Source organism: Microbispora sp. GKU 823 (genome assembly GCF_002027145.1).
Lineage (GTDB): Bacteria > Actinomycetota > Actinomycetes > Streptosporangiales > Streptosporangiaceae > Microbispora > Microbispora siamensis.
Window position 1 is genome coordinate 1 of record NZ_MWJN01000074.1, and the last position, 44645, is coordinate 44645.

Consider the following 44645-nt stretch of genomic DNA (forward strand, 5'->3'; position numbering starts at 1 on the left):
GCACAATCATCGGCAGGGGCTGGACAGGCGTCGGCACAGGCACGGGCAGCACAGGCTGGGCAGGCGTCGGCACAGGCATGGCCGGCACAGGCGTCGACACAGGCTGGACAGTCATCGGCGCAGACACGGTCGGCACAGGCATGGTCAGCGCGGGCATGGTCGGTGCCGGAGATACGGGTGGAGCTGACTACCCTCCTCGGTCTCGATGAGCACCCGGCCCACTTGCCCGGCTGGGGCATGGTCCACGCCGCTCAGGCCCGCCAGATCGTCGCGTCCATGCTCGCCGGGCAATGGCGATATGTCGTCTGTGCCGACAATGGGCATTTGCTGCTGACCGGCATCACCGGGCGGCGCCCGTGCCCGCCCGCGCAACGACCCGCACGCGATGCGCGGCGCGGCGGCATCGTCGAGCTTCAGGTCACCCTCTCCCAAGTTCGCGAACTGGCCGCCGCACCCGGCATCACCGGCGTCTGGGCCCCGCTGGTCGCCGACCTGGCCCGTCATGCCCAGCTCGCTGAGACCGGCAGCCGGACACCGGCCGCCCCGGCACTCGTTCACCTGATGCGGCTGAGTCGGCCGAATCGGCCGGTCGACGGCATGCCGGTGCGGCCTTACGCCGATACGTCCAGATTCGGGGCCGGGTCTGCTCCTGGCCGGGCTGCCGCATGCCCGCCACCCGGACGACCAGGACCACATCCATGCCTGGGCCGACGACGGCGCCACCACTGCCGACAACCTCCACCTGGCCTGCCGCCACGATCACCGCGCCAGGCACCTCGGCGGCTGGCGGGTCACCGCGGCGGGACCCCACGTGATCGTCTGGACCAGCCCGCTCGGACACCCCTACCCCAGCCCGCTGCCGAAGATCACCAGCCTGTCCCCCAACCCCGGCCCCGTAACTGGCCCGACGCCCCGCCCGGACGCCTGCCCGCCGACCTCCCCGGAGCATCGGACACGATCATGGTTCCACCAAGCCCTCCTCCGCCCCGCAGCGGCGGACATGACGGCACGACCAGCGGTGAGGCGGACGGCGAAGCCGGAGCAACGTCCTTCAGCACCCACCTCGACGTGCCGCCGTATTGAACGCCACATCTGTTTGGCACCGGCCCTCGCCACACCGGTGTCGATGGCTCGGTTCCAAAGCCGGACCACCGACGCCGACACCAGCACCAGCACCGAAACCGGCACCGGCACCGGCACCAAGATCGACACCGGCACGGGTCGCATGGATCGCAGGGACGGCCCGCAGGGTCGCAGGGGTCGCAGGGACGGCCCGCAGGGTCGCAGGGGTCGCAGGGACGGCCCGCAGGGGTCGCAGGGGTCGCACAGTCGACACATGTCGCAGCGATCGGCAAGGGTCGCAGGGGGCGGCACGGATGGCACCGGTCAGCACGGATCGGCAGGGGCCGGCAGGGGCCGGCACGGACATTAGGGATCTCCCTACTGTGCACCGTCCGCGCGGAGGATCAGGCTCTGACCATGGAATCACCGATCCTTTCGTACGCCGACGAGGTCTGGCGTGGTTCGGTGCGCCCCGAGGACGTGCCCTACGCGGAGTTGCGCCGCGACGGAGTGCAGGAGATCGCCTACGGCGTGGCGATGTGGCCGGCGTGCGGCAACGTGTACGTGGTCCGTGGCGAGGACGGGCTGGGTCTCTTCGACACGGGCGACGCCCACGAGGCCGAGCATTCGTACCGCGCGATCAGGAAGTGGTCGGCCGAGCCGCTCAAATACGCGATCTTCTCCCGCAGCCGAGCCGACCGGCTGGCCGGGATGGAGGAGTTCGATGCCGAGCCGAGCCCTCGCCCGCTGGTGGTGGCGCAGGAGGGGCTGGCCCGCAGGCTCACCCAGCACGGCAGGACGGCCGGCTACAACGCGGTCGTCGACCTGCGCGAGCAGGGCTTCCCCCGGATGGTCTGGCCGCCGCCGCAGCGGCTCCCCGACCTGACCTACCGCGACCGGCTGTCCCTGTCGCTGGGAGACGTCACCTTCCAGCTCACCCACGCCCGTGGTGACACCGACGACGCCACCTGGGCGTTCCTGCCCGAGCGGGGCGTGCTGCTGACCGGCGACCTGTTCGCCTGGACGGTCCCCGGGGCGGGCGACCCACAGCGGATCCAGCGCTATCCGGACGACTGGGCGGTGGCGCTGCGGACCATGGCCGCACTCGACGCCGACCTGCTGCTCCCCGGGCGTGGGCTGCCGATCCGCGGAGCCGCCCGGGTGCGCCGGGCGCTCACCGACACGGCCGACTATCTCGACAGCCTGGTGGAGCAGACGCTCGACCTGATGAACGCCGGCGCCCGCCTGGACGAGATCCTGCACTCGGTCAAGCCGCCGCCCGCGCTCGCCGGGCGGCCTTATCTCCGTGAGCGTCACGACGAGCCCGAGTTCATCGTCCGCAACATCTGGCGGCTGCACGGCGGCTGGCACGACGGCAACCCCGCCAACCTCAAGCCCGCGCCGGACGCCGTGTTCGCCCGCGCGGTCGCCGAGCTGTCGGCAGGCGCGGCATCGGTCGCGGGACGGCCGTCGCCGCGGCGGCCGACGGCGACCTGCGCCTGGCCTGCCAGCTCGCCGAACTTGCCGCGCAGGCCGAGCCCGAGAACCGCAGGGTGCACGAGATCAGGGCCCTCGTCTACGCGATGCGGGTCCAGCAGGAGCGCGGTTCGATCGCACGCGGCGTGTACGCCTGGGCCGCCGCCGAGTCACGCAGCAAGACCACCGGCATGGATCTGCTCGACGTCTACCACGACGTCGCGGAGGGCCGGATGTGGTGGCTGCCGGAGCAAGGCCAAGTGAGCCGACCGAAGTGAACCGACCGGACTGAAATGGCCGAACGGCCGGCGGGCGCGTGGAGGGGAGTGCCCGCCGGCCCTGCCGGTAGCCTTCTTTCTGTGCTTGAACAGATCACGGCGACCCGGTACGTCGCGCCCCTGCGCGAGGGCGGGTCGCTGCCCGGAGTCGTCGAAGCCGACGACCTCGGCACGTACGTCGTCAAGTTCCGCGGTGCGGGGCAGGGGCGGCGGGTACTCGTCGCCGAGATCATCTGCGCCGAACTCGCCAGGCGGCTCGGCTTCGCCACGCCGGAGCTCAAGGTCATCGACCTCGACCCGCAACTCGGCGTCCGCGAGCCCGACGAGGAGATCCAGGACCTGCTCACCGCGAGCGCCGGGCACAACCTCGCGATCGACTTCCTGCCGGGAGCGCTCGGCTTCGACCCGCTCGCCTGGGAGCCCGACGCCGAGTTCGCCTCCCGGGTGCTGTGGTTCGACGCCTTCGTCCACAACGTCGACCGGAGCTGGCGCAACCCGAATCTGCTCGTCTGGCACGGCGGGGTGTGGCTGATCGACCACGGCGCGGCCCTGTGGTTCCACCACAACTGGCCGACGGCCGACCCGCGCCGGCGGTTCGACGGCCGCGACCACGTGCTCGCGCCGTTCGCGACGAAGCTGGAGCAGGCCGACGCGGACCTGGCCGGGCTCGTCACCCGCCCGCTGCTCGACGAGGTGACCGCGCTGGTGCCGGACGAGTGGCTGGAGGGCGAGCCGGGCTTCGCCGACGCGCAGGCCGTACGGCGGGCCTACACCGAGCACCTGCTCGCCCGGGTCGCCGGGCCCCGCGACTGGCTACCGGACCCCGCCGGCGACACCGCCACGGCTTCCGCACCGCGCCGCGGCGAGCGGAGCGCGACGATCGGCGGTTTCTGGCGTGCGGCGCGAGAGGGCGGCCGATGAGCGACCTGGACGTCTACGAGTACGCGGTGATCCGCGTGGTGCCGAGCGTGGAGCGGGGCGAACTGGTCAACGCCGGGGTCATCCTCTACTGCCAGCCGCGCGGCTATCTGTGCGCGCGGATCGAGCTGGACGAGGCCCGGCTGCTGGCGCTGGGCGGGCCGGTGGACCTGCCCGGCGTACGGCTCGCCCTGGCCGCCTACGAGCGGGCGTGCGGCGAGGAGGCGGGCCCCCTGTGCGGGGAGCCGCTGGGCGCCCGGTTCCGCTGGCTCACCGCGCCGCGCAGCACGGTCGTGCAGACCGGGCCGGTGCACGCCGGGCTGACCGGCGACCCCGCGTCCGAGCTGGACCATCTGCTGACCCGGCTGGTGCGACCGGCGCAGGCCGGCCTCAACGCTCAGAACAGCAACGCTCAGAACAGACGCGCTCAGAACAGCAACGCTCAGAACAGCACGGACATGAACGTGTCGACCTCCCGGAAGCCCACCTTGCGGTAGACGGCCCTGGCCGGGAGGTTGAAGTCGTTCACGTAGAGGGTCACGACCGGGGCGAAGTACTTCAGCGCCTGCTCGACCACGGCGGCCATGCCGGCCGCGGCGTGGCCGCGCCCGCGCAGGTCGGGGTGGACCCACACGCCCTGGATCTGGCACGCCTGCGGCGTCACCGCGCCGATCTCGGCCTTGAAGACCACTTGGCCGTCGTCGATGCGCGCGTACGACCGCCCGATGCGGATGAGCTCGGCGACCCTGGACCGGTAGAGCGCTCCACCATCGCCGTTGTCCGGCGAGACGCCCACCTCTTCGGTGAACATCGCCACGCAGGCGGGCAGCAGGATGCCGAACTCCTCGGGGCGGACCCTCCGTACGAGCGGGTCCGGCTCGACGGCGGGCGCGGAACTCGTGGCCATGACCGGCTGGGCCCACCGGATCGCCCGGGCGCCGCCCCAGTGCGGCTCCAGCCGCTCCCAGAGCTGTTCCACCGCGCCGGCCGGGCCGACGATGGACGAGCAGCGACGGCCCTGCTTGCGCGCCCGGTCGGCGAAGGCGTGTACGGCCTCGCGGGTGGCGTTCACGGGCACCAGGTTGGCCCCCGCGTAGCACAGGGACACCAGTCCCCCGCGCGGGCCGTAGCCCCACATCTGACCGCCGAGCCGTGAAGGGCTGAGGCCGACGGCCCTGACCCGGGCCGCTACGAACACATTGGCGACCGGATCGGTGTCGAGGAGCGCCAGCACCTCGTCACGATCGCTGTCGTCGAGCACGCGCGACGCCGATGTTCGCAGCATCACGGGCCCAGCCTACGCGAACGGTTCGCGTTTGGGAGGTATCGGCCCGGCCTGGCTCACCGCCCCACGGCAGAGACGTGGGACGCCGTTCCGGGCGCACCCGCCGCGACCTTCATCAGCGCGGCCCGCGGCTCCGGCTCGCCCGGGCAGGTCGCGTCGGCGCCCCGCGTGCCCTTGCGCAGCGGCAACAGCGCCGCGTCGCGCAGGTAGGCCGCCAGTTGACGGTCCGCGCAGGCGTTCCCGGCGAGCGACACGCCGTGGTTGCCGCCGCCCGAGGTGAGCAGGCGCGCGGTCGGGAACAGGCGGCGCATGCGCAGCGCCCCCTCGTACGGCGTGGCGGCGTCGCGCTCGGCCTGGATCAGCAGGACGGGCGGCAGGTGCGACGTGCCCACCTTGACCGGCGTGCCGCCCTTCTCCGGCCAGAAGGCGCACGGCGCGTTGTAGACGGCGTTGGGCCAGGCCATGAACGGCGCCTCGGTGTGCGCCCGGCGCGTGTCGGCCCGCCAGCGGTCCCAGGACCGGGGCCAGGCCGCGTCGCGGCACTCCACCCCCAGGTAGACCGCGTAGGAGTTCTCCTCCTCCGCGTCGATCTCGGCCTCCAGGTGGAAAAGCTTCACCAGGACGGAGGGGTCGCCGTCGCGGACGTAGGTCGAGAAGGCGGCGCCGAGGTACGGCCAGAGCCGGTCGCTGTAGGCGCCGTTGGAGAAGACGTCGTCCAGTTCGCTCGGGCCCACGACCCCGCCCGCGGGCCTGTCGTGCAGGCGGGAGCGCATGGAGTACCACGCGAAGGACACCGCCGCCTGCGTCTTGCCCAGCTTGTAGACGTCGTCGTGCTCGGCCACCCAGGCGAGGAAGTCGCGGTGCCGCCGGTCGAAGCTGTGGTCCTGGGCGATGTTGGCCTCGTACCAGACGCCGTCGGGGTCCACCACGCTGTCGAGCACCAACCGGCGCACCCGCTGCGGGAACAGGGTGGCGTAGACCGCCCCCAGGTAGGTGCCGTACGAGTAGCCGAGGTAGCTGATCTTCTCCTCGCCGAGCGCCGCGCGCACCGCGTCCATGTCCCGCGCGGAGTTCTCGGTGGTCAGGTAGGGCAGGAACCAGGCCCAGCGGTTGCCGCAGCCCTCGGCGTACTGCCTGGCCCGGCCGACCAGCACCTGTTCCTCGGCGTCGTTCCTCGGCACGTTGTCGGGACGGGGCGGCGCGTAGAAGCGGGCCGGGTCCACGCACGACATGGCGGGCTGGCTGGGCGCCACCCCGCGCGGCGCGAAACCGATGATGTCGAACCGCGCCGCGACGTCCTTCGGCAGCCGCGCCGCGACGTACCTGGCCAGGCTGAGCCCCTCGCCGCCCGGCCCGCCGGGGTTGACCAGCAGGGCGCCGAGGTGGTTGCCGTCACGTGAGGCGGTGCCCTTGATGCGATTGAGCGCCAGCGTGATCTGCTGGCCGTACGGCTCGCGGTAGTCGAGCGGGACCCGCAGCTCCGCGCACTCCTGCACCGGCTCCCGCCGGTCGCCCGGCGGGCCGGCCCGCATCGGCCGGATCCGGCGGGCCGAGCCGAGGCCGAGCAGGCCGCCGGAGGCCGAGTTCGTCTCCGGCGGGCACTGCTTCCATTCGAGCGGACGCTGCGGCGGGCCCCAGTGCCCCGTCCGGTCCGATCCGGCGGCCACCCCTTCCGGCCCGACCAGTCCGGCGACCAGCGTCGCGATGCCCGCGACCACACCAACGACCCGCTTCACCGCATAGCTCCTCTGCTTCCGAACAGCAGAGGAAAGCTTCGCGATGTGGTCGGCCGAGCACGGACCGTACTACCCGATCATTGCCATTGTGTAGTCAGAGCATTGCGATATGTAATGCCGGGGTCAGCGGACGACGACCTCCGGACCGGTGGCCTCGTCGTCGAGGTCCACGTCGACGCCCATCTCCTCGGCCAGGCGCAGGGCCTCCTCGATGAGGGTCTCGACGATCTGCGACTCGGGGACGGTCTTGATGACCTCGCCCTTCACGAAGATCTGGCCCTTGCCGTTGCCGGAGGCGACGCCGAGGTCGGCCTCCCTGGCCTCGCCGGGGCCGTTGACCACACAGCCCATGACGGCCACGCGCAGCGGCACCTTGAGCCCGGTCAGCCCGGCCTGCACCTGCTCGGCGAGGGTGTACACGTCCACCTGGGCCCGGCCGCAGGACGGGCAGGAGACGATCTCCAGGCCGCGCTCGCGCAGGCCGAGCGACTCGAGGATCTGCGTGCCGACCTTGACCTCCTCGACCGGAGGCGCCGACAGCGACACCCGGATGGTGTCGCCGATCCCCTCAGCCAGCAGCGCGCCGAACGCCACCGCCGACTTGATCGTGCCCTGGAAGGCCGGTCCCGCCTCGGTCACGCCGAGGTGCAGCGGGTAGTCGCAGCGCTGGGCGAGCAGCCGGTACGCCTGGATCATGACGACCGGGTCGTTGTGCTTCACCGAGATCTTGATGTCGCGGAAGCCGTGCTCCTCGAACAGGGAGCACTCCCACAGCGCCGACTCGACCAGGGCCTCCGGGGTGGCCTTGCCGTACTTCTGCAGCAGGCGCGGGTCGAGCGAGCCCGCGTTGACGCCGATCCTGATCGGCACGCCGGCGTCGGAGGCGGCGCGGGCGATCTCGCCGACCTTGTCGTCGAACTTCTTGATGTTCCCGGGGTTCACCCGGACGGCCGCGCATCCGGCCTCGATCGCCGCGAAGACGTATTTGGGCTGAAAATGGATGTCGGCGATGACCGGGATCTTGGACTTCCTCGCGATGGCCGGCAGCGCGTCGGCGTCGTCCTGCGAGGGGACCGCGACCCGGACGATCTGACAGCCCGCCGCGGTGAGCTCCGCGATCTGCTGCAGGGTGGCGTTGACGTCGGCGGTCAGCGTGGTGGTCATGGACTGCACCGAGACCGGCGCGTCCCCGCCGACGGGGACCGAGCCGACCATGATCTGACGTGACACCCGCCGCTTGGCGATCGGCTGGGTCCGTACGGCGGGAATCCCGAGATCAACAGACATTTCTGCACCTTGTGTAATAGGCGACACCCGATGGAGGGGCCCTCCCAGTCTAAGGAGTGCCGAGAGGGCGGACGGCCCGAAACCTTTTCACGACGAATGAAGGTTTCATGACCCGCGACTGAAGGAAGAGCCGTCACCTGCGCGGACGGGCGCCGTGGCCGCGGACGGGTGGGCAGGCGGCGGAGGCCGACCTAAAGTCCGAATCGCGTGAGCGCTCTCGCACCACCTGGTCGGTAAGTCAACGGCTGTCCCCCCGGGCCGACGTGCTCGCGCCGTCGGCGGTGCCGTGCTGCACCACGAGTGCGGCAGCCATGACCACGCGAAAGGGTAGCCCGTGGGTAGACCACGAAGAAGACCAACGAAAGCGATGATCGGGCTGATCGTCGCCGCGCTGTCCGCCCTCGTCTCCGCCGTCGTGCTCGCCTCCCCGGCGTCCGCGCACGGCGCGATGATGACGCCGGGCAGCCGTACGTACCTGTGCTGGAAGGACGGCCTGACCCAGAACGGCGCCATCCAGCCGAAGAACCCGGCCTGCGCGGCCGCGGTCGCGAAGAGCGGGGTCAACGCGCTGTACAACTGGTTCGCCGTGCTGCGGTCGGACGGCGCGGGCCGCATGTCCGGCTTCATCCCGGACGGCCAGCTGTGCAGCGGCGGCGCCGTCGTGTACGACTTCAGCGGCTTCGACCTCGCCCGCGACGACTGGCCGGTCACCCACCTCACGTCCGGGGCGACCATCCAGATGCGGTACAACAAGTGGGCCGCCCACCCGGGCACGTTCCGGTCGTACATCACGAAGGACTCCTGGAGCCCCACCCGCCCGCTGGCGTGGAGCGACCTGGAGTCCGTGCCCTTCGACAGCGTCACCGACCCGCCGAGCGTCGGCTCGCCGGGCAACGCGGACTCCTACTACTACTGGAACGCGAAGCTGCCGTCCGGCAAGTCCGGCCGCCACATCATCTACTCGGTGTGGCAGCGCTCGGACAGCAACGAGACGTTCTACAACTGCTCGGACGTCGTCTTCGACGGCGGCAACGGCGAGGTGACCGGCGTCGGCGACCCGGGCAACCCGCCCACCAGCCCGAGCCCCAGCCCGGCCGTCTCCCCGTCGCCGACCCGCAGCCCCAACACCTCGCCCAGCCCGTCGCCCAGCGCGTCTCCCAGCCCGTCGACGAGCCCGACCGGCGGCCCCGGCGGCTGCTCGGCCACCTACAAGGTCGCCAGCTCGTGGGGCAGCGGCTTCCAGGGTGAGGTGACGGTGAAGGCCGGCTCCTCGTCCATCGGCGGCTGGACTGTCAAGTGGACCCAGCCGAGCGGCGTCACGATCACGCAGGTCTGGAACGGCACGCTCAGTCAGTCCGGTAGCGACGTCAGCGTGAAGAACGTGAGCTACAACGGCAGCCTGGGCGCCGGCGCCTCGACCACGTTCGGCTTCCTGGCCAACGGGTCGAGCGGCAGCACCCCGTCGCTGACCTGCTCGGCGGCCTGACCCCGCCGCCCGCCGGCGCGACCCGCCTGACCCGGGTCGCGCCAAGGGCAGGGAGTGTCCGGCGAATCAGCTCGTCAGCTCGGCCGCCCGCGCCCTCGCCCACGCGTCCGCCGTGAGGACCTCCTCCACGGACGCCGCCGGGCCGGGGGTGTGGGCGGCCACCACGCGTTCCACCGTGTCCACGATGCCGAGGAACGGCAGGGCGCCCTTCAGGAACGCCTCCACGCACACCTCGTTCGCCGCGTTGTAGACCGCCGGCGCCGTGCCGCCCAGGGCGCCCACGTGGCGGGCCAGCGCGACCGACGGGAACGCCTCGTCGTCGAGCGGCTCGAAGGTCCAGGTGTGGGCGGTGGTCCAGTCGACCGCACGGGCCGCGCCGGGCACCCGCTCGGGGTAGGCCAGCGCGAGCGAGATAGGCAGCCGCATGTCGGGCGGGCTCGCCTGCGCGACCGTCGAGCCGTCGGCGAACTCCACCATCGAGTGGATGATCGACTGCGGGTGGACCACCACCTCGATCCGGTCGAACCCGATGTCGAACAGCAGATGGGCCTCGATCACCTCCAGGCCCTTGTTCACGAGCGTCGCCGAGTTCACCGTGATGACCGGGCCCATGCTCCAGGTCGGGTGGTTCAGCGCCATCTCCGGCGTCACGTCCGTCAGCTCGGCCCGCTTCCTGCCGCGGAACGGGCCGCCGCTCGCCGTCACCACCAGCCGCCGTACGGCCGCCGGGTCGGCCCCGCCCGGCCCGGCCGCCCACAGGCACTGGGCGAGCGCGGAGTGCTCGGAGTCCACCGGGATCATCTGCCCCGGCCCGGCCAGGCGCTTGACCAGCGGGCCGCCCACGATCAACGACTCCTTGTTGGCCAGCGCGAGCACCCGGCCCGCCTCGAGGGCGGCGAGCGTGGAGGTCAGCCCCAGGGCCCCGGTGATGCCGTTGAGCACGATGTCGCAGGGCGACGCCGCGACCTCCGCCACCCCCTCCGGGCCCGCCAGCACCCTCGCCCGCGCGCCCGCCGCCGCCAGGGCCTCGCGCAGCGCCGGTACGGCCGCCGGGTCGGCGACCGCCACCGCCTCGACCCCGAAGTCGGCCGCCTGCCTCGCCAGCAGGTCGACCCTGCCGCCCCCCGCGGCGAGCGCGGTCACGCGGAACCGCCCGGGAGCGTTGGCGACGACGTCGAGAGCCTGGGTGCCGATGGAGCCGGTCGAACCCAGCACGACGACAGACCGGGGCTGCGGCAGGGATTGGGAGCTCATTCCCTCATTGTCGCCGAGGCGGCCCGCGGGCCCGCAACGGCACGGCTCGTACGCGGAGCGGCCGGAGCCGAGGAGGGAGGTGCTGCGCAGAAGATGCTGAGGAGAAACAAGCACATATATGACCGAATCTGCCCATAACCGTATAGGCAGATTGCGAGAAATCCGGTCGAAGGCGTCGCTACTTTCCCGCGTCAGGACATCCCGACACGCCTCAGGAATCCCGACACGGAGGTAGGCATGCACCCCACGGCACGACGTCTCGCCGTTCTCTCGGTCCCCGCCCTCGCGGCGGCGGGGGCGATGCTCCCCGCCGCGCACGGCGCCGCGGCGGCCGTGACGGGAACCGTCACGCGGTCGGCCGCCGCCGGTCCCAGGCCCGCCGTTCACGAGGCGGCCGACACGACGACCGAGCAGCGTACGGTCAAGAAGTTCTGGACGGTCGCACGCATGGAGGCGGCCGAGCCGCTGGACGCCCCCGGCACCGGCGACCGGCACTTCGCGGCATCCGGCTCCGCTCCCGGCTCCGCGTCCGGTTCTGCGCCCGCCGACGCGTCCGCGGCACGGCCCGCGACGGTCGCCCCCACCCTCACCGCCGCCACGGGCACGGCCTATGCCTCGTCGCGGACCTCCGGCTCCTCCTGGACGGCGGGCGGGACGGTGGTGAAGACGACAGGGAGGGTGTTCTTCACGGTCACGGCCGGTTCGGACGCCGGGCGGAACGCCTCCTGCTCGGGCACCGCCGTCACCAGCGCCAACAAGAGCGTGGTCATCACCGCGGGGCACTGCGTGAAACTGAACGGCGCCTTCCACGCCAACTGGGTCTTCGTCCCCGGCTACGACCAGGGCAACCGGCCCGACGGCACCTGGCCGGCGACCACCCTGCTCACCACCTCGCAGTGGAACTCGGGCGAGAACATGAACTACGACGTCGCCGCCGCCGTCGTCGCGCCGCAGGGCGGCAAGAGCCTCACCGACGTCGTCGGCGGCCAGGGCGTCGCGTTCAACCAGCCGCGCGGGCGCCAGACGTACGCCTTCGGCTACCCGGCGGGCGGGCCGTACGACGGGTCGAAGCTGGTCTACTGCAGCGGACGGACGTTCGACGACTTCCTCAGCTCGCAGGACCAGGGGCTGAGCTGCGGCATGACCGGCGGCGCCAGCGGCGGCCCGTGGTTCCTCAACTTCAGCGCGAGCACCGGCAGCGGCCTGCTCAACTCGGTGAACAGCTTCAAGTACAACTTCGCGTCCTACTGGATGTTCGGCCCCTACTTCGGCCCGGAGGCCGAGGCGGTCTACAACACGGCCCAGAACACCGCCCTCACCTGATTCACCGAAAGTAACCACGAGAACACTTGCCGTGGTCCACACTCGGGAGCCATGACTCCGAGCCTCCCCTTGCTTGCCGTCACCGCCCTCGTCACCGGACTCCTGGGAGCCCCCGACCGGGAGGTCTCCCCGATCGGAGACGTCGTGGAGCACGTGGCCGGGCACGCCTCCGGGACCTACTGGACACCGCAGCGGATGGCGCGGGCGGTCCCGATCGGGCTGCTCAACCCATCGGTGCTGCCGCCCGTCGCCAGGGCCGCCCTGCCCCCGTTCGCCCGGGCCGCTCTGCCGCCGGCCGCCGGGCTGGTCGTCGCGCCCGATCAGCCGGCGCGACGACCCAGCGGAACGACCGGGGCGAGCAGGACGCGGCAGGCGGCGGCGATGCCCCCGGCCACCACGAGCGGCATGCGCTGGGCGGCGGGCGGTTCGGTGACGAGGACCACCGGCAGGGTCTTCCTCACGCTGAACGGGGTGGACTTCTCCTGCTCCGCCAGCGCCGTGCGCAGCGCGAACAGGGACCTGGTCGTCACCGCCGGGCACTGTGTCAAGGACGGCGCCGGGGACTGGGCGGAGAACTGGACCTTCGTCCCCGGATACGACGAAGGGCGGCAGCCGTACGGCGCCTTCCCGGCACGGCGGATGTTCGTCGCCGGGCCCTGGTCGCGCTCCGGGAACGACGGCTACGACGTGGGCATGGTCGCCGTGGACGACCTCGACGGGCAGCACCTGACCGACCTGGTGGGCGGGCAGCCGATCGGCTTCGACCCGCCCCGGAGCCGCCGGACCTACGGTTTCGGGTTCCCCGCCGACCCTCCGTACGACGGCGAGCGGCTGCTGTACTGCGCGGGCGTCCCCCACGGCGACCCGCAGGGGCAGACCCGCGATCAGGGCCTGCGCTGCGACCTCACGGCGGGGGCCAGCGGCGGGCCCTGGCTCAGCGGCTTCGACCCGGCCTCCGGCCGGGGCATGCTGACGTCCGTCAGCAGCTTCAAGTACAGCAACGACCACCGCACGATGTACGGCCCCTACTTCGGCGCCGCCGTACGCGACCTGTTCCGCACCGCCGAGCGGGCGTGACGGGTCAGAAGAAGACAGGGGTACGCGCGTCGATCCGCCGGAGGAAGGCCCACCAGGTCCATGCCTGGACCGCCAGTACGAGCGGGATCACGACCATGAGGAACCCGGCCAGCGCGTCCAGAGCGGACCCGGCGGCGAGTGCACGCGCGGCGACCGGCTCCAGGCTGAGGCCGACGAGCACCGCCGGGGCGGCCGCCGCGAGCGCGGTCAAGGCCAGCGCGATGCGGGGCCGGGCCGCCACGATCCTGGCCGAGACGACCAGGGCCACCATGGCCGTCGCCTCGGCGGCGACCGCCGCCGTCCCCTGCGAGGGCACCGGCGCGAGGAGACCGGCCCCCAGCAGGACGGCGTACGACGCGGCGGCCGGCAGGGCCAGGCGGCGGGCCACCCGCAGCGGGCCTCCGGACAGGTCCCCGGGCAGGCGCACGACGAGGAACGTGGCACCGTGGACGAGGAGGACGACGGTCACGGTCAGCGCCCACAGCAGCGGATACCAGCCGAAAGGCATCCGGACCGGCTCCGACCCCGGTGTCGTGGTCACCACGTTGCCGACCAGGAGTCCGAGCGCCACCGCGAAGGCTGCGCTCGCCCCGGTGAGCACGCGGTCCCACCCACGCCGCCAGCCCGGCCTCTCCAGCCGGCTCCGGAACCATACGGCGGCGTCCCTGACCGTCCAGAGCACCAGCGCGGCCACGACGAGGTGGTGGTGGGTGCGGAACAGCGGCCCCTCCAAGCGGGGAAGCACGGCCAGGAACGTCGCCACCGTGACCACCAGCCACACCTCGTTGCCGAGGAAGAACGGACCGAACGCGGTGAGCGTGGCGCGCCGCGCCCGCTCCCCGGGCCCGCAGGCGCGCAGCAGCATGCCGGCGCCGATGACCGTGCCGTCCAGCACCAGGTAGACGCCGAACAGCGCACCGAGCAGGCCGTACCAGAACGCGTGCACACGTACTCCCGGATGCTCGACGACGTCAGATCATGGCCGTGCCGACCGGCCCGGCCGGTTCGGCCTGGCCGAGAGGCGTGCCGAAGGCGCCGTCCTCCGGTCCCCGCCGGGCGAAGCGGGCGATCAGCCAGTAGCCGGTGACCGCGAGCGCCAGCATCACCCCGGCCGTCGCCAGGAAGGTCACGAGAGCGACGTTCGCGGGCATGGGCGTCACCGCCTGCTCGGTGGTGAGCAGGCCGTAGACGGTCCAGGGCTGGCGGCCCACCTCCCGCACCAGCCAACCGGCCACGACCAGCCCGAACGGAACCGGGATCGCCGCGACCAGGACGCGGAGAGGCACGCGAAGCCGGATGATCCAGTCGCGGAAGAGCAACGCCACCAGAGCCACGGACAGGAGCACCAGCCCGAATCCGGTCCGCAGCATGACCTGATAGGCGACGCCGATCCATTCCGGCGGCGCGTGGCCACCGGGGCCGGTCATTTCCAGCACCGCGAGCTTCATCGGCTGGGTGTCCTCGATGACGACGAGTTGCAGCATTCCCCAATGGACGGTGGCGAGCGTCCCGACGGGCAGGACCGCGACGGCCATGCGCAGCGAACGCCGGAAGAACGCCGCCTCGCCGGTGCGCCTGAGGAGGTGCCAGGCGCTCACGCCCGCCACGAACATCGAGCCGACGATCAACGAGGCGAACACCACGTGCAGGAAGGCGTCCCACAGGTTGGGGTTGCGCAGCAGCGCTCCGAAACCGGCGAGATGACGGCCGCCTGCGTCCAGCGCCCCGACCGGGTGCTGGAGAAACGCGTTGGCGGCGAGAATCCACAGCGCCGACACGTAGGCGGAGATCCCGACCAGCCAGATGAGGACCAGGTGGGTTTTCCTGCCGAGCACGCCCCAGCCGAAAATCCAGGCGCCGAGAAGCGTCGACTCGACGAAGAAAGCGGTCAGGGTCTCCAATGCCAGCGCGCCGCCGAACGCGTCGCCGAAATGCTTCGTCAGGGTGCTCCAGTTCAGCGCGAACTGGAGTTCGACGACGATGCCGCCGATGATGCCCACGCCGTAGTTGACGACGTACAGCCGGCCCCAGAACTTCGTCATTCGCTCGAACGACACATTGCCCGTGACGACGTACGCGGTCTCCATGGCGATCACGAAAACAACGAGGCCGAGCGACAGCGCGACGAAAAGGAAGTGGATCGAAGCGGTGGTCGCGAACTGAAGGCGGGCGATCGTCGCCACATCCATCATCCCTCCGGCGTCGGCACGGTCTCGGCAGTGGAAATCCCCCGGCGACGAGCCTTCCGCGTGCCCGGCTCCCCGTCATCGCGCCGTGGTCGCCCGGCGCGTACACCCCAGAGGTACGGCGGATAATCCCGCGGGATGATCCGCCGGCGCTCGCGACGTCATACGGTGAATCAGGTGGGTCGTGAGAGCTTGCGCCGGATGCCCAGGGCGTTCGTCGTCGACTGCGCCCTGTCATTCGCCGTCGCCGTCTCCACCGTCCTCACCAGCGTCATAGCCGGGGGCCGGGCGGAGCAGAGCCCGCCGTACTGGGTCGGCCACCTGCTGTTGGTGGTGGCCGCCGCGTTCCTTGTGGCGCGACGCCGATTCCCGCCGCTGGTGATGGTCCTCACCATGCTGGTGTCGCTTGTCTATTTCGGCCTCGGATTCGGAACCGGCGCCTTCACCGTCGCGCCGGCCCTGGCCGTCTACACCGCGATCGCCGCCAAGCACAGGATCGCCGGGTTCACGGGCGCGGCCGTCTATCTCGTCGTCGTGCTGCTGGCCGATCGCTCCGTCGGACAGCGGGACGTCTCCGAGGGGAACGTCTGGATGGTCATCTGGATTCTGGTGATCGTCGTTGTGGGCGAAGTGTCGCGCAGCAGGGCCGAACACCTGCGAGTGGTCGCGGAACAGGCGGCACGGGCTGAGCTCACCCGTGAGATGGAGGCACAGCGGCGGGCCGACCAGGAGCGCCTGCGCATCGCGCGCGAACTGCACGACGTGCTGGCGCACAACATCTCGGTGATCAGCATCCAGGCGGGTGTGGCCGAGCATCTCCTGCGCAGGGATCCCGGCAAGGCCCACGCCGCGGTGACGACGATCAGGCACGTGACCAAGGACGTGCTGGTGGAGCTGCGCTCGATCCTCGACGTGCTCCGCCGCGTCGACGAAGCCGCCGAGATCTTCCCCCCGTCCGGCGTCGAGGGGATCGAGCGGCTGGCGGGCCTGGCGGCGGCCGGCGGCATCACGGTCGACCTCGACGTCCGGGGCCGGGCGAGCCGGGTGCCCGCGGACGTCGGCCTGGCCGCCTACCGGATCGTCCAGGAGTCGCTGACCAACGTGATCAGGCATTCCGGTGCGGCGCACGCGAGTGTCGTCGTCCATGTGAACGAGGCCGACGTGCTGGTTCGCGTGCGGGATGACGGGCGGGCGCCCCGGGGGACGACGTCCGGGCCGGCAACGGAATAGCGGGGATGACGGAGAGGGTGAGAGCGATGTCCGGCACGATCACGGCCGCGCCCGCGGACGGGCGTGGCTTCGTGGTGGAGGCGCGGTTGCCGTTACGGCGGCCCGAGCCGTGATCCGCGTCCTGCTGGCCGACGACCAGCCACTCGTGCGCATGGGACTGCGCGCGCTGCTCGACTCCGAAGACGACATCGAGGTGGTGGGGGAGGCGAGCCGGGGCGACCAGGCGGTCGACATGACCGTCTCGCTCCGGCCGCACGTCGTCCTCATGGACGTCCGGATGCCGGGAGTCGACGGCATCGAGGCAACCCGCAGGATCGCGGGAAACCCGCGCCTCGACCAGGTCCGTGTCGTCATCCTCACCACGTTCGAGAACGACGAGTACATCTTCAGGGGATTGCGCGCGGGCGCCGTCGGGTTCCTGGTCAAGGACATAGAGCCGACCGGCCTGCTGGAGGCGGTACGCGTGGTGGCGGCGGGCGACGCCCTGCTGTCCCTCGCCGTGACCAGGCGGCTGATCGAGGAGTACGTCGACCGCAGCGGCGACCCGGTCCACTTTCCGGAGCTGGCGTACCTCACCGAGCGGGAGCGTGAGGTGCTCGTGCTGGTCGCGCGAGGGCTGTCCAACAACGAGGTAGCCGCCTCCCTCCGCTGCAGCCCCGCGACCGCCAAGACGCACGTCAGCAGGATCATGACGAAGCTCGCCGCCCGGGACCGGGTCAGGCTCGTCGTCATCGCGTACGAGTCGGGGCTGGTCCGGCCGGGGTGGAAGGTCGGTTGACCGGTCAGAACGGCGACAGCGGCTCGGCGTTGTCCTCGTCCACGATGTCGGCGGCGGACCGGACGATCAGGGGGTCGGGCTCGCCCACGACCGAGGCGTCCTTGTCGTCGTAGTCGTACAGGGACAGGACGTAGCGCATCGCCTCCAGCCTGCCGCGCTTCTTGTCGTTGCTCTTGATGATCGTCCAGGGGGCGTCCTCGGTGTCGGTGTTGAGGAACATGTCCTCCTTGGCCCGGGTGTACTCGTCCCACAGGTCCAGCGAGGCGATGTCCATCGGCGACAGCTTCCACTGCCGTACGGGGTCCACCTGGCGGATGACGAACCGGGTGCGCTGCTCGGCCCGCGACACCGAGAACCACAGCTTGACCAGGCGGATGCCGTCGCGTACGAGCATCCGCTCGAACAGCGGCGCCTGGTACATGAACTCCATGTACTCCTCCGGAGTGCAGAAGCCCATGACCCGCTCGACCCCGGCCCGGTTGTACCAGGACCGGTCGAACAGCACGATCTCTCCCGCGGCCGGAAGGTGCTCGACGTACCGCTGGAAGTACCACTGGGTGCGCTCGCGCTCGCTGGGCTTCTCCAGCGCCACCACGGTCGCACCGCGGGGGTTGAGGTGCTCCATGAAGCGCTTGATGGTGCCGCCCTTGCCGGCCGCGTCCCGTCCCTCGAACAGGATGACCAGGCGGCCACCGGTGTCCTTCAGCCAGTACTGCAGCTTCAGCAGCTCGATCTGCAGCAGCCGCTTCTGCTGGTCGTACTCCTGCCGGGAGATGCGGTGGTCGTACGGATAGTGCTCGCGCCAGGTGTCCACCGGGCCGCCGTCGGCGCGCACGAGGACGGGATCGTCGTCATCGTCGTCCAGCACCTTCAGCCCCGGCGTGCGGCGCAGCAGTTCGACCCCGTCGGAATGCTCCCCTAGCTGCGATACTTCCGGCATCTCAGCGTCCCGTTCACTCGGCCAGCATGACGTGAAGGCCGGGCGGCGCCTCGGCCACGACCACCGCGAAGCAGGAGACGGCGAAGGCCGTTCCGGCCGCACGGGCCGCGGACGTCCCGCTGCCCGCGCACGGGTGTCGTACACCCGCCTCCCGGCGAACGCGGCTGATTCCCCTACGGGTCCGCCGGGAACGTCACGACGACCTCGAGGCCGCCGCCGGGATTCGGGCGCGCTGTCACGGCGGCCCCGTGCGCCGTCGCGATCGAGGCGACGATCGACAGCCCGAGCCCCGCGCCCTGCCCCCGGGTCGTGTGCAGGCGGCGGAAGGGCGCGAAGAGGTCTCCGAAGCGTTCGGCCGGCACCTCGGGACCGGTGTTGCGGACCGTCAGCACGCCCCCGGCGAGCGTCACCTCGACGGCTCCTCCGGGGTGGTTGTAGCGGACGGCGTTGCCGACGAGGTTGGTGACGAGCCGATCCAGCAGGACCGGATCCCCGTAGACGAGGAGCGGCTCGATCCGCGCGGTCACCGACACCTCGTCCGCGTCCGTCTCGGCCAGGACGAGCCGTACGACCTCGTGGAAGGCCACGGGAGCCCGCCTCTGCAGGCCGTGCTCGGCCTGGGAGAGGACCAGCAGGGCGTCGATGAGGCCCTCGATCCGATGGTTGTGGAACAGGAGCTTCTCGCGGATCTCGCCGACGTCCTCGGGCAGGCCGATCTCGATCGCCGTCCGCTGCACGGCCAGCGGAGTGCGCAGCTCGTGGGACGCGTTCGCGATGAACCGCCGCTGCCCCTCGACCGAGCGCTCCAGCCGGTCGAGCATGGCGTCGAAGGTGTCGGCCAGCTCCTTCAGCTCGTCCCGCGGCCCGCCGAGGGCGATCCGCTCGTGCAGGGTGGACAGGGACAGCCGCTGCGCGGTGGCGGTGATCCGGTGGACGGGCCGCAGGATCCGCCCCGCGATCACCCAGCCCACGACCACCGACACCAGGGTCAGGACCCCGATCGCCAGCGCGCTCACGTCCCACTGATAGTGGATCACCTCCCGCGCCAGCTCGGACAGCGGCGGGAGCGGCTTCACCGCCGATCGGGGGAGCAGAGCGGCCGGGGCCGGAGGTGCCTCTCCCACGCCGACCCCGCGAAAGCTCTCGATCCGCGCGTGCAGCGCCTGGCGCAGCAACATGTTGACGATGACCAGCAGCACGACGGAGGTGAGCAGGAAGAGCCCCGAGTAGATCAGCGTGAGTCGTACCCGGACCGTCGTCACAGCAGGTATCCGGCGCCGGGAACGGTCTGGATGCACGGCGGGTCGCCCAGCTTCGCGCGCAGGCGGCTGACCACGACCCGCACCACGGTCGTGAAGGGGTCGGCGTTCTCGTCCCACGCCTCCTCCAGGAGCCGCTCGGCGCTCACCACCGCGCCCTCCGCCCGCATCAGCACCTCCAGGACGGCGAACTCCTTGAGCGACAGGTGCAGGTGCCGGCCGTCCCTGGACGCCTGGAGCCGGTGCGTGTCGAGCACGATCCCGTGCCGGGTCAGCACCGGGGGCACCTGGTCCCGGCTGCGCCGTCCCAGCGCCCGCACCCGCGCGACCAGTTCGGTGAAGTCGAAGGGCTTGGGCAGGTAGTCGTCGGCTCCCATGCCGAGGCCGGCGACCCTCTCCGGCACCGACGACGCCGCCGTCATCATGAGGATCCGCGTACGGCTCCCGCGCGCCACCAGGTCGCGGCACACGAGGTCGCCGTGCAGCTCGGGCAGGTCGCGGTCGAGGACGAGGACGTCGTAGTCGCTCACCGCCAGCCGCTCGGCCGCGGCGGCCCCGTCGTACACCACGTCGACCGCCATCGCGTGGCGGCGCAGTCCCATCGCCACGAGGTCGGCCAGGTCGCGCTCGTCTTCGGCCACGAGTACCCGCATGCCGACGTTCCTAGCCGAAGCGGGGTAACAGCGGCGTTAACGGTTCCGTTCACGGTCGTGCAACCCAGCTCCGGCCACGCTGACGGGCATGATCAGAACTCTCTGCGCCGCCGTCCTGCTGGCCGCCGGCACCCTGTCCGCCGCCCTCCCGGCCCCCGCCGCGCAGGCCGCCGCCGCGCAAGTCGTCACCGCGCAGGCCACCGAGGGCGGCGGGTGCGTCCGGATCACCGCGCCGCCGCCCGAGTCCGCGCCGCCGACGTCGGTGAACACGCTCCGGCAGGCGTACGAGTGCGTGCTGGACAACTACTACAGCGGGCCCGTGCTCGATTCGAAGGTCCTGCTGCGGGACGCTCTCGCCGCGTACACCCAGGATCTGATGCGGCGCGGCGCCGACAAGGCCGGTCTTCGCCTGCCCGCGCTGACGGGGAACCGCGACGCCGACTGGGCCGCCTTCGCCGACATGATCGGCACAGGCGACGCGCACGCCCTGCGCGCCGCGATCATCGGGATGGTCGCCGGGCTCCACGACGACCACGCCCGGGTGGACAGGCCCGCTCCCCCGCCGGAGGGCGGGCCGACCGGCACGGGCATCGCGGGCCTGTCGGCCGCGCAGGGCCCACGATTGGACCCGGCTGCCCGGCCGCCGCTGTTCATCACCCGCGTCCTGCCTCGCAGCCCGGCAGACAAGGCCGGCATCCGGCCCGGCGACATCATCGAGAAGGTCGACGGCATACCGGCGTTCATCGGGGACAAGGTGAACCAGAGCCTCATCGACGCGTTCGCCTCCGACACGGTACGGCTCACGCTCAAGCGGCCCACGACGGGACGCGTCAGAACCGTGCAGCTCACCGCGGGTCCCCTCGAAGAGCAGAAGCGGGCGGTGACGTCGAAGTCGCTCCCCGGCGGCGTCACCTACGTCAAGGTGCCCGGGTTCTTCGAGGGTGCGGCCGACCAGGCCATCGCCAAGCTGAAGGACACCTCGAAGGCCGCGGTCATCGACCTGCGCGGCAACGGCGGCGGGTCGCCGCGCGAGGTGACCCGGCTGCTCGGCGCGTTCGCGCACGGCAAGGTCACCAGCTATTTCTGCCCCCTCAAGGGTAACTGCGCGGCCAACCACACCGACGACACCGTCCCGCTGCTCGGGCTGCGCCTGGTCGTGCTCACGGACCGCGCGTGCGCCTCGGCCTGCGAGGACTTCAGCGCGGCCGTGAAGGACAACGGCCTGGGCGCGCTCGTCGGGACCCGCACCGCGGGGGCCGTCTCCGGGCCTGCCGAGCCGTACCTTCTCGACGACGGCAGTGTGCTGCTGCTGCCCAAGGTCCGGCACCTCGGACCGGCCCGGGAGACCATCGACACGATCGGCGTCCCCGTCGACCACTACGCCCCCATGACGGCCCTCGATCTGGCCACGGGGCGCGACCCCGGCCTCGCCACGGCGCTGAGTCTCCTCTGACGGCCCTGAGCCTCCTCTGACAGCGCCGGGGCTCCCGAAAAGACGACGGCCGCGACGTGGTCCCCCGGGCCCCTTCGTACGCCTGGTTCTACAGCGTGAGGCCGGTGAGCACCATGACCTTCTCGTAGGTGAGGTCCTCCATGGCCGAGCGCAGCCCCTCGCGTCCCACGCCCGACTCCTTGACCCCGCCGTACGGCATCTGGTCGGCCCGGTAGGACGGCACGTCGCCGATGATGACGCCGCCGACCTCCAGCTCGCGGTTGGCCCGGAAGGCGACGTCCAGGCTGCGGGTGAAGACCCCGGCCTGCAGGCCGTAGCGGGAGTCGTTGACCGCGGCGAACGCCTCGTCGACCGAGGTGACCCGCTGCACGATCATGACGGGCCCGAAGACCTCCTCGCAGGCCACCTTGGCGTCGGCGGGCACGTCGGCCAGCACGGTGGGAGCGACGGTCGCGCCGTCCCTGGTGCCGCCCGCCAGCAGGCGCGCCCCGGCCGAGACGGCCTCGTTGACCCAGCTCTCGACGCGGATCGCGGCGTCCTCGCTGACGAGAGGGCCGACCTGCGTCTTGTCGTCCGCGGGGTCGCCGGTCACGAGCGCGCCGACGGCGGCGACGAGCTTGTCGGTGAACGCGTCGGCGACCGTGTCCTCCACGATCACGCGCTGCACCGCGATGCAGCTCTGGCCCGCCTGGTAGTTGGAGAACAGCGCCACGCGGCTCGCCGCCCAGTCGAGGTCGGCGTCGGCCAGCACGACCGCGGCGGCGTTGCCGCCGAGTTCGAGCGTGACGTGCTTGCGCGGCACGCTGTCCATGATCGAGTAGCCGACCGGGCCGGATCCGGTGAAGGAGACGACCGGCAGCCTCGGGTCCTGCACGAGAGAGGACGCCCGGTCGTTGGGCACCGGCAGCACGGAGAACATGCCCTCGGGCAGGTCGGTCTCGGCCAGGATCTCGCCGAGGACGAGCGCCGACAGCGGGGTCGCGGGCGCGGGCTTGACCACGATGGGCGCGCCCACGGCGATGGCGGGGGCGACCTTGTGCGCCACCAGGTTGAGCGGGAAGTTGAACGGCGTGATCGCCAGCACCGGGCCGTACGGCACGCGGGAGACGTAGGCGAGCCGTCCCTGCGCCGCCGGCTCGGTGTCGAGCCGCTGCACCTCGCCGCTGAACCGGCGGGCCTCCTCCGCGCCGAAGCGGAACGTCGAGATCGCGCGGCCCACCTCGCCACGCGCCCAGAAGATCGGCTTGCCGTTCTCCGCGCTGATCAGGCGGGCGATCTCCTCGGCGCGCTCGGTCAGCCGCCGGGCCACGTGGGCCAGCGCCTCGGCGCGTACGTGGATGGGCAGCGCGGCGGCCTGCTTGCGTACGGCGTGCGCGGCGGCCACGGCCTGCTCGACCTGCTCGGGGGTCGGCACCGAGTGGACGCGACGACCTGGCCGTCGTGGGAATTGGTCACGGCCTGCTCGGCGTCCCCGGTCGCGGGCGCCCGGCGAGCCAGAAGGGGCGGGGTTCGGAAGTGCGGCCTACGTCCATGTCTTCACGCTATGCCACCTGGTGGGAGCCGGTCGCTACTCCGGACGGGCCAATCACCGCCCCCCGCCGCGCCATCATGGACAACTTCTCCCATGTCACAGATGCGCGGCAATTTCATGATGTTTTCTGTTTCACTGCGGTTTGAAAGCCGAGCGGCATGGTTAAGTCATCATCCGGGTCTGTCGCGGGACCCCCAATATGAGAAGGGCTCGTCGCTGATGGGTACGCCGGCGCCGCTCGGTCTTCAGGGTGCCTACGCACGCGGCCATCGCAGCAACTACGACGAGCTGCGCACCCGTCTCCTCGACGTCGCCAACGACCTGCTCGCCAAGGCCGGGCCGGAGAGCCTCACCGTACGCAGGATCGCCGCCGAGGCCGGCTGCTCCACCCAGGTCATCTACACGATGTTCGGCAGCAAGGAGGGACTGGCCGAGGCGCTCTACCTGGAGGGGTTCGAGCGGTTCCGGCGCAGGCTGGAGGCCGTGCCGAAGCGCGACGACCCGCTGGAGCACCTGAGCCTGCTCGGTCCCGCGTACCGGGAGGCGGCGCTGGCCGAACCCGGCTACTACAGCCTCATGTTCGAGCGGGCCATCCCCGGCTTCGTACCGAGCGAGCGCGCCCGCACGCTCGCGAGGCCGCGCTCAACATCGTGGACCGGGTGATCGCCGACTGCATCTCCGCGGGCCACCTCGTGCCCACCCAGCCCCGGAAGATCGCCGACGCGCTGTGGGCCGCGGCACAGGGCGCACTCAGCCTGGAACGTGCCGGGCATCTGCCCGACGGCAAGACGTACGAGATCGTCACCCAGGCCGCCGTCCGCGCCTTCCTCGCACGCCCCTCCTGATCCGCATCACAGGCACAGCGCGATCCACAGCTCGGCCCGGACGGCGGGATCGTCCAGATCGCGGCCGAGCAACTCGCTCACTCGCTTCATCCGGTAGCGCAGCGTGTGCCGGTGCACGCCCAGGCGCTGCGCGGCGGCGTCCCAGTGGCCGTTGCTGGCCAGGTAGGCGCGCAGCGATTCGACCAGATCGGCGCGCGAGCCGTAATCGCGGAGCGGCGCGAGGATCGCCGCCGCGAACGACGCGGCGGCGGCCGGATCGAGCAGCGACAGCAGCCCGCGCCCGGCGAGTTCGCTGAAGCGCGCCACCGGCGAGGCCGAGACGAGCGCCCGCCGCGCCTGGTCGAGGGCCCGGTCGAGGGCGGTGGCGAGGGCCCGGTCGGGGATACGGTCGGGAGCACGGGTCAAGGCGCGGTCGAGTTCTGGATCCGGGCTTTCCATGCGGTCTTCCACACGGCCCTCGGAACGGGCGATCTCCACGCCGGGTGCGCTCACACCCACCCGGCCGTGCCGCGCGGCCAGCGCGACGACCTCGTCGGCGTGCGGGTCCGGGGCCAGCACGACGAGCAGCCCTTCCCAGGGCGCGGTGAAGGTTCCCATGGCGGCGAAGCCGGCCCGCGGGCCCGGCACCGCGCCGGCCAGGGCCTCGGTCAGGGCCTCCGGGTCGGCGGTGTCGCAGGCGAGGACCGTGACCGGATCCCCCGGCAGCCGCATGCCCAGGGCCGCCAGCGTCTCCGCGGCCGCCCGCGCCTCACCGGCCAGCAACAGCCGGAGCACCGCCGACCGCACGTGCGCCGCCGCCGAGCGCTGCTCCCTGCCCTGTTCAAGCGCCAGCGTCAGCAGGGACCCGGCCGCGTTGACGACCGTGTGCGCGATGGGCGAGAACGGACGCGGCGACCCCACCGCGAAGAATCCCCTCCGGCCCAGCGGCTGGACGACGACGTGCTCGTCCGGGGTGGACAGGGCGAGGCTCGCCAGGGACGGCGCGCTCCGCAGCCGGGCGATCTCGGGCTCCAGCGACCGTGCCGTCTCCCGCGCCCAGTCTCCCGCCGCGCCGCGCCTGTCACCCGGACTTGCGTGCTTGTCACCCGTATGACGGCCGGTCGCGTCGGCGGCGTGCCGTACGGCGCCCGCGGGGTCGAGCAGCAGCGCCCAGCCGCCGATCTCCCTGGACAGCCGGTCCACCACGGCCACCGGCCCCTCCCGCTGGAGGGCGGCGCGGGTGAGCCTGCCCTGGGCGGCGAAGGCGCGGCTGATCTCCTCGTACTGCTCCCCCGCGAGCAGGTCGCTGACGGCCTTGCCGATCGCGATGAAGGGGGTGGCCCTCGGCACCTCGACCAGCGGCAGCCCGGCGGACTCGGCCGCCTCGGCGAAGGCGGGCGGCACCGCGTCGTGGCTCAGCCCCACCCCGAACCCCAGCCCGCTGACGCCCCGGGCCACGAGCCGGGAGACGTACGGCACGGCGTCGCCGGCGGACAGGCGCATGCCGGTCGTGAGCACCAGCTCGCCGCCCTCCAGGAACGGCGTGGGGTCCTCCAGCTCGCTCACCGCGACCCAGCGGACGGGGCGGTCGAGACCGTTCCGCCCGGCGAGAACCTCCAGGTGGAGCGGTACGATCGCGGTGATCCGGCGCAGCGTGGGTGCCACTGCTCTTCCCCCCGAACACCCGGCTTGTCCTCACCGGCCAAAAGTACGCCTACATTCTGACATAGCGGCATATCGGCTGGTGGCGGCGGCGGCCGTACCGTCGGAGATATGAGCACTGCCACCACGCACGGCGGCCCGCAGCTCCCGCAGGAGCGCCGCCTCGTCACCGAGATCCCCGGCCCGCGGTCGCGCGAGCTTTTCGCGCGCAAGCAGTCCGCCGTGCCTCCGGGCATCGGCACCACGCTGCCCGTCTTCGTGACCCACGCGGGCGGCGGTGTGATCGTCGACGCGGACGGCAACTCGCTGATCGACTTCGGCTCCGGCATCGCCGTGACCAACGTCGGCAACGCCGCCCCCCGGGTCGTCGAGCGCGTGCAGAAGCAGGTCGCCGACTTCACCCACACCTGTTTCATGGTCGCGCCCTACGAGTCGTACGTCGCGGTGTGCGAGAAGCTCAACGCGCTCACGCCCGGCGACCACGAGAAGCGCACCTTCCTGGTCAACAGCGGCGCGGAGGCCGTCGAGAACGCGGTCAAGGTCGCCCGGCACGCCACCGGACGGCAGGCGGTCGTCGTCTTCGACCACGGCTACCACGGCCGCACGCTGCTGACGATGACGCTGACGGCCAAGAGCATGCCGTACAAGCACGGGTTCGGGCCGTTCGCGCCCGAGGTGTACCGGGTGCCGCTCGCCTACCCGTTCCGCTGGCCGACCGGCCCGGACAACTGTGCCGAGGAGGCCGCGGCCCAGGCGATCGACATGATCAACAAGCAGATCGGCGCGGAGAACGTCGCGGCGGTGCTCATCGAGCCGATCGCGGGCGAGGGCGGATTCATCGAGCCGGCCCGCGGCTTCCTGCCGAAGATCGTCGAGTTCTGCCGCGCCAACGGCATCGTCTTCATCGCCGACGAGGTGCAGACGGGCTTCGCCCGCACCGGCCACATGTTCGCCTGCGAGGACGAGGGCATCGTCCCGGACATCATCACCACCGCCAAGGGCATCGCCGGCGGCCTGCCGCTGGCGGCCGTGACCGGCAGGGCCGACCTGCTCGACCACGTCCACAGCGGCGGTCTCGGCGGCACGTACGGCGGCAACCCGCTCGCCTGCGAGGCGGCCCTGGGCGTGCTGGAGACCATCGAGCAGGACAAGCTCGTCGAGCGCGCCCGGCACATCGGCGAGGTCATGCTGCCCCGCCTGCGCGCCATCCAGGAGCACAACCCGATCGTCGGGGACGTACGCGGGCGCGGCGCGATGATCGCCGTCGAGCTCGTGGTCCCGGGGACCAAGGAGCCCTACCCGGCCGCCGAGATCGCGCGCAGGTGCCACGAGCAGGGCCTGCTCGTGCTCACCGCCGGGACGTACGGCAACGTGCTGCGCTTCCTGCCGCCGCTGGTCATCCCGGACCACCTGCTCGAGGAGGGCCTCTCCATTCTGGAGAAGGCGCTCAACGTGGACTAGACGGTTTGAACAACATCAAAAGGGGCACCCGGTCTGTTCCGAGGTGTCCCTTTTGTTGTTGTACGGCTTGCGTTATGCCTCGATTTAACCATCGCTTGGCCCGACTCGCGCCGATCACGAAGGGTAACCGCGTTATAACGGTTCCGATAGGCGATCGAGGGGGGACTTTGATGGGCTGGAACCCGAACGGCGCCGAGCGGCTCATGCTGACGTTCGACCCTGCCGGCCTCACCACCACGCAGCGCGACGGCGACGCCTGCGTCGTGTGCCACAAGAAGTGGCCCCGCCCCCGGGTCAAGGTCGGCACACTCCCCGACAACGCCCCCGTCCACGCCTGCGACGACTGCGCCGAGGCCCTGCTGCCCGCACCCGAGGGCAAGGTGCCGCTGCCCCGCCGCTCCCGGGCCGCCATGTCCTGACCCCCGGGTCGGCGGGGCTCAGCCCCACCCAGGACGTCTACGACCGGAGCCGGGGTGCTCCTGTTTTCGGGCCTTCCCTACCGAGATCACTGCGCCCAATAATGCGCAATGTGGACAAACTGCGCGGCCTGCCGCCGCTGACTCTGGCCGCGCCGGCCGCGGGATCGGCCGCGATCCACTTCGGCGTGATGCCCGATCACTTCGCCGCGTCTCCCGGACACGGGGTGCTGTTCGCCGTCGCGGGATGCGTGCAACTGGCCTGGGCGGCGGCCCTGCTCCTGCGCCCCACGCAGCCGGTGGTGCTGACCGGCGGGTTCGTCAACCTCGCCCTGGTCGTGATCTGGCTGGTCGGCAGGACGGCCGGGCTTCCGCTCGGCCCGGACGCGTGGACCCCCGTCCCCGGAGGCGCCCCCGAGGCGCTCGCGGCTCTCCTGGAGACGCTGCTCGCGGCCGCCGCGCCGGCCCTCGTCGCGTACGCGTCGGTCGCGGACGACGACGGCGCCGGCTCCCGCCGGCCGATCGGCATGCTCACCGGCCGGATCCCGTCGGCGGGAGGGGTGGGCGCGGCGGTGATCGCCTGCCTGGTCGCCGCCGCGGTCGGCGTCAGTTTCACCTCCTGGGGCACCACGGCCTTCGACGAGATCCTGGTCGCGCGCCCCGCCACGGCCTCGCCCGGACCACTCGCGGGACATCACCACCATGGGGCGGCGCAGCCCCCGGCCGCGGCGGCGGCCCAGGAGCCCCTCACGCCGGGCGCGGGCGTGGTGGCGGCCGACGCCGCGACGAGCGCGGCGCAGGCCCTGGCTGCCGCGGTACGGCGGGAGACCGCCGGTCGTCTGCCCACGGCGGCGGACGCGGAGCGGGCGGGCTACCGGGTCTGGACCGACAACGACGGCGTCCAGCAGCTCGCCAACCCCGCGCTGCTGCAGGACGGCCTGGTCCTCAACCCCGCGCAACCGGAGGTGCTGGTCTACCACGAGGGGAAGACCCTGCTGGGCGCGGTGTTCGTCATGCCGCCGGGCGCCCGGGGCCCGGCGATCGGCTCGCTCACGCCGTGGCACTCCCACACCTGCCCCCTCTGCGATCCGCCCGGCGAGACCGACATGCTGCACGTGTGGCTGGTCGACTATCCCGGTGGCGGGTTCGCCGACATCTCGGGGCCGGCCCTCCAGGCCGCGGTCGCGAAGCTTCCCCCGGCCTCGTGACGTCGTCAGGTCGCCAGATCCTCCAGATGGGCGGCCAGCACGGCACTCATGCGGTCGGGCGGCATCGACTCCGGCCGGGTCAGGACGTGGACGCTCAGACCGTCGATGAGGGCGTGGAGCCGCGCCGCCTCGAACTCGGCGTCCCGATGAGCGGCGAGCTCCCCCTCGTCGGCGAGCGCGCGGACGGCGATGGCCGCCACCTCCCCCGTGCCGTCGTTCGCCCGGCGCAACCAGTCGGCGGCGGCAGGGTCGCCCTGGGCGCGCGCGGTCAGTTGCAGCCAGACCTCGGCCTCCGCGCGCCGCTCCGCGTCCATGGGCAGCAACTGCTCCAGCAGGGCGCGTATGGCGACGCGGACGGGGCCCTGGAAGACGGTGGTCTCGATGCGCGCGCGGACCCGTGTGATGACGTGCTCCATCGCGAAGGCGAGCAGCTCCGTCTGGGTCGAGAAGTAGTGCCGCAGCGCGCTCGGTGACCAGCCGGCCTCCGCGGCGATGCTGCGGACGGTGGCGGCGCCGACGCCGTCCCGGCGCACGACCCGCCACAGCGCCTCGGCGATCTCCTCCCGCCGCACCTGGTGGTCCACGATCTTCGGCACAGCACTCCTCCCGCCCCGCCCTTCCCGCCACGCATCCCGCGGATTTTTATAGCACAATGTGTGAAAGAGCTTTTGTAGCACGCCGTGCGAAAAAGGAGCCGTGATGCTGTTCGGACTGATCGTCGCCTGCGAGGTCGCGTTCTGGGTGCTGCTGGGCGCCGGGCTCGCCGTCCGTTACCTCCTGCGCCTGCGGCGGCTCGGCGGCCTGCTGCTGCTCGCCGTCCCCCTGGTGGACCTGGTCCTCCTCGTCGCGAGCGTGGCCGACCTCCGAGGCGGCGGCCGGGCGGAGTTCACGCACGGGCTGGCCGCGGCCTACCTGGGGTTCACCGTCGCCTTCGGGCACGACATGGTGCGGTGGGCCGACGTCAGGTTCGCCCACCGCTACGCCGGAGGGCCGCCGCCCGACCGGCGCAAGCGTTACGGCAGGGAGCTGGCCCGGCACGAATGGCGTGCCTGGGGCAAGGGCATGATCGGCTGGGCCGTCGCCTGCGGTCTGCTGCTGGCCGGTGTCGTGGTCATCGGCGACATCGAACGCGCGGTGGCGCTCCTGGAATGGGCCGGCCGCCTGACGTTCGCCATGGTGGTCTGGCTGGTCTTCTGGCCGCTCGCCTACACCGTCTTCCCCAAGCGCGCGCCGGTGGATGCCCGCCCACCCCTGGATGCCCGCGAGTCCCACCACGACCGGGTGCCGCACAGCTCCGGTGAACAGAGCTGAGCTCCGGCGAACAGAGCTGAGCGGAGCGCCGTTCCCGGGCGCGGATCAGGACACGATCCGCGACCAGCGCTCCACCCACTTGTCGTACGCCTCGGGACGCACGGCGAAGTAGACGCCCCGGAACGCCCGGGAGGTGCCGACGCGGTAGTCCACGCAGATCCGGCGGGCCGCGCCGGTGCACCCCTCGGGGTTGGCCGGGGCGAGGCCCATCCAGGCGGACACCTTGCGCTGCACGTCCGCCGACATCGTGAAGTCGAGCCACTTGTACGCGCACGAGGGATGCGCGGCCTGGGCCGACACCATCCACGCGTCGGCCCATCCGGTCACCGGCCGGTCCGTCAGCGCCCTGACCGGCTTGTGCCCCTGCCTGAGCACGTCCAGATGGTACGGCGTGGCCTGCGCGAGCCGTACGGACCCGGTCGCGAAGCCCTGGACGACCTCGACGGGATCACGCCAGAAGGTGCGGCGGCCGTCCTTGCCGGAGGTGAACAGCTCGGCGGCGGCGTCGAGCTGGGCGTCGGTCAGGTCGAACGGGTCCTTGATGTCCGCGCCGACGTCCGCGCCTTCGGCCTTGAGCGCCAGCGCGGCATCGGCCAGCGACAGCGGACGGTCCCGAAGCATCACGGGCCCCTTGTCCGTGAAGAGCGACTGTGGGCCGTCGGGACCGACCTTGCCGGCGTCGTAGAGGATCTCGTTGGTCGCCCACACGTACGGCACGCCGTACACGCGCTCGCCCCGGGTCACCGACGGCAGCGTGCGCAGCCGCTTGGGAATCTTGTCGTAGCCGTGCAGCAGAGCGGTGTTGAGCGGGGCGGCCTTGCCCTCGTTCATCAGCCTGCCGCCCACCTCGGGCGTCGCGGAGATCACGTCGAACGACGACGGCGGGAAGTCGCCCGGCTTCTCCTCCTGGCGCGGGTCGTAGTAACGCAGGCTGACCTTGCAGCCCGTCTCCTTCTCGAACGTGCCGACCCACTTGACCTTGGGATCGACGCCGCCCCACTCGGCGTACCCGTCGATCGCGACCACGCTGACCGTCCCCTCGCCCGGCCCGAGGGAGGCGACGGGGGTGGGCGAGGGGCCGCCGGACGACGGGCTGGGACCGGCGCCGCCGGAGGCCGTCGTCGCCGCGGCCGCCGAGACACCCGGCGTGGCCACCTCCGTCGCGGGCGCGGACCGGCCGGCGCAGGCGGCGGCGAGCAGTCCCACGGCCGCGACCGTCACGGCCACGTGTGTACGGCGCACGCACGACCCCCAGGAGAGAAGACGACGCCCCGAGCCTACTGGGCTCTGCTGGTCCGGGGCGTCGCCTACGGCGTCAGGCGTTGGTCGGGAAGCCCAGGTTCACGCCGCCGTGGGAGGGGTCGAGCCACCGCGAGGTGACGACCTTGCCCCTGGTGTAGAAGTGGACCCCCTCGGTGCCGTGCACATGGGTGTCGCCGAACAGCGAGGCCTTCCAGCCGCCGAAGCTGTAGAAGGCCATCGGCACCGGGATCGGCACGTTGACGCCGACCATGCCGACCTCGACCTCGTTCTGGAAGCGCCGGGCCGCGCCGCCGTCGTTGGTGAAGATCGCCGTGCCGTTGCCGTACTCGCCGGTGTTGATGAGCTCCAGGCCCTCCTCGTACGAGCGGACGCGCACGATCGACAGCACCGGGCCGAAGATCTCCTCGCGGTGGACGCGGGAGTTCGGCGGCACGTGGTCGAGGACGGTCGGGCCGAGCCAGAAGCCGTTCCCCCGGCCGCCGCGCACCGGGGTCTCCCGGCCGTCGATCACGAGCTTGGCGCCCTCCTCGACGCCGAGGTCGAGGTAGGACGCCACCTTGTCCCGGTGGGCGGCGGTGACGAGTGGGCCCATCTGCGACTCGGGGTCGTCTCCGGGGCCGATCTGGAGGTCGCGCACCCGCGACACGATCTTCTCGACCAGCTCGTCGCCGATCGGTTCGACCGCGAGCACCACGGAGATCGCCATGCACCGCTCCCCCGCCGAGCCGAAGCCCGCGGAGACGGCCGAGTCGGCGACCAGGTCGAGGTCGGCGTCGGGGAGCACGAGCATGTGGTTCTTGGCCCCGCCGAGAGCCTGCACCCGCTTGCCGTGGGCCGTGCCGGTCTCGTACACGTACCGCGCGATCGGCGTGGAGCCCACGAACGACACGGCCCGCACGTCCGGGTGCTCCAGCAGCCGGTCCACCGCCGCCTTGTCGCCCTGGACCACGTTGAACACGCCGTCCGGCAGCCCGGCCCGCTGCCACAGCTCCGCGAGCAGCAGGGACGCGGAGGGGTCGCGCTCGGAGGGCTTGAGCACGAACGTGTTCCCGCACGCGATCGCCACCGGGAACATCCACATCGGGACCATCGCCGGGAAGTTGAACGGGGTGATGCCGGCCACCACGCCGAGCGGCTGGCGGATGGAGTAGGAGTCGACCGGGTCGAGACGTTCTCCGAGTAGCCGCCCTTGAGCAGGTGGGGGATGCCGCAGGCGAACTCCACGACCTCCAGGCCGCGGGCCACCTCGCCCAGCGCGTCGGAGTGCACCTTGCCGTGCTCGGCCGTGATCAGCGCGGCCAGGTCGTCGCGGTGCGCGTCGAGCAGTTCGCGGAACCGGAACAGGATCTGGGTGCGCTTGGTGAGCGAGGCGTCGCGCCAGGCGGGGAAGGCCCGTGCGGCCGCCTCCACCGCGGCGTCGACCTCCTCGACCGAGGCCAGCGACACCTGACCGCTCACCTCGCCGGTCGCCGGGTCGAACAGGTCGGCCGTACGGCCGACCTCGCCGGTCCGGGCGCCGCCGATCCAGTGGTTAACGTGCTTCATCGTTGACGGCCTCCAGAGCGGTGACGAGGATGCCCAGGCCCTCGCGGGCCTCGTCCTCGGTGAGCGTGAGCGGCGGAGCCATGCGCAGCGTGCTGCCGTACAGCCCGCCCTTGCCGGCGAGCAGGCCGAGCCGCTTGGTCTCCTCCATGAAGCGGGCGGCCAGCGCGGGGGCGGGCGCGCCGGTGGCGGGGTCGACCAGCTCGATCGCGAACATCAGGCCCTTGCCGCGCACGTCGCCCACGACGGGCAGCCGCTCGGCCGCCTCGCGCAGCCCGGAGACGATGATCTCGCCGGTGCGCGCCGCGTTGGCCTGCAGGTCGTGGTCGAGCACGTAGTCGAGCGTCGCGTTGGCCGCGGCCATCGAGATCGGGTTGCCGCCGAAGGTGGACAGGCCCACGGCGTGCGGACCGTCCATGAGGTCGCCGCGCGCCACGATGCCGCCGACCGCGAAGCCGTTGCCGAGCCCCTTGGCGAAGGTCATCATGTCGGGCGTCACGCCGTGGTTCTGGATCCCGAAGAACGCCGATCCCGTACGGCCCCAGCCGGTCTGCACCTCGTCGGAGATGAACAGGATGCCCTCCTCGTCGAGGACCTCCTTGTACGCGGCGAACAGCCCGTCGGGGGCCATCGTGAAGCCGCCCACGCCCTGGATGGGCTCGGCGATCAGCGCGGCGACGTCCTTGGTGACGGCCGTGGCGAGCACGTGGCGCAGGTCGTCCACGCAGGCCGCGATGTAGTCGGCGTCCGACATGCCGCGGAACTGCGCGAGGTGGCGGTCGGCGCCGTGCAGGAAGTGCACGTTGAGCGGCGACAGCGAGTTGTTCTTCCACGACCGGTTGGAGGTCACGCTGACCGCGCCGAACGACCGGCCGTGGTAGCTCTGCCGCATGGCGAGCACCTGGTCGGACCCGCGGGCATAGGTGGCCAGCAGCAGGGCCGTCTCGTTGGCCTCCGTGCCGGAGTTGGTGAAGAAGACCTTGGCGTCCGGGATGCCCGACAGGCGGGCGATCTTCTCGGCCAGCTCGACCTGGCTGCGGATGAGGTACAGCGTCGAGGTGTGGACGACGCCGGTGGCGAGCTGGCGCTCGACGGCCTCACGCACCTCGGGCACGTCGTACCCGATCATGTTGGTGAGGATCCCGGCGAAGAAGTCCAGATAGCTCTTCCCGTTCGCGTCGACGACGCGGTTCCCCTTGCCGCCGACGATTTCGATGGGCTCGTTGTAGTAGAGGGCCATCCAGTTCGGCATGACCGCGCGATGGCGTGCGAGAAGGTCCGACATGCTCCGAGTATCCCGGCTGGCGGGCGGCCGCCTCACCCGTCAGCCTGTCTGGGATACCGCGAACTTGCCTTACACAGTGGTGGGCGCCGCGGGTTCCTGCGCGGGAGCCGTCCCGGCGGCCTTCCGCCGCAGGACCAGCAGCGCGACCAGGGCCGCCGCGAGCGAGCAGGCCGCGCCCACCCACGAGCCGACGGACATCGCCGACACGAACGCGTCGCGCCCGGCCGCGGCCACGGCGGGGTCGCCCAGGGTCACCGCGACGCCGATCGACTCGCGCGCCGCGGGCGGCGCCGACTCCGGCATCGCCGCGGTGTACGCGCCGGCGAGCACGCTGCCGAGAACGGCCACGCTCAGCGCCATGCCGACCTGCTGCACGGTGTCGTTCAGCGCGGAGCCCACCCCGGCGCGCTCGGGCGGCACCGCGCCCATCAGCGTCGCGTACGCCGCGGGACCGGCCAGGCCGCCGCCCACCCCCATGACCATCAGGCCGGCGATCAGCGTGCCGTACCCGCCGGTGAGCGTGGAGAGCAGGACGAACCCGGCGGCCATGACGACCAGCCCGGAGACGATGAGCACCCGGTTGCTCACCTTCTTGCCCAGCGACGCGCCCAGACCGTTGAAGACCATCGCCGCGACCACGTAGGGCAGCAGGGCGAAACCGGCCTTCAGCGGGTCGTAGCCCAGGACGAACTGCAGATACTGCGTGATGGCCAGCATCAGCGCGCCCGCGCCGAACGACAGCAGCACGATCGAGAAGCAAGCCCCGCTGAACGAGCGGTCCCGGAACAGGCCGAGCGGCAGCATCGAGTGGGGGGTGCGGCGCTCCCACAGCACGAACGCCAGCAGGGCGGCCGCCGAGACGACCACGGCCAAGGGGTTGAAGCGCCCGCCGGGCGCCGAGATGACGGCCCAGACCAGCCCGCCCATCCCGGCCGTGGACAGGATGACCCCGAGCGGGTCGGCCCGCCGCGTCTCGCCGTACGTCTCGGGCATGAGCGCGAAGGCCGCGACGATCGCGAGCACCGCGATCGGCACGTTGATCAGGAAGACGGAGCCCCAGTAGTAGTGCTGGAGCAGGAACCCGCCGACCGTCGGGCCGGCGATGACGCCCACCATGGCGACCGAGCTCCACGCGGCGATCGCCTTGCGCCGCTCGCTCTCGTCGAACACGGTGATCAGGATCGACAGGGTCGACGGCATCACGCAGCAGCCTCCGACGCCCATCAGCGCGCGTGCGGCGATGAGCTGCCAGGGCTCGGTGGCGAGCGTGGCCGCCAGCGAGGCCCCTCCGAAGAACGCCAGGCCGATCACGAGAACGCGGCGCCTGCCGTACCGGTCGGACAGGCTGCCGGCGGTGAGCAGCAGGCCCGCGAACACCAGGACGTACGCGTCGATGATCCACTGCACGTCCGACGGCGTCGCGCCGAGGTCGCGCATCAGCGACGGGATCGCCAGGTTGAGGACGGTGTTGTCCACGACGAGGGTCAGCAGGCTCAGACAGAGGACGCCGAGGATCCACCAGCGTCGGGGATGGGACATGAAGCTCACCTCGAACAGTGTGCGAGTAGACTCGGACACTGTACGACTCTATCGAACACTGTGCGAGCGAATATTGTGAGGCCGTGTCAGCGAAGCCGTTCTCCTCGGTCTGGACCCGCGAGCGCAAGGGAGGGCGCGAGCAGGGTCTCAGCCGCGACCAGATCGTCCGGGCGGCCGTGGAGCTGCTCGACGCCGAGGGCCTCGACGCGCTGAGCATGCGCAAGCTCGGCGCCCGGCTCGGCGCGGGGGCGACCAGCCTCTACTGGCACGTCGCCAACAAGGACGAGCTGATCGAGCTCGTGATGGACGAGGTCTACGCGACCGTCGTGCTGCCCGAGGAGGCCGACTGGCGGGAGGCGGCGAGCGTCTTCGCCTACGCCATGCGCCAGGCGGTCTTCGACCATCCGTGGAGCGCGAGCCTCATCGGCGTGGTCCCCGGGCTCGGGCCGAACGCGCTCACGGCGGCCGACCGGCTGATGGGCGCCTTCGTCCGCGCGGGGTTCGAGGGCATCGACGTCGACTACGCCATGACGGCCGTGGTGTCGTACACGCTGGGAGCCACGATTCCCGAGGTCGCCTGGCTCAGCTCGCTGAAGGCGTCGGGCAAGAGCGTGTCGGAGCTGCAGGCCGCCGTGGACCCGGTCGTGATGAAGCTGTCGGCCGACCGGCCCAACCTGCTGGAGCGCTACCGGTCCTACGCCAAGGACTACGACCCCCTCGTGGCCCGCCGGCTGGCCTTCGAGTTCGGGCTGACGGCCCTCCTCGACGGTCTCGGCACGCGCCTGCGCTGAAAATCAGCCCTCAATGTGTCAGCTACTGGGGGGTCATCCTTACATAATGATCAGGTAGCCTCTGAGCATGCTCCCCACGGTCGCCGACGTGCTCGCGCTGGACACCGTCCGGCGTGGCAGCCCCCGGGTGGTGGCGGGCGGCGACCGGCTGGACACCCGGGTCCGGTGGGTTCACGTGGGCGAGGTCCACGACATCGCCCACCTGTTACGCGGCGGCGAGTTGGTCCTCACGACCGGGGTGGCGCTGCCGAACGAGCCCGACAAGCTGGCCGACTACATCAGCGAGCTGGCCGCCGTCGGCGCCTCGGGCCTGATCGTGGAGCTCGGCCGCCGGTTCGTCCGCGAGCTGCCGAGGGCGGTGGTCAAGGCCGCGGAGGAGCACGGACTGCCCCTGATCACGCTGGCCCGCGAGACGCCCTTCGTACAGATCACCGAGTCGGTCCACGCGCGGATCATCGACATCCAGCTCCAGGAGCTGCGGGCCTCCGAGCAGCTGCACGAGGTGTTCACCGAGCTGTCGGTCGAGGGCGCGTCCCCCGCGGAGGTGCTCAACCAGGTCACCCGCTTCTCCGGCCGCCCGGTGCTGCTGGAGAACCTCGCCCACCAGGTCCTGGCGTGCGACGCCGCCGGGGGCGACACCGGGAGCGTGCTGGCCAACTGGGAGACCAGGTCGCGGGCGGTCATGCCGGCCGAGCGGACCGCCTACGACGCCGCCGCCGGGTGGCTGGTGACCATGGTCGGCGCCCGCGGCCAGGACTGGGGACGGCTCATCCTGCTGTGCGACGGGCCGCCCAGCCCCCGCGACATCGTGCTCGCCGAACGCGCGGCGACCACGCTCGCGCTGAGCCGCCTGCTCGAGCGGCACCAGGAGTCCCTGGAGCGGCAGGCACACGGGACCATACTGACCGGCATCCTCACCCACGCGTACGCCGACCCCGACGAGGCCGCCGCCCGCGCCCGCGCCGTCGGCGTCCCGCTCACCGGCCGCAGGCTCGTCAGCGCCGTCATCCGGCTGACCGCGTCCGTCGGCACCGCGCTGGGCGAGCAGGCCAGGCTGGGCGAGCTCGCCGAGGCCGGCGCCGCCGCCTGCCGCGAGGCCAAGCTGCCCGCCCTGGTCGGGGCGCTGGACCAGAGCCGCGTCGGAGTGCTGCTGCCGCTGCCGCCCCGCATGGCCGCCGAGACCGCGCTCGGCGCGCTGGCCGAGCGCCTGCGGGCGAACTTCGCCACGCCGTTCGTGCTGGCGGCCGGCTCGGTCGTCGAGTCGATCAAGGACGTACGGCGCAGCTTCCTGGAGGCCGAGCAGGTGGCGGAGGTCGCGGTGCGCCAGCCCGACGGGCGGCCGTTCTACCGCCTGCCCGACCTGCGGCTGCGCGGCCTGCTGCACCTGCTGCGCGACGACGCACGGCTGCAGACCTTCGCCGAGCGCGAGCTGGGGGCCCTGCTGGCCTACGACGCCCAGCGGCACGGCGACCTGACCAGGATCCTGCGCATCTACCTCGACGCGGGACGCAACAAGGCCGTGGCCGCGCAGAAGGCCCATCTGTCCCGGCCCGCGTTCTACGACCGCCTGCGGCGGCTGGAGCGGGTCCTCGACACCGACCTCGACGACGTCGAGTCGTGCCTGTCGCTGCACGTCGCGCTGCTGGCCCTGGAGACCTTCCGCCGCGAGTCCACCTGATCGAGAAGGGGCTGTCGTTGAGAGCACGGGATTTCGGCATCGTCATCGGCACCGGAACGCCCGGCGAGCACAACGCCATCACCGACGTTCCGGGAGTGCGGGTCGGGCACACCACGCTGATCAGCGGGAGCGGCCCGCGGGTGGTCGGCGAGGGCCCGGTGCGCACCGGCGTCACCGTGATCGTCCCCCACGAGGGCTCGGCCTTCGACGAGCCCCTCTACGCGGGGCTGCACTGGCTCAACGGCAACGGTGAGATCACCGGAATGGCGTTCCTCCAGGATTTCGGGCTGCTCGCCTCGCCGATCGGGCTGACCAACACCGGCTCGGTGGGCGTGGTCCGCGACGCGCTCGTCGAGATCGAGGTCGGCGCGCTCGGCAAGGGCGGGCGGGCGTGGTCGCTGCCCGTCGTCGGCGAGACCTGGGACGGCATGCTCAACGACATCGACGGCCGGCACGTGAAGGCCGCCCATGTCCGGGAGGCGTACGAGAAGGCCGCGAGCGGGCCGGTCGCGGAGGGCGCGGTCGGCGGCGGCACCGGGATGATCTGTCACGGCTTCAAGGGCGGGATCGGCACGGCCTCCCGGCTTGTGGACGGTTACACGGTGGGCGTGCTCGTCCAGGCCAACCACGGACGGCGGGAGCGGCTGACGGTCAACGGCGTCAACGTGGGGAGGAGCCTCCCGGCCTCGGCGCTGTCCGACGAGGAGGCGGGGTCGATCATCGGAATCGTCGCCACCGACGCTCCCCTGCTGCCGCACCAGTGCCGCAGGGTGGCGCAGCGCGCCGGACTCGGCGTGGCGCGCACGGGAGGCGCCGGGGAGAACTCCAGCGGCGACGGCTTCCTGTGCTTCTCGACCGGCAACAGGAACCTGCCGGCGAACGCCCTCGACGCGGCCCCTCCGCGTACGTTCCAGGTCACGGTGCTGGCGGACGAGTACCTCGATCCGCTCTTCTACGCGGTCATCGAGGCGACCGAGGAGGCCATCGTCAACGCGCTCGTGGCGGCCGAGACGATGACCGGAGCAGACGATTTGACCGTTACAGGGCTCGATGGGCGACTGCTTGCGGAGATGCTGACACCCGGAAAGTAGGTATGTCGTCCCGGGTGTAAGTCCTATCGCACGTGACTACTTTTCGTATACTCGCGCTCACGGGGTGAATCGTGCTTACCTCGAAACGTGCCCACGATGAGCGAACCCCGAATCAGCCCGACCGTCGTGGTACGGGCCCTGTCCGCGCGTTTCCCCAAATGGACCATCTGGTGGGGCGAGGCCACCACGCACTACTGGGGCATGTCCCGGCGGCGCGACGGACTGCTCGTCCACATCGAGGCCCGGTCCGCACAGGAGTTCGTCCAGCGGGCCCGGGAGATCGACGCCGACACTCCCTGACGTTCATGCGCTTATGTCCCTAACGCCCGATTTACCGTCGGGGAATTTCATACTCTTTGGCGCGTTTCCGTCGTCTCCGTAGGTGATTGTCGCCACGATGGTCCCGCAAGGATCACCAATGGGGAGTAATCGCATGAGACGCCGCCTGGTCGTCGGGGCCGCCGTACTGGCCCTGACGACGACCATCCCTTCGGCACCGGCCGCCGCCGAGCCCGTCGCCGGACTGCCGACGACGAACTTCCCGCTCGGCGAGCCCGGGATCCCGAAGTCGGCGGCCAAGAGCCTGGCCCCCGGAGTCGGTTACTTCACCCTTCGCCACGGCAGGCCACAGGACGGGTACACGGTCAGCGTCGTCGTCAAGGGCAAGGACTTCATGTCCGAGGCCAACGCACAGGCCCAGGCGACGGCCGTACAGATGGCCGGTCTCGAGCCCGTCATCGTGAAGTTCACCCGGCCGGCCGTCGCGGACCACCCCGCAGGCGACTACTTCATGGTCCGGGTGGGCAGCTGGCCGCTCGACCGGAAGGCCGAGGCCGCCGAGGTCGTCAAGCAGCTCAAGGACGCCGGGGTGAGCGCGAAGGTCGACTTCCAGGGCGACGACGGCTTCGTCACCACCGGCCCCTGGGACGTGCGGGTCATCGTCGTCGACCCGCATACGTTCCGCGGCTCCTACCAGGCCTCGCTGGGCACGAGCGTCGCCAAGCGGGAGAAGGTCTCGGCCATGGCCTCCGCCGCCAAGGCGCTCGCCGCCGTGAACGGCGGCTTCTTCGACATCCACACGCTGCCCGCCTTCCGCGGCGACCCCACCGGCATCTCCGTCGTCGGCGGCAAGCTGCTCAGCGAGGCCGTCGCCGGCCGCGTGGGCCTGGTCCTGCGGGGGCGTACGGCCCGCATCACCGAGCTGTCGTCCTCGGTCGTCGCCCGTGCGGCCGACGGGACCACGGCCGAGGTGACCGGCCTCAACCGGGTGCCGAAGCAGGACGAGCTGGTCATGTACACCGAGGAACTCGGGCGGGACACCCCGCAGGACGACGGGACCGAGGTGGTCCTCGACGCCTCCGGCAGGGTGACCGCCGTCCGCGGGTCCGGCGGTCCCGTGGCGCCCGGGACGCGCGTGCTGCACGGCGTCGGAGCCGCCGCCGACTGGCTGTGGCAGCACGCGGGCGAGGGCACGACCGTCACGGTCACGACCCGGGTCACCGACCTGCGGGCGAACAAGGCCATCCCGCTGACCCCGGAGACCAACATCATCGGCGGCGCGATCGGCCTGGTCAGGAACGGCAGGACCTCCATCACCGCGTCGCGGGACGGCATGGCCAACACCAACATGATCCTGCGGCGTCACCCGCGCACGCTCGCCGGCGTCACCCGCAACGGCAAGCTCGTCATCGCGGTCGTCGACGGCCGCGCGCCGGGCAGCACGATCGGCGCGTCGTTCTTCGAGGCGGCCGAGCTCATGCGCTGGCTCGGCGCGCGCGACGCGATCAACCTGGACGGCGGCGGGTCGACCACCATGGTCATCGGCGACAAGGTGGTCAACCGGCCGTCCGACGGCGTCGAGCGGGGAGTCGGCGACGCCCTGTTGATCATCGGCGCGCGCTGAGCCGGATCACGACCTGGATCACGACCTGGATCACACTGTGGACGTCGCGAGGAGACGGGCGATCGTCTCGTCGTCGCAGGTGTCCCAGAACGTCCCGACCGTATCTTCGAGGTGGTCGAACGAGGCCGCCTCGAAGAGCACCTCCTGGTACTTCGTGATGTCGTAGTGGGTGGTCCCCATCGCGGCGATGTCGAGCGGGCGGATGTCCATCCCGCGGAACTCCTCGATCTCGCCGTACGAGCTGAGGATCCCCGCGCCGTACGCCCTGAGTTCGCCGTCCTCCCGCATGACGCCGAACTCCAGGGTGAACCAGAACACCTTGGACACGAACTCCAGCGCCTCGTCGGTCTCCACCCGGCGTGCCGCCCGGCCCGCGGCCCGGTACAGCGCGGCGAAGCGGGGTGAGGCCAGGGTGTTCGCGTGCCCGATCACCTCGTGGATGACGTCCGGCTCGGGGGTGTAGAAGGGCACGGAATGGTGCCGGATGTACTGCGTGGAGTGGAACAGGCCGTCCGCCAGGACGCCGTAGAACTCACGGAGCGGGACCAGCCCGGCCGCGGGCAGGTAGCGGAACCCGGTCAGCGGCTCCAGAAGATCGCCGACCTCCTGGAGTTGCGGGATGCGGTCCTCGGGCAGGCCGAGCCGCTCGGTCGCGTCGAGGAACTCGCGCACCGCGTACTTCTGATGCTTTACCGCCAGTTCCTTCGTGACGAGCGCCCACACGTGGTGCTCCTCGTCGGTGTACTCGGCGGTCGGGATGGGATCACCGGGGGTGTGACCGAGCGCCAGCGCCGCGATCGCATTGCGCCGCTGACGGTAGACGGCGTCCGCGAAACCGGGGTGGCTCGTGGCCAACTCGACGACGACGGACCCGTCGTCCTTCGTCGCCACCGGAGCGAAATACTGCGCTTCTTCGAACATACTCCCATATGACAGCAAGTAACGGTTTGGCTGGCAAGAGTGACCAGTCGAGGTGTGCGAAACGCTCAAATCGGCGTGATTCTGATAGGTGGCACTGGTCGAATCGCTCAGTCGGGGCGTACCCTCGGCGCATGCTCGACGCGCTCGACAGCCGCCTGCTGACCACCATGCGGGCCAACCCCCGGATCGGGCTCACCGAACTGGCCCGCCTGCTCGGCGTGGCCCGCGGCACCGTGCAGGCGCGGCTGGACAAGCTCACCGCGCGCGGCGTCATCAGCGACTTCGGTCCGACGGTCACGACAGAGCAGATCGGCTACCCCATCCTCGCCTTCGCGTCCCTGCAGATCGCGCAGGGCCGGCTCACCGAGGCCGTGCAGTGGCTGGCCGGCGTCCCGGAGATCCTCGAGGTGTACGGCACCAGCGGCCAGGCCGACCTGCTGTGCCGCGTGGTCGCCCGCAGCACCCCGCACCTTCAGGAGATCATCGCCCGCATCCTCGCCTCACCCGCCGTCCAGCGCACCGACACGACGATCGCCCTGTCGACCCAGATCCCCTTCCGGATCGAACCTTTGCTGCAGGCCGCGGTCACACCGCCCACGCCGTAACGACCGCCCGGGAGTGGACCGGGCTCAGACAGAGCGGGCGAGGCGGAAGCCGAGGTCGTCGATGCGGAACGTCGGGTGGCTTTTACGGCGGCACGACGCCCGGCATCCCCTGGGCAGGTCATGCGCCCCTCCACCGCGGAACACCCGGTAGGGGCCGTACACCGTGGCGTCGTAGACGTCCCAGCACCATTCCCACACGTTCCCGATCATGTCGTACAGGCCCCAGGCGTTCGGTGCCCTGGTCCCCACGTCGTGCACTCGCCCGCCCGAGTTCTCTCGATACCAGGCGATCTCGTCGAGTGCCCCGTACCGCACGTCGGTCGTCCCGGCCCGGCAGGCGTACTCCCACTCCGCCTCGGACGGCAGCCGGTACCCGTCGGCATCCCAATCGCAGACCACGTCCTGGGCGTTGACGTCGCCTCCGATCGAGTAGCAAGGAGTCAGCCCCGACGCTTCCGAGAGAAGATTGCAGAACCGGACCGCGTCGTTCCAGGAGACTTCGGTCACCGGGGTCAACGGTCCCGGCGAACTCGATGGGGTCTCGCCGGTGACGGATCGGTACAGCTCAGCGGTCACGGGATACGGCGCCAGCAGGAAATCCTCGACCGCTGCCACCCAGTTCGTCCGCGTCCCCTCGTCCCGAAGCAGAATCCTCCCCGCCGGAATCAGGATCATCTGCTCTGCACCAGACTCCACACGACCCCCGAGGAAAAGCCCCGAACAAGGGGGAAACACCCCCGGAAATGCGGAAGGGCCACCCCGCTTGGGGTGGCCCTCCTCGAAAGATTGTCCGGCGGTGTCCTACTCTCCCACACCGTCCCCGGTGCAGTACCATCGGCGCTGGCAGGCTTAACTTCCGGGTTCGGAATGTAACCGGGTGTTTCCCTGCCGCTATGACCGCCGTAACCCCACGAAACACACAACCAACACACTCACTGGTTGCTGTCTCTGAGATCACATAGTGAACGCGAGCACATCATGGTCAAGTCCTCGGCCTATTAGTACCGGTCAGCTCCACACATTACTGCGCTTCCACTTCCGGCCTATCAACCCCATCATCTCTAGGGGGCCTTACCCACTCTCGTGGTGGGAGACCTCATCTTGAGGCGAGCTTCCCGCTTAGATGCTTTCAGCGGTTATCCCTACCGAACGTAGCCAACCAGCCGTGCTCCTGGCGGAACAACTGGCACACCAGAGGTTCGTCCGTCCCGGTCCTCTCGTACTAGGGACAGCCCCTCGCAAGTCTCCTGCGCGCGCAGCGGATAGGGACCGAACTGTCTCGCGACGTTCTAAACCCAGCTCGCGTACCGCTTTAATGGGCGAACAGCCCAACCCTTGGGACCTACTCCAGCCCCAGGATGCGACGAGCCGACATCGAGGTGCCAAACCATCCCGTCGATATGGACTCTTGGGGAAGATCAGCCTGTTATCCCCGGGGTACCTTTTAGCCGTTGAGCGACACCGCTTCCACACGCCGATGCCGGATCACTAGTCCCAGCTTTCGCTCCTGCTCGACCCGTCAGTCTCACAGTCAAGCTCCCTTGTGCACTTACACTCGACACCTGATTGCCAACCAGGCTGAGGGAACCTTTGGGCGCCTCCGTTACCTTTTAGGAGGCAACCGCCCCAGTTAAACTACCCACCAGACACTGTCCCCCACCCGGATTCACGGGCGCGGGTTAGACGTCCAAAACGACCAGAGTGGTATTTCACCAATGACTCCACGGTAACTAGCGTTACCGCTTCCCAGTCTCCCACCTATCCTACACAAGACGCTCCAAACGCCAATGTCAAGCTGTAGTGAAGGTCCCGGGGTCTTTCCGTCCTGCTGCGCGAAACGAGCATCTTTACTCGTACTGCAATTTCACCGGGCCTGTGGTTGAGACAGCGGGGAAGTCGTTACGCCATTCGTGCAGGTCGGAACTTACCCGAC

At 71.1% G+C, this 44645-nt stretch carries 38 protein-coding genes, 2 rRNA genes and 4 pseudogenes; 23 read left to right on the plus strand and 21 right to left on the minus strand.

Annotation, left to right across the window (positions count from 1 at the left end):
• Positions 1 to 144: 144 nt before the first annotated feature.
• Positions 145 to 504: a hypothetical protein gene (locus B1L11_RS30620; protein WP_079318881.1), complete on the minus strand. Its 360-nt coding sequence runs from the start codon at positions 502 to 504 to the stop codon at positions 145 to 147.
• Positions 505 to 694: 190 nt separating this feature from the next.
• On the opposite strand from B1L11_RS30620, the gene B1L11_RS55315 reads away from it, so the two are divergent.
• The 5 genes and pseudogenes from B1L11_RS55315 to B1L11_RS30640 form a co-directional block, all read left to right on the plus strand.
• Positions 695 to 1432: a hypothetical protein gene (locus B1L11_RS55315; RefSeq protein WP_372974748.1), complete on the plus strand. Its 738-nt coding sequence runs from the start codon at positions 695 to 697 to the stop codon at positions 1430 to 1432.
• 167 nt (positions 1433 to 1599) lie between these two features.
• A pseudogene (locus B1L11_RS30630) lies at positions 1600 to 2463 on the plus strand (alkyl sulfatase dimerization domain-containing protein); the annotation flags it as partial.
• A gap of 98 nt (positions 2464 to 2561) precedes the next feature.
• Positions 2562 to 2816 carry a hypothetical protein gene (locus B1L11_RS55320; RefSeq protein WP_372974749.1) on the plus strand — a complete coding sequence of 85 codons (255 nt, stop codon included), beginning with the start codon at positions 2562 to 2564 and terminating at the stop codon, positions 2814 to 2816.
• An 81-nt stretch (positions 2817 to 2897) separates the two neighbouring features.
• The gene (locus tag B1L11_RS30635) at positions 2898 to 3737 is read left to right on the plus strand and encodes a HipA family kinase (RefSeq protein ID WP_079318882.1); all 840 of its coding nucleotides are present in this window, start codon (positions 2898 to 2900) and stop codon (positions 3735 to 3737) included.
• Positions 3734 to 4108 (plus strand): annotated as a pseudogene (locus B1L11_RS30640) (DUF3037 domain-containing protein); the annotation flags it as partial. The gene B1L11_RS30635 and the pseudogene B1L11_RS30640, both read left to right, overlap by 4 nt.
• Before the next feature lie 68 nt (positions 4109 to 4176).
• On the opposite strand, the gene B1L11_RS30645 reads toward B1L11_RS30640, so the two are convergent.
• From B1L11_RS30645 to ispG, 3 genes are all read right to left on the minus strand, one after another.
• Positions 4177 to 5019 carry a GNAT family N-acetyltransferase gene (locus tag B1L11_RS30645; RefSeq protein WP_079318884.1) on the minus strand — a complete coding sequence of 281 codons (843 nt, stop codon included), beginning with the start codon at positions 5017 to 5019 and terminating at the stop codon, positions 4177 to 4179.
• Between the two features lie 56 nt (positions 5020 to 5075).
• The gene (locus B1L11_RS30650; protein WP_079318885.1) at positions 5076 to 6755 is read right to left on the minus strand and encodes an alpha/beta hydrolase; all 1680 of its coding nucleotides are present in this window, start codon (positions 6753 to 6755) and stop codon (positions 5076 to 5078) included.
• A 123-nt stretch (positions 6756 to 6878) separates the two neighbouring features.
• Complete coding sequence (ispG, locus tag B1L11_RS30655) at positions 6879 to 8042, minus strand: flavodoxin-dependent (E)-4-hydroxy-3-methylbut-2-enyl-diphosphate synthase (RefSeq protein ID WP_079318886.1); 1164 nt, start codon at positions 8040 to 8042, stop codon at positions 6879 to 6881.
• A gap of 367 nt (positions 8043 to 8409) precedes the next feature.
• Here ispG and B1L11_RS30660 point away from each other — a divergent pair, with 367 nt between their 5' ends.
• Positions 8410 to 9528, plus strand: coding sequence for a lytic polysaccharide monooxygenase (locus tag B1L11_RS30660; protein WP_079318887.1), 1119 nt, complete (start codon positions 8410 to 8412; stop codon positions 9526 to 9528).
• A 66-nt stretch (positions 9529 to 9594) separates the two neighbouring features.
• Here B1L11_RS30660 and dxr read toward each other — a convergent pair whose 3' ends face one another.
• Positions 9595 to 10782, minus strand: coding sequence for a 1-deoxy-D-xylulose-5-phosphate reductoisomerase (gene dxr / locus B1L11_RS30665; RefSeq protein WP_079318888.1), 1188 nt, complete (start codon positions 10780 to 10782; stop codon positions 9595 to 9597).
• A 237-nt stretch (positions 10783 to 11019) separates the two neighbouring features.
• Between dxr and B1L11_RS30670 the strand changes: the two genes are divergently transcribed.
• Together B1L11_RS30670 and B1L11_RS30675 are read left to right on the plus strand one after the other, a co-directional pair.
• A complete protein-coding gene (locus B1L11_RS30670) occupies positions 11020 to 12105 on the plus strand; it encodes a serine protease (RefSeq protein ID WP_079318889.1) in 1086 nt (361 codons plus the stop codon).
• Between the two features lie 51 nt (positions 12106 to 12156).
• Entirely contained in the window at positions 12157 to 13182 is a 1026-nt protein-coding gene (locus B1L11_RS30675; protein WP_079318890.1) for a serine protease, read from the plus strand.
• Positions 13183 to 13186: 4 nt separating this feature from the next.
• Here the strand turns inward: B1L11_RS30675 and B1L11_RS30680 are convergent, their stop codons facing one another.
• Together B1L11_RS30680 and B1L11_RS30685 are read right to left on the minus strand one after the other, a co-directional pair.
• A complete protein-coding gene (locus B1L11_RS30680; protein ID WP_079318891.1) occupies positions 13187 to 14128 on the minus strand; it encodes a cytochrome d ubiquinol oxidase subunit II in 942 nt (313 codons plus the stop codon).
• A gap of 25 nt (positions 14129 to 14153) precedes the next feature.
• A complete protein-coding gene (locus B1L11_RS30685) occupies positions 14154 to 15371 on the minus strand; it encodes a cytochrome ubiquinol oxidase subunit I (RefSeq protein WP_079318892.1) in 1218 nt (405 codons plus the stop codon).
• Between the two features lie 174 nt (positions 15372 to 15545).
• Between B1L11_RS30685 and B1L11_RS30690 the strand changes: the two genes are divergently transcribed.
• Together B1L11_RS30690 and B1L11_RS30695 are read left to right on the plus strand one after the other, a co-directional pair.
• A complete protein-coding gene (locus B1L11_RS30690; protein ID WP_179155398.1) occupies positions 15546 to 16598 on the plus strand; it encodes a sensor histidine kinase in 1053 nt (350 codons plus the stop codon).
• Positions 16599 to 16707: 109 nt separating this feature from the next.
• Complete coding sequence (locus tag B1L11_RS30695) at positions 16708 to 17376, plus strand: response regulator transcription factor (protein WP_079318894.1); 669 nt, start codon at positions 16708 to 16710, stop codon at positions 17374 to 17376.
• A 4-nt stretch (positions 17377 to 17380) separates the two neighbouring features.
• On the opposite strand, the gene ppk2 is transcribed toward B1L11_RS30695, so the two are convergent.
• From ppk2 to B1L11_RS30710, 3 genes are all read right to left on the minus strand, one after another.
• A complete protein-coding gene (gene ppk2 / locus B1L11_RS30700; protein WP_079318895.1) occupies positions 17381 to 18316 on the minus strand; it encodes a polyphosphate kinase 2 in 936 nt (311 codons plus the stop codon).
• A 173-nt stretch (positions 18317 to 18489) separates the two neighbouring features.
• A complete protein-coding gene (locus B1L11_RS30705; protein ID WP_079318896.1) occupies positions 18490 to 19578 on the minus strand; it encodes an ATP-binding protein in 1089 nt (362 codons plus the stop codon).
• A complete protein-coding gene (locus B1L11_RS30710; protein ID WP_079318897.1) occupies positions 19575 to 20228 on the minus strand; it encodes a response regulator transcription factor in 654 nt (217 codons plus the stop codon). Before B1L11_RS30710 ends, B1L11_RS30705 begins: the two co-directional genes overlap by 4 nt.
• An 88-nt stretch (positions 20229 to 20316) precedes the next feature.
• Here B1L11_RS30710 and B1L11_RS30715 point away from each other — a divergent pair, with 88 nt between their 5' ends.
• Entirely contained in the window at positions 20317 to 21681 is a 1365-nt protein-coding gene (locus B1L11_RS30715) for a S41 family peptidase (RefSeq protein WP_079318898.1), read from the plus strand.
• Positions 21682 to 21769: 88 nt separating this feature from the next.
• On the opposite strand, the pseudogene B1L11_RS30720 reads toward B1L11_RS30715, so the two are convergent.
• Positions 21770 to 23213, minus strand: a pseudogene (locus B1L11_RS30720) (aldehyde dehydrogenase family protein).
• Positions 23214 to 23431: 218 nt separating this feature from the next.
• On the opposite strand from B1L11_RS30720, the gene B1L11_RS30725 reads away from it, so the two are divergent.
• Both B1L11_RS30725 and B1L11_RS52350 read left to right on the plus strand, forming a co-directional pair.
• Positions 23432 to 23875: a TetR/AcrR family transcriptional regulator gene (locus tag B1L11_RS30725; protein ID WP_256863031.1), complete on the plus strand. Its 444-nt coding sequence runs from the start codon at positions 23432 to 23434 to the stop codon at positions 23873 to 23875.
• Positions 23872 to 24057 carry a hypothetical protein gene (locus B1L11_RS52350; RefSeq protein ID WP_372974747.1) on the plus strand — a complete coding sequence of 62 codons (186 nt, stop codon included), beginning with the start codon at positions 23872 to 23874 and terminating at the stop codon, positions 24055 to 24057. The genes B1L11_RS30725 and B1L11_RS52350 overlap by 4 nt, the downstream gene beginning before the upstream one ends.
• A gap of 6 nt (positions 24058 to 24063) precedes the next feature.
• On the opposite strand, the gene B1L11_RS30730 is transcribed toward B1L11_RS52350, so the two are convergent.
• The gene (locus tag B1L11_RS30730; protein ID WP_079318899.1) at positions 24064 to 25701 is read right to left on the minus strand and encodes a PucR family transcriptional regulator; all 1638 of its coding nucleotides are present in this window, start codon (positions 25699 to 25701) and stop codon (positions 24064 to 24066) included.
• Positions 25702 to 25809: 108 nt separating this feature from the next.
• Between B1L11_RS30730 and gabT the strand changes: the two genes are divergently transcribed.
• The 3 genes from gabT to B1L11_RS30745 all read left to right on the plus strand — a co-directional run bounded on the left by gabT (position 25810) and on the right by B1L11_RS30745 (position 28783).
• Complete coding sequence (gene gabT / locus B1L11_RS30735) at positions 25810 to 27159, plus strand: 4-aminobutyrate--2-oxoglutarate transaminase (RefSeq protein WP_079318900.1); 1350 nt, start codon at positions 25810 to 25812, stop codon at positions 27157 to 27159.
• A gap of 170 nt (positions 27160 to 27329) precedes the next feature.
• Entirely contained in the window at positions 27330 to 27578 is a 249-nt protein-coding gene (locus tag B1L11_RS30740) for a hypothetical protein (protein ID WP_079318901.1), read from the plus strand.
• 110 nt (positions 27579 to 27688) lie between these two features.
• The gene (locus B1L11_RS30745) at positions 27689 to 28783 is read left to right on the plus strand and encodes a hypothetical protein (RefSeq protein WP_079318902.1); all 1095 of its coding nucleotides are present in this window, start codon (positions 27689 to 27691) and stop codon (positions 28781 to 28783) included.
• Between the two features lie 5 nt (positions 28784 to 28788).
• On the opposite strand, the gene B1L11_RS30750 is transcribed toward B1L11_RS30745, so the two are convergent.
• Complete coding sequence (locus B1L11_RS30750) at positions 28789 to 29379, minus strand: TetR/AcrR family transcriptional regulator (RefSeq protein ID WP_079318903.1); 591 nt, start codon at positions 29377 to 29379, stop codon at positions 28789 to 28791.
• A gap of 103 nt (positions 29380 to 29482) precedes the next feature.
• On the opposite strand from B1L11_RS30750, the gene B1L11_RS30755 reads away from it, so the two are divergent.
• Positions 29483 to 30094, plus strand: a complete 612-nt coding sequence (locus B1L11_RS30755; protein ID WP_079318904.1) for a hypothetical protein — start codon at positions 29483 to 29485, stop codon at positions 30092 to 30094.
• Between the two features lie 45 nt (positions 30095 to 30139).
• Here the strand turns inward: B1L11_RS30755 and B1L11_RS30760 are convergent, their stop codons facing one another.
• From B1L11_RS30760 to B1L11_RS30775, 4 genes and pseudogenes are all read right to left on the minus strand, one after another.
• Positions 30140 to 31315, minus strand: a complete 1176-nt coding sequence (locus tag B1L11_RS30760) for an extracellular solute-binding protein (RefSeq protein ID WP_179155399.1) — start codon at positions 31313 to 31315, stop codon at positions 30140 to 30142.
• A gap of 94 nt (positions 31316 to 31409) precedes the next feature.
• Positions 31410 to 32902, minus strand: a pseudogene (locus B1L11_RS30765) (CoA-acylating methylmalonate-semialdehyde dehydrogenase).
• Entirely contained in the window at positions 32889 to 34184 is a 1296-nt protein-coding gene (locus B1L11_RS30770) for an aspartate aminotransferase family protein (protein ID WP_079318906.1), read from the minus strand. Before B1L11_RS30770 ends, B1L11_RS30765 begins: the two are co-directional and overlap by 14 nt.
• 69 nt (positions 34185 to 34253) lie before the next feature.
• On the minus strand, positions 34254 to 35723 hold the full coding sequence (locus B1L11_RS30775; RefSeq protein WP_079318915.1) for an MFS transporter: 1470 nt from the start codon (positions 35721 to 35723) through the stop codon (positions 34254 to 34256).
• 83 nt (positions 35724 to 35806) lie between these two features.
• Here B1L11_RS30775 and B1L11_RS30780 point away from each other — a divergent pair, with 83 nt between their 5' ends.
• From B1L11_RS30780 to B1L11_RS30800, 5 genes are all read left to right on the plus strand, one after another.
• Positions 35807 to 36514 (plus strand): TetR/AcrR family transcriptional regulator C-terminal domain-containing protein, encoded by a 708-nt coding sequence (locus B1L11_RS30780; RefSeq protein WP_143737654.1) that lies wholly within the window; start codon positions 35807 to 35809, stop codon positions 36512 to 36514.
• 67 nt (positions 36515 to 36581) lie between these two features.
• Positions 36582 to 38192, plus strand: coding sequence for a PucR family transcriptional regulator ligand-binding domain-containing protein (locus B1L11_RS30785; RefSeq protein ID WP_079318908.1), 1611 nt, complete (start codon positions 36582 to 36584; stop codon positions 38190 to 38192).
• A gap of 17 nt (positions 38193 to 38209) precedes the next feature.
• Entirely contained in the window at positions 38210 to 39283 is a 1074-nt protein-coding gene (locus tag B1L11_RS30790; protein WP_079318909.1) for a P1 family peptidase, read from the plus strand.
• 96 nt (positions 39284 to 39379) lie between these two features.
• Positions 39380 to 39583: a hypothetical protein gene (locus B1L11_RS30795; RefSeq protein ID WP_079318910.1), complete on the plus strand. Its 204-nt coding sequence runs from the start codon at positions 39380 to 39382 to the stop codon at positions 39581 to 39583.
• Positions 39584 to 39716: 133 nt separating this feature from the next.
• Positions 39717 to 41186, plus strand: a complete 1470-nt coding sequence (locus B1L11_RS30800) for a phosphodiester glycosidase family protein (protein ID WP_079318911.1) — start codon at positions 39717 to 39719, stop codon at positions 41184 to 41186.
• Between the two features lie 30 nt (positions 41187 to 41216).
• On the opposite strand, the gene B1L11_RS30805 is transcribed toward B1L11_RS30800, so the two are convergent.
• Positions 41217 to 42107 (minus strand): phenylalanine 4-monooxygenase, encoded by an 891-nt coding sequence (locus B1L11_RS30805; RefSeq protein ID WP_079318912.1) that lies wholly within the window; start codon positions 42105 to 42107, stop codon positions 41217 to 41219.
• Positions 42108 to 42238: 131 nt separating this feature from the next.
• On the opposite strand from B1L11_RS30805, the gene B1L11_RS30810 reads away from it, so the two are divergent.
• The gene (locus B1L11_RS30810) at positions 42239 to 42712 is read left to right on the plus strand and encodes an Lrp/AsnC family transcriptional regulator (protein WP_079318913.1); all 474 of its coding nucleotides are present in this window, start codon (positions 42239 to 42241) and stop codon (positions 42710 to 42712) included.
• A 24-nt stretch (positions 42713 to 42736) separates the two neighbouring features.
• Here B1L11_RS30810 and B1L11_RS30815 read toward each other — a convergent pair whose 3' ends face one another.
• The 3 genes from B1L11_RS30815 to B1L11_RS30825 form a co-directional block, all read right to left on the minus strand.
• Complete coding sequence (locus B1L11_RS30815; RefSeq protein ID WP_079318914.1) at positions 42737 to 43387, minus strand: SUMF1/EgtB/PvdO family nonheme iron enzyme; 651 nt, start codon at positions 43385 to 43387, stop codon at positions 42737 to 42739.
• 113 nt (positions 43388 to 43500) lie between these two features.
• Positions 43501 to 43617, minus strand: a 5S ribosomal RNA gene (rrf, locus tag B1L11_RS30820).
• Between the two features lie 73 nt (positions 43618 to 43690).
• Positions 43691 to 44645: ribosomal RNA gene (locus B1L11_RS30825) — 23S ribosomal RNA — on the minus strand; the annotation flags it as partial.

What these genes read in the sequence shown, in the direction of transcription:
- B1L11_RS30810 (WP_079318913.1), top strand. Translation starts at nt 42,239, where the DNA reads ATGCTCGACGCGCTCGACAGCCGCCTGCTGACCACCATGCGGGCCAAC.
- B1L11_RS30770 (WP_079318906.1), bottom strand. Translation starts at nt 34,184, where the DNA reads ATGTCGGACCTTCTCGCACGCCATCGCGCGGTCATGCCGAACTGGATG.
- B1L11_RS30740 (WP_079318901.1), top strand. Translation starts at nt 27,330, where the DNA reads ATGGGCTGGAACCCGAACGGCGCCGAGCGGCTCATGCTGACGTTCGAC.
- B1L11_RS30710 (WP_079318897.1), bottom strand. Translation starts at nt 20,228, where the DNA reads ATGCGGGTACTCGTGGCCGAAGACGAGCGCGACCTGGCCGACCTCGTG.
- B1L11_RS30670 (WP_079318889.1), top strand. Translation starts at nt 11,020, where the DNA reads ATGCACCCCACGGCACGACGTCTCGCCGTTCTCTCGGTCCCCGCCCTC.
- ppk2 (WP_079318895.1), bottom strand. Translation starts at nt 18,316, where the DNA reads ATGCCGGAAGTATCGCAGCTAGGGGAGCATTCCGACGGGGTCGAACTG.
- dxr (WP_079318888.1), bottom strand. Translation starts at nt 10,782, where the DNA reads ATGAGCTCCCAATCCCTGCCGCAGCCCCGGTCTGTCGTCGTGCTGGGT.
- B1L11_RS30775 (WP_079318915.1), bottom strand. Translation starts at nt 35,723, where the DNA reads ATGTCCCATCCCCGACGCTGGTGGATCCTCGGCGTCCTCTGTCTGAGC.
- B1L11_RS30620 (WP_079318881.1), bottom strand. Translation starts at nt 504, where the DNA reads ATGACGGGCCAGGTCGGCGACCAGCGGGGCCCAGACGCCGGTGATGCC.
- B1L11_RS30755 (WP_079318904.1), top strand. Translation starts at nt 29,483, where the DNA reads ATGCTGTTCGGACTGATCGTCGCCTGCGAGGTCGCGTTCTGGGTGCTG.
- B1L11_RS30795 (WP_079318910.1), top strand. Translation starts at nt 39,380, where the DNA reads ATGAGCGAACCCCGAATCAGCCCGACCGTCGTGGTACGGGCCCTGTCC.
- B1L11_RS30685 (WP_079318892.1), bottom strand. Translation starts at nt 15,371, where the DNA reads ATGGATGTGGCGACGATCGCCCGCCTTCAGTTCGCGACCACCGCTTCG.
- B1L11_RS30725 (WP_256863031.1), top strand. Translation starts at nt 23,432, where the DNA reads ATGGGTACGCCGGCGCCGCTCGGTCTTCAGGGTGCCTACGCACGCGGC.
- B1L11_RS30715 (WP_079318898.1), top strand. Translation starts at nt 20,317, where the DNA reads ATGATCAGAACTCTCTGCGCCGCCGTCCTGCTGGCCGCCGGCACCCTG.
- B1L11_RS30785 (WP_079318908.1), top strand. Translation starts at nt 36,582, where the DNA reads ATGCTCCCCACGGTCGCCGACGTGCTCGCGCTGGACACCGTCCGGCGT.
- B1L11_RS30675 (WP_079318890.1), top strand. Translation starts at nt 12,157, where the DNA reads ATGACTCCGAGCCTCCCCTTGCTTGCCGTCACCGCCCTCGTCACCGGA.
- ispG (WP_079318886.1), bottom strand. Translation starts at nt 8,042, where the DNA reads ATGTCTGTTGATCTCGGGATTCCCGCCGTACGGACCCAGCCGATCGCC.
- B1L11_RS30815 (WP_079318914.1), bottom strand. Translation starts at nt 43,387, where the DNA reads ATGATCCTGATTCCGGCGGGGAGGATTCTGCTTCGGGACGAGGGGACG.
- gabT (WP_079318900.1), top strand. Translation starts at nt 25,810, where the DNA reads ATGAGCACTGCCACCACGCACGGCGGCCCGCAGCTCCCGCAGGAGCGC.
- B1L11_RS30805 (WP_079318912.1), bottom strand. Translation starts at nt 42,107, where the DNA reads ATGTTCGAAGAAGCGCAGTATTTCGCTCCGGTGGCGACGAAGGACGAC.
- B1L11_RS30800 (WP_079318911.1), top strand. Translation starts at nt 39,717, where the DNA reads ATGAGACGCCGCCTGGTCGTCGGGGCCGCCGTACTGGCCCTGACGACG.
- B1L11_RS30645 (WP_079318884.1), bottom strand. Translation starts at nt 5,019, where the DNA reads ATGCTGCGAACATCGGCGTCGCGCGTGCTCGACGACAGCGATCGTGAC.
- B1L11_RS30660 (WP_079318887.1), top strand. Translation starts at nt 8,410, where the DNA reads ATGATCGGGCTGATCGTCGCCGCGCTGTCCGCCCTCGTCTCCGCCGTC.